General features: G+C 68.6%; 44 protein-coding genes and 1 pseudogene (1 of these 45 running past the window's edge). 18 read left to right on the plus strand and 27 right to left on the minus strand.

The genetic code is table 11. The features are described 5' to 3' along the window. A protein-coding gene (locus LC490_RS03060) for an alpha/beta hydrolase (protein ID WP_223619254.1) crosses the window boundary here: on the minus strand, nt 1-246 show its start. 687 nt of this gene lie to the left of the window's left edge; only the first 246 of its 933 coding nucleotides appear in the window; the start codon lies at nt 244-246; its stop codon lies beyond the left edge, outside the window. Nucleotides 247-1,006: 760 nt separating this feature from the next. On the opposite strand from LC490_RS03060, the gene LC490_RS03065 reads away from it, so the two are divergent. The 4 genes from LC490_RS03065 to LC490_RS03080 all read left to right on the plus strand — a co-directional run bounded on the left by LC490_RS03065 (nt 1,007) and on the right by LC490_RS03080 (nt 4,532). Then, nucleotides 1,007-2,044 carry a helix-turn-helix domain-containing protein gene (locus LC490_RS03065; RefSeq protein WP_223619255.1) on the plus strand — a complete coding sequence of 346 codons (1,038 nt, stop codon included), beginning with the start codon at nt 1,007-1,009 and terminating at the stop codon, nt 2,042-2,044. 70 nt (nt 2,045-2,114) lie between these two features. Beyond that, nucleotides 2,115-3,074, plus strand: coding sequence for a type 1 glutamine amidotransferase domain-containing protein (locus LC490_RS03070; RefSeq protein WP_223619256.1), 960 nt, complete (start codon nt 2,115-2,117; stop codon nt 3,072-3,074). A gap of 83 nt (nt 3,075-3,157) precedes the next feature. Then, nucleotides 3,158-3,598, plus strand: a complete 441-nt coding sequence (locus LC490_RS03075; protein ID WP_223619257.1) for a nuclear transport factor 2 family protein — start codon at nt 3,158-3,160, stop codon at nt 3,596-3,598. 280 nt (nt 3,599-3,878) lie between these two features. Beyond that, nucleotides 3,879-4,532: a glutathione S-transferase family protein gene (locus tag LC490_RS03080; protein WP_223619298.1), complete on the plus strand. Its 654-nt coding sequence runs from the start codon at nt 3,879-3,881 to the stop codon at nt 4,530-4,532. A 78-nt stretch (nt 4,533-4,610) separates the two neighbouring features. Here the strand turns inward: LC490_RS03080 and LC490_RS03085 are convergent, their stop codons facing one another. The 3 genes from LC490_RS03085 to LC490_RS03095 all read right to left on the minus strand — a co-directional run bounded on the left by LC490_RS03085 (nt 4,611) and on the right by LC490_RS03095 (nt 8,140). Continuing rightward, nucleotides 4,611-6,164 (minus strand): amidase, encoded by a 1,554-nt coding sequence (locus LC490_RS03085; RefSeq protein ID WP_223619258.1) that lies wholly within the window; start codon nt 6,162-6,164, stop codon nt 4,611-4,613. 238 nt (nt 6,165-6,402) lie between these two features. Then, nucleotides 6,403-7,044, minus strand: a complete 642-nt coding sequence (locus tag LC490_RS03090; protein ID WP_223619259.1) for a hypothetical protein — start codon at nt 7,042-7,044, stop codon at nt 6,403-6,405. A gap of 205 nt (nt 7,045-7,249) precedes the next feature. Then, complete coding sequence (locus LC490_RS03095; RefSeq protein WP_223619260.1) at nt 7,250-8,140, minus strand: AraC family transcriptional regulator; 891 nt, start codon at nt 8,138-8,140, stop codon at nt 7,250-7,252. A gap of 134 nt (nt 8,141-8,274) precedes the next feature. Between LC490_RS03095 and LC490_RS03100 the strand changes: the two genes are divergently transcribed. After that, entirely contained in the window at nt 8,275-9,030 is a 756-nt protein-coding gene (locus LC490_RS03100; protein WP_223619261.1) for an SDR family oxidoreductase, read from the plus strand. On the opposite strand, the gene LC490_RS03105 is transcribed toward LC490_RS03100, so the two are convergent. Then, nucleotides 9,018-12,527 (minus strand): PAS domain-containing hybrid sensor histidine kinase/response regulator, encoded by a 3,510-nt coding sequence (locus LC490_RS03105; RefSeq protein ID WP_223619262.1) that lies wholly within the window; start codon nt 12,525-12,527, stop codon nt 9,018-9,020. The two genes, LC490_RS03100 and LC490_RS03105, sit on opposite strands and share 13 nt — an antisense overlap. Before the next feature lie 329 nt (nt 12,528-12,856). Here LC490_RS03105 and LC490_RS03110 point away from each other — a divergent pair, with 329 nt between their 5' ends. Further along, nucleotides 12,857-14,437 (plus strand): proprotein convertase P-domain-containing protein, encoded by a 1,581-nt coding sequence (locus LC490_RS03110; RefSeq protein WP_223619263.1) that lies wholly within the window; start codon nt 12,857-12,859, stop codon nt 14,435-14,437. Between the two features lie 396 nt (nt 14,438-14,833). Next, nucleotides 14,834-16,072, plus strand: coding sequence for a serine protease (locus tag LC490_RS03115; protein WP_051884414.1), 1,239 nt, complete (start codon nt 14,834-14,836; stop codon nt 16,070-16,072). Between the two features lie 649 nt (nt 16,073-16,721). On the opposite strand, the gene rpmG is transcribed toward LC490_RS03115, so the two are convergent. The 11 genes from rpmG to LC490_RS03170 all read right to left on the minus strand — a co-directional run bounded on the left by rpmG (nt 16,722) and on the right by LC490_RS03170 (nt 24,598). Next, nucleotides 16,722-16,886, minus strand: coding sequence for a 50S ribosomal protein L33 (rpmG, locus tag LC490_RS03120; RefSeq protein WP_031370656.1), 165 nt, complete (start codon nt 16,884-16,886; stop codon nt 16,722-16,724). Nucleotides 16,887-16,899: 13 nt separating this feature from the next. After that, nucleotides 16,900-17,136, minus strand: a complete 237-nt coding sequence (gene rpmB / locus LC490_RS03125; RefSeq protein WP_031370657.1) for a 50S ribosomal protein L28 — start codon at nt 17,134-17,136, stop codon at nt 16,900-16,902. A gap of 444 nt (nt 17,137-17,580) precedes the next feature. Then, a complete protein-coding gene (locus tag LC490_RS03130; protein ID WP_223619264.1) occupies nt 17,581-17,916 on the minus strand; it encodes a lipid-A-disaccharide synthase N-terminal domain-containing protein in 336 nt (111 codons plus the stop codon). An 8-nt stretch (nt 17,917-17,924) separates the two neighbouring features. Beyond that, a complete protein-coding gene (locus tag LC490_RS03135) occupies nt 17,925-18,665 on the minus strand; it encodes a glycosyltransferase family 2 protein (protein ID WP_031370659.1) in 741 nt (246 codons plus the stop codon). A gap of 336 nt (nt 18,666-19,001) precedes the next feature. After that, nucleotides 19,002-19,967: an NAD-dependent epimerase/dehydratase family protein gene (locus tag LC490_RS03140; RefSeq protein WP_223619265.1), complete on the minus strand. Its 966-nt coding sequence runs from the start codon at nt 19,965-19,967 to the stop codon at nt 19,002-19,004. Next, entirely contained in the window at nt 19,964-20,425 is a 462-nt protein-coding gene (locus tag LC490_RS03145; protein ID WP_223619266.1) for a hypothetical protein, read from the minus strand. Before LC490_RS03145 ends, LC490_RS03140 begins: the two co-directional genes overlap by 4 nt. A gap of 108 nt (nt 20,426-20,533) precedes the next feature. Further along, the gene (locus LC490_RS03150; RefSeq protein ID WP_057972002.1) at nt 20,534-20,965 is read right to left on the minus strand and encodes a hypothetical protein; all 432 of its coding nucleotides are present in this window, start codon (nt 20,963-20,965) and stop codon (nt 20,534-20,536) included. 345 nt (nt 20,966-21,310) lie between these two features. After that, nucleotides 21,311-22,228 (minus strand): ParB/RepB/Spo0J family partition protein, encoded by a 918-nt coding sequence (locus LC490_RS03155; RefSeq protein WP_057916203.1) that lies wholly within the window; start codon nt 22,226-22,228, stop codon nt 21,311-21,313. Continuing rightward, the gene (locus LC490_RS03160; protein WP_223619267.1) at nt 22,225-23,043 is read right to left on the minus strand and encodes an AAA family ATPase; all 819 of its coding nucleotides are present in this window, start codon (nt 23,041-23,043) and stop codon (nt 22,225-22,227) included. The genes LC490_RS03155 and LC490_RS03160 overlap by 4 nt, the downstream gene beginning before the upstream one ends. 110 nt (nt 23,044-23,153) lie before the next feature. Next, nucleotides 23,154-23,831, minus strand: a complete 678-nt coding sequence (gene rsmG, locus LC490_RS03165) for a 16S rRNA (guanine(527)-N(7))-methyltransferase RsmG (protein WP_223619268.1) — start codon at nt 23,829-23,831, stop codon at nt 23,154-23,156. 155 nt (nt 23,832-23,986) lie between these two features. Next, entirely contained in the window at nt 23,987-24,598 is a 612-nt protein-coding gene (locus LC490_RS03170) for a 4'-phosphopantetheinyl transferase superfamily protein (protein WP_223619269.1), read from the minus strand. 206 nt (nt 24,599-24,804) lie between these two features. Here LC490_RS03170 and LC490_RS03175 point away from each other — a divergent pair, with 206 nt between their 5' ends. Together LC490_RS03175 and LC490_RS03180 are read left to right on the plus strand one after the other, a co-directional pair. Next, nucleotides 24,805-26,190: an AMP-binding protein gene (locus tag LC490_RS03175; RefSeq protein ID WP_223619270.1), complete on the plus strand. Its 1,386-nt coding sequence runs from the start codon at nt 24,805-24,807 to the stop codon at nt 26,188-26,190. Nucleotides 26,191-26,535: 345 nt separating this feature from the next. Then, the gene (locus LC490_RS03180) at nt 26,536-26,811 is read left to right on the plus strand and encodes a GlsB/YeaQ/YmgE family stress response membrane protein (RefSeq protein WP_031370668.1); all 276 of its coding nucleotides are present in this window, start codon (nt 26,536-26,538) and stop codon (nt 26,809-26,811) included. A gap of 241 nt (nt 26,812-27,052) precedes the next feature. On the opposite strand, the gene xth is transcribed toward LC490_RS03180, so the two are convergent. The 3 genes from xth to LC490_RS03195 are packed head-to-tail and all read right to left on the minus strand — an operon-like array spanning nt 27,053 to nt 30,645. Further along, entirely contained in the window at nt 27,053-27,820 is a 768-nt protein-coding gene (gene xth / locus LC490_RS03185) for an exodeoxyribonuclease III (RefSeq protein WP_223619271.1), read from the minus strand. A gap of 16 nt (nt 27,821-27,836) precedes the next feature. Beyond that, complete coding sequence (locus tag LC490_RS03190; protein WP_223619272.1) at nt 27,837-29,165, minus strand: hypothetical protein; 1,329 nt, start codon at nt 29,163-29,165, stop codon at nt 27,837-27,839. Nucleotides 29,166-29,217: 52 nt separating this feature from the next. After that, on the minus strand, nt 29,218-30,645 hold the full coding sequence (locus tag LC490_RS03195) for a coniferyl aldehyde dehydrogenase (RefSeq protein ID WP_223619273.1): 1,428 nt from the start codon (nt 30,643-30,645) through the stop codon (nt 29,218-29,220). Nucleotides 30,646-30,853: 208 nt separating this feature from the next. Here LC490_RS03195 and LC490_RS03200 point away from each other — a divergent pair, with 208 nt between their 5' ends. The 8 genes from LC490_RS03200 to LC490_RS03235 all read left to right on the plus strand — a co-directional run bounded on the left by LC490_RS03200 (nt 30,854) and on the right by LC490_RS03235 (nt 38,946). Next, a complete protein-coding gene (locus LC490_RS03200; protein ID WP_223619274.1) occupies nt 30,854-31,396 on the plus strand; it encodes a gamma carbonic anhydrase family protein in 543 nt (180 codons plus the stop codon). A gap of 80 nt (nt 31,397-31,476) precedes the next feature. Continuing rightward, nucleotides 31,477-31,980: an RDD family protein gene (locus tag LC490_RS03205; RefSeq protein WP_223619275.1), complete on the plus strand. Its 504-nt coding sequence runs from the start codon at nt 31,477-31,479 to the stop codon at nt 31,978-31,980. After that, nucleotides 31,980-32,663, plus strand: a complete 684-nt coding sequence (locus LC490_RS03210; RefSeq protein ID WP_031370677.1) for an RDD family protein — start codon at nt 31,980-31,982, stop codon at nt 32,661-32,663. Before LC490_RS03205 ends, LC490_RS03210 begins: the two co-directional genes overlap by 1 nt. After that, complete coding sequence (locus tag LC490_RS03215; protein ID WP_036147963.1) at nt 32,660-33,676, plus strand: stage II sporulation protein M; 1,017 nt, start codon at nt 32,660-32,662, stop codon at nt 33,674-33,676. Before LC490_RS03210 ends, LC490_RS03215 begins: the two co-directional genes overlap by 4 nt. After that, on the plus strand, nt 33,673-35,349 hold the full coding sequence (locus tag LC490_RS03220) for a DUF4129 domain-containing protein (RefSeq protein ID WP_223619276.1): 1,677 nt from the start codon (nt 33,673-33,675) through the stop codon (nt 35,347-35,349). The genes LC490_RS03215 and LC490_RS03220 overlap by 4 nt, the downstream gene beginning before the upstream one ends. Further along, nucleotides 35,346-36,572: a DUF4350 domain-containing protein gene (locus LC490_RS03225; RefSeq protein ID WP_031370680.1), complete on the plus strand. Its 1,227-nt coding sequence runs from the start codon at nt 35,346-35,348 to the stop codon at nt 36,570-36,572. The genes LC490_RS03220 and LC490_RS03225 overlap by 4 nt, the downstream gene beginning before the upstream one ends. After that, a complete protein-coding gene (locus LC490_RS03230; protein WP_036147966.1) occupies nt 36,569-37,558 on the plus strand; it encodes a MoxR family ATPase in 990 nt (329 codons plus the stop codon). Before LC490_RS03225 ends, LC490_RS03230 begins: the two co-directional genes overlap by 4 nt. After that, on the plus strand, nt 37,555-38,946 hold the full coding sequence (locus tag LC490_RS03235) for a DUF58 domain-containing protein (RefSeq protein WP_081930603.1): 1,392 nt from the start codon (nt 37,555-37,557) through the stop codon (nt 38,944-38,946). The genes LC490_RS03230 and LC490_RS03235 overlap by 4 nt, the downstream gene beginning before the upstream one ends. Nucleotides 38,947-39,238: 292 nt before the next feature. Here the strand turns inward: LC490_RS03235 and LC490_RS03240 are convergent, their stop codons facing one another. The 3 genes from LC490_RS03240 to aroE are packed head-to-tail and all read right to left on the minus strand — an operon-like array spanning nt 39,239 to nt 40,804. Further along, the gene (locus tag LC490_RS03240) at nt 39,239-39,502 is read right to left on the minus strand and encodes a YkgJ family cysteine cluster protein (RefSeq protein WP_051884423.1); all 264 of its coding nucleotides are present in this window, start codon (nt 39,500-39,502) and stop codon (nt 39,239-39,241) included. Continuing rightward, nucleotides 39,499-39,927 (minus strand): DUF952 domain-containing protein, encoded by a 429-nt coding sequence (locus tag LC490_RS03245; protein ID WP_223619277.1) that lies wholly within the window; start codon nt 39,925-39,927, stop codon nt 39,499-39,501. Before LC490_RS03245 ends, LC490_RS03240 begins: the two co-directional genes overlap by 4 nt. Nucleotides 39,928-39,934: 7 nt before the next feature. After that, nucleotides 39,935-40,804, minus strand: coding sequence for a shikimate dehydrogenase (gene aroE, locus LC490_RS03250; protein WP_031370685.1), 870 nt, complete (start codon nt 40,802-40,804; stop codon nt 39,935-39,937). A 116-nt stretch (nt 40,805-40,920) separates the two neighbouring features. Between aroE and LC490_RS03255 the strand changes: the two are divergent. Next, a pseudogene (locus LC490_RS03255) lies at nt 40,921-41,766 on the plus strand (TolB-like protein); the annotation flags it as partial. A 102-nt stretch (nt 41,767-41,868) separates the two neighbouring features. On the opposite strand, the gene hemB reads toward LC490_RS03255, so the two are convergent. The 5 genes from hemB to LC490_RS03280 form a co-directional block, all read right to left on the minus strand. Continuing rightward, nucleotides 41,869-42,861 carry a porphobilinogen synthase gene (gene hemB / locus LC490_RS03260; RefSeq protein WP_223619279.1) on the minus strand — a complete coding sequence of 331 codons (993 nt, stop codon included), beginning with the start codon at nt 42,859-42,861 and terminating at the stop codon, nt 41,869-41,871. A gap of 235 nt (nt 42,862-43,096) precedes the next feature. Continuing rightward, nucleotides 43,097-44,140 carry a sulfate/molybdate ABC transporter ATP-binding protein gene (locus tag LC490_RS03265; protein WP_031370688.1) on the minus strand — a complete coding sequence of 348 codons (1,044 nt, stop codon included), beginning with the start codon at nt 44,138-44,140 and terminating at the stop codon, nt 43,097-43,099. 20 nt (nt 44,141-44,160) lie between these two features. Beyond that, nucleotides 44,161-45,021: a sulfate ABC transporter permease subunit CysW gene (gene cysW / locus LC490_RS03270; RefSeq protein WP_051884424.1), complete on the minus strand. Its 861-nt coding sequence runs from the start codon at nt 45,019-45,021 to the stop codon at nt 44,161-44,163. Then, nucleotides 45,014-45,880 carry a sulfate ABC transporter permease subunit CysT gene (gene cysT, locus LC490_RS03275; RefSeq protein ID WP_223619280.1) on the minus strand — a complete coding sequence of 289 codons (867 nt, stop codon included), beginning with the start codon at nt 45,878-45,880 and terminating at the stop codon, nt 45,014-45,016. The genes cysW and cysT overlap by 8 nt, the downstream gene beginning before the upstream one ends. Before the next feature lie 233 nt (nt 45,881-46,113). Then, nucleotides 46,114-57,117 carry a non-ribosomal peptide synthetase gene (locus LC490_RS03280; RefSeq protein ID WP_223619299.1) on the minus strand — a complete coding sequence of 3,668 codons (11,004 nt, stop codon included), beginning with the start codon at nt 57,115-57,117 and terminating at the stop codon, nt 46,114-46,116. Nucleotides 57,118-57,125 lie beyond the last annotated feature (8 nt).

A 57,125-nucleotide genomic window follows, 5' to 3' on the forward strand; every position in this document is an offset into this window, starting at 1 on the left:
GCAGCCGCCATGGATCAGGATCACCACGGGATGCGGCCCCGCCGTGGAAGGAACGCTCAAATCGGCGTATTGATTCGGGTCATCGCCATAGGCGATGCGATGGTCCGCCGGTCGACTGGGCAAGGACCGGAACTCGGCGGGCCCCATCAGCTCGTCGGCACTCTGCGACGCTATGCGAGGCGGCGGCATCGCCGTACATGCCGCAAGAATCGCCAGAGTCAAAACGCCGGGTGACTGTCGAAGCATTGGAGTGGTTCCCCATGCTGCTTAACAACCTGATAGACGGCCCCTTGGGTATCGGCGCACCCACCGGCTGGAGTGTAACTCCTGACTCTGCTCGCGCCCTACAACCCGGCCCTGGTCAACAAGCCGGCGCATGGCCGGGCCGGACACATCTGCACAGGCGGGTGACCGAATGAGCGCAACCGGTGGCTCGGCCATCCTCTCCGTTCTGTCCGCTTTCGGCCGGCAGCGGACATCGCTCTTTTCGATGGGGCGCCCCTGCCAAGCTTCGATGCCTCGGCGAAGAGGCTGGGCCGAGGCCCTGGCCTACGGCCCCGGACCATCCGAACCTGGCCGACTCGAACCGGGTCGGCCGGGCGCACTCGACCCGGCCGGTTGGAACTTGGAGGCGAGCCTATGAGGAAACGAACGGCCGCCTGCTCCGCCCGGCCAGGTTCGACGACCGCATCCGGACGGTCGTGCGTCCACGACCCACGCGCATGCACCCACATGAGCGGCCGACGTAAAAGTCCATGGTCTACGGCGGCGAGGCACAGGAAACGGACTCCTGCGATAGGTGATCGCCGGCGGTGCCTCGCCAGAACCGCGCCCCGGAAGGGCGATGGGCAAGTGTGTACCATTGCGTACCCTCGTCGAGGCGCATAAGGCCGGGCACCGGATCGGGGCGATGTAAGCATGTTCCTGCCTGTTCGCCGCAAGCGCGCGCCGCCGTCTCGCTGTGCGGTCGCGACTCGACCAAAACCGATCTTTCGATGCGCCGATCATGCTGAGCCAGCATTTCCTGTTCTTCTTCGCCATGCTCGGCGCCTTCAACGGCATCGGCGCGGCGTCGTTTCTCTGGTGGCGGGCCAAGGGCGAACCCACGCAGCGTTGGCTATCGCTGCTGATCCTCGCGGTCAGCGTGCGAACGGGGAAATCCGTTGCCTTTTATTTTTGGCCCGACATTCCCAAGATCGTTCTCCAGCTCGGCCTGACCGCCTGTTTCATGATCGGGCCCTGCCTGTTCTTTCTGGTCCGCTCCAGCCAGGGCGATAGCCCCGGCCCCGGGCGGGCCGACCGTCGGCATATCGCCGGGCTGTTGGCCATAGCCGCCGCCGTCAACGTGTTCCTGCCCTATGCCGGCCACATCGACTTGTGGCGACACGTCGTCGCGCCGGCTATCACCTACTCGTGGCTGGGCTACCTCCTGCTCGCCACCGCGCAGGTGTACCTGCATCGCACGCGGCTTTCGGGGACGCCGTCCGGCCCGCTGTTGCTGGGGGCGGTGGGCGGCATCTGGTTGATCTGGATCGCCTACTACACCTCCGGCTATACCTCCTACATCGTCGGCGCGCTGTCGTTTACCTTCGTCCTCGCGGCGAGCGTCCTGATCTACCTGCGCCTGCGGTCCGGTCAGGCTCCGATCGAGCCCTATCAGGATCGGCGGATTCCGGAGTCCGAGGCTTCCGTGCAGTTGCAGGCCTTGGCCGAGTTGATGGCGCGCGAGCGCTTGTATCTGGACCCCGCATTGACGCTGCCTCGCCTCGCCCGCCGGCTCGGAGTGCCCCAGACCCGGTTGTCGCAGCTGCTGAACGACAACAACCAGACCACGTTCAAGCAATACCTGGCGCAACTGCGCGTGGGTGAGGCGAAGGCGCTGCTGCGGCAGCTCCCCCCGAAGCCGCTCGAAGTCGTGGCCGAAGAAGCCGGCTTCCAATCGATGTCGACCTTCCACAGCGCATTCAAAAAGCTGGAGGGGGTCACGCCGGCGGCGTTCCGCGCGACCAAGGCCGACTCCGAAAAGCGATTCCAGCACTCCTGAAGGATATTGCAAGAGATTGATTTGAAAGAGATTGGGTAGTGTGCGGGCTCCTCCCCGCGAGCTCGCGCTCATGCACCTACCTCGCTTCATTCAATGCATCCTGATGCTCATGCTGTCCGCCTGGCTGGGCGGCGTTTCCGGCGCCCATGCGGCCCATGCTTTCCCCGGGCAGACCTATACCGGGCATGACATCGCCGGGCAGGCCCTCGCCGGGCAGGTGGCCGTGAACCGTTCGCCGACCGTGGCGCCCACGGAGCGGACGAGCACGGCCCGATCCGTCGCGAAGACCGACCGCCGGGAGCCCGCCGGTGGCAACCCGGGACGCATTCTCTTCATCCTCGCCAGCAGCAAGGTCCACGGGGCATCGGCCCTGCCGGCCAGCATCAGCTTCGGCGAGGTCGTGCATGCGTGGGATACGTTCCATGCCGCGGGCTATTCGGTCGACTTCGTCTCGCCCGACGGCGGGGCGGTGCCGATCCTCGACGCTTATGTCAGCAAGGAGGTGGAGCCTCGGCTGAAGGACGGGCGCATCATGGACGGGCTGCGGAACACCGCCAAACCCGCGCAGGTCGACCCCGCCCGATACCGCGCCGTGTACTACGTCGGCGGCAGCAATGCCATCTACGGTGTGCCGGAGCATCCGGTCCTGCAGAACATCGCCATGCATGTTTACGAGCGCAACGGCGGGGTGGTTTCCGCCGTCTGTCACGGCACGGCTGGAATCGTCAACCTCAAGCTCTCCAGCGGCCAAGCCTTGGTCGCGGGCAAACGCATCACCGGTTTCCCCGAAGAACACGAAGATCAGGGCGCTGCCTACTTCAAAGAGTTCCCTTTCCTGATCCGGAAAACGGTCGAAGCCCGCGGCGGCTCCTTCCATGCGCTCGATGGCAACCAGCCTTACGCCGAAGTCGACGGCAGGGTGGTGACAGGCCAGAACTACGCGTCCGCGAAGCCTGTGGCGGAAGCCGTGGTCGATGTCCTTCGCAAACTGGCCGATCGACAGCCAGGCAGCGGCGCGGCGAAACGCTGATCTAAACGCTGATCTTCCGGAGCATCGCCGTCGCCAGGCGAGGCCGGACCACCCTCACGCACTCGATAAACCTCAGGACAACCATGAAAATCTCGATCCGGTCCTTCGTTCTCGCACTGGCTTTCCTCGTTCTTCCCACCTCCGTCATGGCGCAAAACAGCGAGCATGACGCGGTGGACCAAACCATGAAAAAGATGATGCGCGCCTTCGAAACCGGCGACGCCAATCTGGCTTTCGAAGTGCTCAGAAAAGACGGTGTGGTGCTCGGCTATTCGACAACCAGAGGCCAGGTGGTCGCGCAAACCGCGGAGGAATGGGCGAAGGGGTTCCAGGGCAAGCCGGCCGACGATGAGGCCCAGCGCAAACGCAGTTACGAAATCGTGGATGTGACCGAACACGCTGCGGTCGTCAAAGTGATGCTGGATTATCCCGCGTGGAAGGGGCTGGATTATCTTGCGTTGTCGAAGATCGACGGGAAATGGATGATCGTGAGCAAATCGTGGAGCGGTCAACGTAAACCCTAAGCACCGTAGCGCGGCTTTCGAACCCGCCGCTTCGCGCGCAGGGCGGCGCGAAGCGGCGGCATAGTGCCGGCGTAACTTTTGCGCGAGGGCGGGCGGAATGCCTGCCCCGAATGAAACCGAATCAGGTTCACTCCACCCGTGCCCGTGCCCGTGCCCGTGCCCGTCTCGGACGCGGGTGCGCGCTTATGCGCATGCTTCCGGCGTCTGTCGAATTCCGCTCCGGCCGTTCGTCGTGTATGTAGCGGACAACCCGCAACCGGCTCACCAGGAGCGTGTCACGATGGCCATCATCATTACCGCCTTTGAACGGTCGCCCGACGGCGGCAAGGGACTGGCGCGCGATACGCGCGTGCGTTGGGCGCTGGAAGAAACAGGCCAAGCCTACGAGGCCCGCCTGGTTTCGTTCGCTGCGATGAAGGAACCCGCGCACCTGCGCCTGCAGCCCTTCGGCCAGATTCCCACCTACGAGGAAGGCGACCTCGCCCTGTTCGAAACGGGCGCGATCGTCTTGCACCTCGCGCAAAGCCACCCAGGCCTGTTGCCGGGCGACGCCAACGCACGGGCGCGTGCCATCGCCTGGATGTTCGCCGCGCTCAACACCGTGGAACCGCCGATCCTCGACCTGGTCGTCGCCAAGTTCCAGGAAGGCGACCGGCCCTGGGCTAAAGAGCGCCTGCCTCTGGTCGAAGATCGCATTCGCCACCGGCTGGTGCAGCTTGCGGCCCGCCTGGGCGATGCCGACTGGCTCGATCGTGCATTCAGCGCGGGCGACCTGATGATGGTGTCGGTGCTGCTCAGGCTGCGACCGTCGGGCATCCTGGACGAATTTCCGCGTCTGGCCGCCTACGTCGCCCGCGGCGAAGCGCGGCCCGCCTACCAGCGTGCATTCGCCGCGCAATGGGCGGTCAACGCCGCCAAGCCACAAGCCGGTTGAGGGTTCGGTTCGGGATGGGAGCTGCGGTCCGGAGCGGCGGTCGGCTTTCGGCCAAATGTAGACGCTCGATCGTGGGTGTTAGGCCCCGAAACCAGGAGGCGTCTGAAAACCGCCAAGCTCCTGTGCGATCAGCCGGGCCACTTCAATGGTGGTCCGGTCGCCATACTCCGGGCCGATGATCTGCAGGCCGATTGGCAGCCCGTCGCTTGATAATCCGCAGGGAAAAGCAGTGCTCGGCAAATATGCGAGGGTCGCAAGGCCTACCCAAAAGTAATGCTCGTAATGCGAGGTCGGTGCCGTGTCGACGGCGAGAACTCGCTCGAGCTTGGGCCGATGATCATGTTCGTAGGCCGTGGTTGCGGAAATCGGGCATATCACCACATCCCAATCGTTGAAGAAGGCGCGCCAGCGCAGGCGGTAGCGGGTACGCGCTTCGTCGTGATCGGACCAGCTTCGATGATCGAGTACGCGGGCGCGCGTAACTACCGCTAACGGCGATTCGTCGTTCGCATCGAACGACGCAGCCGCCGCCTGGGCAACGGAATAGTACTCATCGGGAAGGTTGACGAGTCCTGTCGATGCCAACAGGTTCAGGTATGTGTTGTGCGATTGCCGTGGCGAGAGTTCAGGGCGGGCCAGATCAGAAACGACCGCGCCAGCACGGGCAAGAGCTTCTCCGACTTGCTGCACGCGATCCGATATCTCCACAGAGGTGGGAACGAAATCCTCCTTCGGCCAAATCGCAACGCGCAAGCCTCGTAAAGTGCGTGCCTTCGGCGGTGGAAGCACCAGTCTCCAGCCCGGCGACCGGAACCGGTCAGGACCCGCTACGACGTCCAGAGCCAGCGCCAGATCTTCCGCACTCCGCCCCATCGGCCCGACGACATTCAAATCCGGCGCAGATACGACGCCAAGGGGATTGTGGCCCAGCGTCGGAACGATTCCATACGTGGGTTTGTGTCCATACACACCACAGAAGTGAGACGGATTTCGGATCGACCCCGCGATATCGGAGGCGAATTCCAAGCCGGTCAAACCGGCCGCCAGCGCGGCGGCCGATCCGCCGGAAGATCCGCCCGGCGACCTCGCAGTGTCCCAGGGGTTGTTGGTTATTCCGTAAACGTCGTTGTAGCTCTGCCAGTCCGCGAGTCGCAGCGCGACGTTCGTCTTCCCCATGAAATGGGCGCCGGCTGCCTTCAGGTGCCCGACGACCGTTGCGTCGTTCATGGCGAGGTTGTCCTGTTGCTCCGGCACGCCCCAGGTGGTCGGCAATCCGGACACGTCGAAGGCTTCTTTGATCGTCATCGGCACGCCGTGCAGCGATCCCAATCGCTGTCCCCGGGCAAGAGACGCGTCGGCTGACTTCGCCGCTTCCAGTGCGCGGTCGAAATCCCTCGCCACGACGGCATTCAACGCTTCATCGAATCGTTCGATGCGCTCGATGTAGTACTGAGTGAGTTCGAACGAGCTGACTTGTTTTCGCTGAATCAGTTGTGCCAGCTCGGTCGCCGACGAAAAAGCCAGCTCTCCCGATGCGAGGCCATTGTGTGCAGAGGCAATGGCAGGGCCGCAGGATGAAACTGAAGTGCCGCCTGGCGCCCTAGGAAAGTCACGCCTGGAAATCGGATTCATGATGGCCCTGTGTGTAGGTCGGCGGTCTTCAATCAAGGGTATTTGCGCCCCCGATTCTTACTTGCTTGTCCTGCAACGCCCGAATTCTAGTGGAAACAAGTGATCGCAACCGGCTGGAAGCCGTCACTTCGGGCCTACTGCAAGGGAGTAACAGCCTTGCCTGGACGAGACAGGGTAAGCCCGATATTTCTACTGGAACGGAGCATACCCGGACCGCAAGATCAGCCGGCCTATAGCTTCAACCTTCCGGAATAGTCGCAGCAGCGAACGGGGCGAGCACCGTCCAGCCCAGGTTCGCATACAGGCCGCGGCCGTCTTCAGTCGCGACCAGGAGCTGCCGGCTTGCAAGGGAGTTTCTCGCGCTGCCAAGCGCGACCATCACTGCGACGCCCAGTCCTTTGCGGCGATGATCCTGCGCGGTTTCGATTCGGTCGTAGATGAAGGCCTCTGCGCTTTCCGCCGCGGATCCGGTTGCGGCCAGATCGCCGTTCGGCGCGATGACGCTGGCTCGGGTGACCGGCCCGGCACGATGCAGTTCCATCCTGTACCCGGCCGGCAGGGGCTTCGTATCGAGGTCGGCTACGGCCGTCGTCATCAGATAGTTCGCTGGCTGAATCTCCCAGCGGGCGGGCAGTGCGCTTCGCAGTTCCTCGTCGCTGCCGCACAGCTTCAAGTAATGCCGTGGCGCCGTAATGTCGTGAGCGATTTCGCGCAGGCCGTCGCATAGCGCCGGGAACACCCAGCGCTTCACTTCCTTTTCCGAGTGGGTGTCCACGCGAAAGCCGCCGCGGTCGTGCACGGGAACCGGGGAGCCGCGGGCGATGGAATGCGCGGCTTGCCAGGCGAACAGTAGCTTCGGATCGATGTTGGATACGGTCATGGTGGGTCGTCGGCGATGCTCGGCAGGTGGAGGGCATTCTCCGACGGCCGCAGCTGCGGCGCCATTGGCTTTCGGCGATGAAGTCCCCGTGACTTCTCACTAGAGCATCGGCCTGTCTCGGGAGCTAAGACGACAGCGATAGGGCAGGACGAGGCCAGAACGAAAGGCCGGGCGAATCGCCAACGCAAAGCGGACCCGCCCCAACTTACGTCACCGGCCGCGCCTTGTTCTTCGCCGTCTGCGTGTCCCGCACCGGCGGCAGGCCGAACACGCGTCCGTATTCGCGGGTGAATTGCGGCACGCTTTCGTAGCCGACCGCGAAGGCGGCGCTGCTCGCGCTGACGCCTTCCGACAACATCAGCCGCCGGGCTTCGATCAGGCGCAGTTGTTTCTGGAACTGCAACGGCGACAGCGAGGTCACTTCGCGGAAGTGTTGGTAAAACGAGGACGGGCTCATGCCGGCGGCCGAGGCGAGGCGCTCGACCGGCAGCGGTTGGGCGAACTCGGCGCGCAGCACGGCCACTGCCCTGGCGACGCGTTGGGCGTTGCTGTTGGGCCAGCCCAGGCGGCGGATCGCCGCGCCGTGCCGGCCGAGCAGCAGCCAGTAATGCAGTTCGCGCAGCAACTGCGTTTGCAGGACCGGCATCGACGCGGGACGGTCGAGCAGGCGCATCAGGCGCAGGGCCGCGTCGGCGACTTCGCTGTCGGTCGGCTCGATCTGCACCGGGAAACGCTCGGCCGTGGGCGCTGCCTGCATTTCCGTCGCCAGGTTGGCGATGACGGCGGCATCGAGTTCCATCACGAAGGACAGGTAGGGCGCGGCAGCGCTGGCCTGGGTGATCTGGCTGACCGTCGGCACGTCGGCGGCGATCAGCAACGAGTCGCCGGCGCCGAAGGCGAAGGTCTGGGGGCCCATCGTGACCTGCTTGCTGCCCTGCAGGACCAGGCAAACCAGCGGCCGCGAGATTTCGTGCAGCAGGCCGCTGGGTGCGGTAGCGCGGATCGCGGCGAGGCCGGGGATCGGAGTGCGGGCCAGGCCGGTCGGGTCGGCATGGGCCTGGGCGTAATGGCCGACGGTATCGAGAAGAGTGGTCACGGGGCGAGCCTACTCCGTCGCTGCGGCGGCACGGGCCAGCCTGGAGGATCAGGCAAACAACGCCGAGATTCCAGCAACCGGCGGCGGGCCGCCGGTCCGATAGTGGCGCCCTCACTCGCCCCAGGATTCGCAGCATGAACAAGATCGCCCTCGTCACCGGCGCCAGCCGCGGGCTCGGCCGCAACACCGCGCTCAACATCGCCCGCCACGGCGGCGATGTCGTTCTGACCTACCAACGTCGGGCCGAAGACGCGGCCGCCGTCGTCGCCGAGATCGAGGCGATGGGGCGCAAGGCCGTCGCCTTGCCGCTCGACACCGGCGACGTCGCCGCGTTCGCGCCGTTCGTGCGGACGCTGCGGACCGCGCTGCAGGACAGGTGGCAGCGCGAGACCTTCGACCACCTCGTCAACAATGCCGGCCACGGCGACAACGCGCCGTTCGAGCGGACGACCGAGGCGCAGTTCGACCGCCTGGTCGACGTCCACTTCAAGGGCGTGTTCTTCCTCACCCAGGCCTTGCTGCCCCTGATCGCCGACGGCGGCCGCATCGTCAATCTGTCGACCGGCCTGACCCGTTTCTCGGCGCCGGGTTGGTCGGCGTATGCGGCGGCGAAGGGCGCGGTGGAAGTGCTGACGGTGTATCTGGCGAAGGAACTCGGCAGCCGCGGCATCGCCGTCAACACGGTGGCGCCGGGCGCGATCGAGACCGACTTCTTCGGCGGCGCGGTGCGCGACACGCCCGAGTTCAACCGCCACTTCGCCGAGATGACCGCGCTCGGCCGCGTCGGCTTGCCCGACGATATCGGGCCGATGATCGCCAGCCTGTTGTCCGAGCAGAACCGTTGGGTCAACGCGCAGCGGATCGAGGTGTCGGGCGGTCAGGCGATCTGAGGCGGCGGCCGCAGCCTGACCTGCGCCGCCTGCTTCTGCGCCGCCAGGAACGCGCGCAGCGAGGCCGGCTTGATCGGCTTGGTCAGCACCCGGCAGCCGCGTTCGCGAGCGGCGAGCTTGAGTGCGTCGCTGCCGTCGCCGGTCAGCAGCGCGGCCGGCAAGGCGATGCCGAGGCGTTCGCGCAGGGCCTCGATGGTGGCGAGGCCGTCGAGGCGGTCGTGCAGGTGGTAGTCGACCAGGGCGACGTCGGGGCCTTGATCGAGCAATGCCAAGGCATCGTCGACGGTCGCGGCCAGCAGCGCGGTCGCGCCCCATCGGTCGAGCAGGGCGCGCATGCCGTCGAGAATCTCGCGGTCGTTGTCGATGCACAACACGCGCAGGCCGGACAGCGAGTCGGCCGCCGACGAATTCGCCGGTTCGACGACGGGCTGGGCGCGCAGTGCCTGGCCGCGCGGCACGAAGATCGAGAACACGCTGCCGCGGCGGATCTGCGAACGCACGCGCAGTGGGTGGTCGAGGGTGCGGGCGATGCGCTGGCAGATCGACAGGCCCAGGCCGAGGCCGCGCTCGCCGCCGCTGCCGGGCTGATCGAAGCGGCGGAACTCGTCGAAGATCTGTTCCAGGTGGTGCTCGGGAATGCCGGGGCCGGTGTCCCAGACCTGCAGTTCGATGCGGCCCGGTTGCGAGGGGTCGTGATGCGGGCGCAGGCGCGCGGCCATCAGCACGCCGCCTTCGCGGGTGTAGCGCAAGGCGTTGGCGAGGAAGTTCTGCAGCGCGCGGCGTAACAGGCGGCGGTCGCTGCGCACCGGCATCGAGGCTTGCGCCAGGCGCACGCGCAGTTCCAGGCCGCGGCCGGCCGCGCTCGGTGCGTACTGCGCGGCGAGTTCGCGCAGCAGTTCGCCGGCGTCGAAGTCGGTCAGTTCGGGGCGCAGCGCGCCGGCGTCCAGGCGGGAGATGTCGAGCAGGCCGTCGAGCAGGTCTTCGGCGGCGCGCAGCGAAGCATCGACGCGTTCGGCCAGGCGCCGTTGTTCGCCGATGTCGTCGCTTTCGCGCAGCGCGGTAGTGAACAGGCGCGCGGCGTTGAGCGGTTGCAGCACGTCGTGGCTGACCGCGGCGAGGAAGCGGGTCTTGGACTGCTGCGCCGATTCGGCTTCCTGGGTGCGTTGCTCGACGCGTTGTTCGAGGTTCTCGTTGGCTTCGCGCAGCGCCTGTTCGGCGCGCTTGTAGTCGGTCACATCGCTGTAGCTGGTGACGTAGCCGCCGCCGACCAGCGGGCGGCCGACCATCTCGATGACCTGGCCGTTGGCGCGCACGCGCTCGAACACGTGCGGCGCACCGGCGCGCAGGTGGGCGAGGCGGCGGCCGACCAGTTCGTCGATGGCGCGTTCGTCGAGCGGGCCGGTGCCCATCTCGCCGCGTTCGGCGTTCCAGCGCAGCAGGTCGCCGACCGGGCGGCCGACGTAGAGCATGCCGTCCGGGTAGTCGAACAGTTCCTGATAGCGCCGGTTCCACGCGACCAGGCGCATTTCCGGGTCGACCACGCTGACCCCCTGGCTGATGTTCTCCAGGGTGGTCGACAGCACCTGGCGGTTGAAACGCAGCTCTTGGTTGGCCTCGTCGAGCAGGGCCACCACTTCGCCGAGTTCCATGCCCGAGCCGCGCAGCGCGCTGGTCAGGGTGAGGCGCGCCGAGGCCGCGCCGATGGCCGAGGCGAGCAGGCGTTCGGTGAACTGGGCCAGGGCGCGGTCGGCCGGTTGCAGCGGCTGCCATTCGCGGCCTTGCTGGTGGGCGTAGTCCTCGAAGGCGCGGCGCGCATGGCGTTCGCCGACGATGCGTTCGGCCAGGGTCAGCAGTTCGCCGCTGCGCACGCTGCCGGCCCAGCCGCCGGGGCCGAGCGCGGGGCGGCGCACGTAGGGGTCGAGGAAGGGCGCGGCGAGCAACTGGTCCTGCAAGCGCGGGCGCTGCCGCACCGAGATGAACAGGAAGGCGCCGATGTTGAACAGCAGCGACCAGAACGTGCCGTGGGTCAGCGGGTCCCAACCGACCAGGCCGAACAGTTGCTCCGGGCGCAGCCAGACGATGTCGAGCGGGCCGGTCGCGAGCCAAGCATCGGGAATCCAGCCGCCGCGCGCGAGCGCCGGCAGCAGCAAGGTATAGATCCACAGCACGGTGCCGGCGAACAGGCCCGAGAACGCGCCCGAACGGCTGGCGCCGCGCCAGTACAGGCCGCCGATCAGCGCCGGGGCGAATTGCGCGACCGCGGCGAAGGCGAGCAGGCCGTGTTGGGCCAAACCGTTCGAGCCGAGCGAACCGCGGTGGTAGGCATAGGCCATCAGCGCCAGCATGACGATGGTGATGCGCCGCACCCACAACACTTGGCGGTCGATGCCCTGGCTTTCGTTCAAGGCGCCGCTGCGCAGCAGCAGCGGCACCACCAGGTCATTGCTGACCATGGTCGACAGCGCGACGCTGGAGACGATGACCATGCCGGTCGCGGCCGAGAAGCCGCCGATGTAGACCATCAACGCCAGCGCCTGCTGGTCGAACTGCAGCGGCAGCGCCAGCACGTAGGTGTCGGGGGAGATGCCGCTGCCGGCGAGCACGGCCTGGCCGGTCAGGGTGATCGGCACCACCAGCACGGTGATCAGCGCCAGATAGCCGCCGAACAGCCAGCGCGCCGCACGCAGGTCGTTCGGGTCCTGGCACTCGACCACGGCGACGTGGAACTGGCGCGGCAGGCAGATGATCGCGGTGAAGGCGAGCAGGGTCTGGGTGACGAAACCGGCCGGCAGGCCGGGTTGGATCACCACCTGCGCGGCCTGTTGAATACGTTGCGGGAAATTGCCGAGGCCGGGCAGGTGCAGCAACGCGAACACGCCGATGGCGATGAAGGCGATCAGCTTGACCAGCGACTCCAGCGCGACCGCGAGCACCATGCCGTGATGGTGTTCGGTGGCGTCGATCTGGCGCGTGCCGAACAGGATCGCGAACACCGCCAGCATCATCGCCACGTAGAACGCCGGGTCGGCGAGCAGGCCGCCGTCGGACGGCACCCCGGCCAGCACTTCCACGCTCATCGCCACCGCCTTGAACTGCAGGGCGACGTAGGGCACCGCGGCGGTCAGTGCGACCGCGGCGACCAGGGCGGCCAGGCCGGGTGCGCGGCCGTAGCGCGAGGACAGGAAGTCGGCGATCGAGACGATGCGGTGTTCGCCGGAGATCAGCACCAGGCGTTCGAGGATGCGCCAGCCGAACGCCAGCATCAGCAGCGGGCCGAGGTAGATCGGCAGGAAGCCCAGGCCGGTGCGCGCGGCGGTGCCGACCGCGCCGTAGAAAGTCCACGACGAGCAATAGACGGCGAGCGCGAGCGAGTACACCGCGGTGCGCAGCCAGCGCGCGCGCGGCGTGCGTTCGCGCTGGTCGCCGTAATAGGCGACCGCGAACAGCAGGCCGACGTAGCCGGCCGATACCAGCAGCAGAATCCAGCCTGGGATCAAGGGCGCGGGTTCGGAATCGGTGAAGTCGGTCGAGTGTACGGCCTGGGCGCGCGGGTCGGACCGGTGCCGGGCGAATCGGCGCCGGGCCGCCGGCACGCTCGCGCTGAGGCCACGGTCAAGGTTCAGCGATACGGCCGCGGAGGGAACCACTGCGATCACGGTTTCGGCCGGGGCGATCTGAGAGCGTGCTGCGGCGCCGGCCCGTCGCCGCGCGCTCCGACTCATCACCCCCGGCGTCTGCACCGCGACGCTGCGCCGCCGTCCGCACGGCGGCCGACCGCCGTTGCGACTGCTCTGTGCGCCATCGCCGCTCCAGGAGGGAAACCGCAATGAAGTCCGGAACCACGAAATTCTTCGCGCCCACGCTGCTCGCCATCGCCCTGAGTTCGGGTCTGGCCCTATCCTTCGCCCCAGAAGCCCGTGCCGCCGTCCCCGCGCCGCTGAAGATCGCCGAGCAGCGCAGCGCCGACCTGCGCCTGGGCGCCGGCGGCAAAGCCGCGTTCGAGCCGGTCGAAATCCGCACGCCCGACGCGGCTTTCATCAAGGTGCACTTCGACCGCTTCTCGCTGCCCGAAGGAGTCATGCTGGAAGTCGCCAGCCCCGACGGCCGCGAGGTCTATCGCTACGGCAACACCCAGCGCGACCGCTACACCGTCGCCAAGGACCTCGGCCAGGACGGCCGCCTGAGCTTCTCGGCGATGTCGATCGGCGGCCCGGTCGCGGTGCTGCGCCTGGTCGGCACGCCGCGCGAGCCCTGGAACTCCGGGCACGGCGTGGTGGTGACGCGTTATCTGGAAGGTTATCCCGAGGCGATGCTCGGCGAATTGCAGGATGCGAATCTGCTCGGCGGCCAGGTCGGCACCAAGTCGATCTGCGGTGTCGACGACAAGAAGGCCGCGGCGTGTTACGCCAGCAGCGACGCCGCCGCCTTCGATCGTTCGCGCCCGGTCGCGCGCATGCTCAGCAGCGGCGGCAGCCTGTGCACGGCGTGGCGCGTCGGTCCCGACAACCGCATGTTCACCAACAACCACTGCATCAACACCGCCGCGGCGGTGGCCGGCGCCGAGTTCTGGTTCAACTATCAGCTCAGCAGTTGCGGCGGCGCGCAGGGCACGGTGACCAAGGTCGCCGGCGACCAGATGCTGCGCACCGATGCCACGCTCGACTACACGCTGTTCACGGTCAAGAACTTCGCGACCATTTCCAGCTTCGGCTACCTCGGTCTGGACGTGCGCGCCGCGACCGCGGGCGAGGGCTTGTTCATCTCCGGCCACCCGGGTGGACGCCTGAAGGAACTCAGCGTCGTCGACGACCGCAACGGCGGCGGCAGCTGCCGCGTCGATTCGGCCAACGTCAACGGCAACGGCACCAATACCGACATCGGTTATTACTGCGACACCGAAGGCGGCAGCTCGGGCTCGCCGGTGATCGCGCGCTCCACGCGCAAGGCCATCGCCCTGCACCACTTCGGCGGCTGCCTGAATTCCGGCGCGAAGTTCTCCTTGATCTGGCCGCAGGTCTCGAGCCATTTCGGCGGGGTCGTGCCGGACGGCGACGACGGCGGCGGCACGCCGGCGCCGCGGTTCGAGAACACCACCGACTATGCGATCAACGACAACGCCACCGTCGACAGCCCGGTCACGGTCAGCGGCATCAGCGGCAGCGTGCAGACGGTGAGGGTCGAGGTGGCCATCGTGCATACCTACCAGGGCGATCTGAAGGTTGACTTGGTCGCGCCCGACGGCAGCCTCTACAACTTGCATAACCGCACCGGCGGCAGCACCGACAACATCAACAAGGTCTATACCGTGCCCGTCAGCGAGATCGCCAACGGCGTGTGGAAGCTGCGCGTCAACGACAACGCCGCGCAGGACGTCGGCAAGATCGACCGCTGGGCCTTGCAGTTCTGAGCCCATGCGGCATGAGGCGCGGCCCGCATGCGGGCCGCGCTTCGCGCTTCACTTGTAGGAGCTGGGTGAGCTGCGACCGCGAGATCGCAGATCGCGCCGTAATCGTGAGGCATCGTGGTCGCGGCTTGCGCCGCTCCTACCCTTAAAGCGACGCGCCCCACGATTGGGGCGCCATCCGCCGCTGCATCGCGTTCAGCTCATGCGCACACACGCGCTGCGCGCTCGATCCAAGTTCCGCACATCCGCGCCGCGAATCCGATCGCGGTCACGTTTGCATGCGGTTTTGGTGTTGCGCGAGGCGTCCGTGCGGCGTTCGCGCTGTGCAAGCTCGTGCGCGGCGCATGCGTGCCGTTCGCAGTCGCGTAGAGAGCGCCGGATCGCAATCTAGGAGACGACATGACTATCGCAAGGATTTCGCCGCAGGCGTTCGGCCTGCTGATCGGCGCCTGCCTGTTGAGCGGCACCGCCTTCGCCGCCGACACCCGCCCGGCCCCGCTGACCGCCGGCCAGACGCGTGCCGTCGACCTGCGGCTGGGACCGCATCTGGGCCTGTCGAAGTCGGCATGGTCGCAGCCGGTGCGGATCGGCACGCCCGATGCGGCCTTCATCAAAGTGCACTTCGAACACTTCGATTTACCGGCAGGCGTGACCCTGCAGGTGTCGAACCCGCAGGGCACCGAGGTCTATCGCTATCGCCAGGGCGACCTGGGTCGCCACACGGTCGATGCCGCGCTCGGCGAGGACGGCAAGACCCGTTTCGGCGCGATGTCGATCGCCGGCAATACCGCGGTGCTGCGCCTGGTCGGCACGCCGACCGAGCCGTGGGCCCCGCGGCACGGCGTGCGCGTGAGCCGTTACGACGAAGGCTTGCCGCAAGCGTTGATGGGCGAGTTGAACGATGCCGGCCTGCTCGGCGGCGACGTCTCGGCCAAGTCGATCTGCGGGGTCAAGGACAGCCGCCCGGTCGCCTGCTATGCCGGCACCGACGCCACCGCGGTCGCGCGCTCCAAGCCGGTCGCGCTGATCCTGCTCAACGGGACCAAGTGGTGTACGGCCTGGCGCGTGGGCGCCGACAACCGCATCTTCACCAACAACCACTGCCTCGACAGCGCCGCCGACGTGGCCGCGTCCGAGTACTGGTTCAACTACCAGGCCACCACCTGCACCGGCACTACCAGCGGCACCTTGACCAAGGTCGCCGGCGACAAGTTGCTCAAGACCGATCAGACCCTGGACTACAGCCTGCTCACGGTGAAGAACTTCGCCGCCATTTCCAGCTTCGGTTACCTGAGCCTGGAGGTGCGCAAGCCGGTGCTCGGCGAGGAGATCTACATCAGCGGCCATCCCGCCACGCGCATGAAGGAGTTGTCGGTGGTCAGCGATCGCGACGGCGGCGGCCGCTGCAAGGTCATCGACGCCGATGCCGACGGTTACGGCACCAACACCGATGCCGGCTACTACTGCGACACCGAAGGCGGCAACTCCGGCTCGCCGGTGCTGGCGCGCTCCTCGCACAAGGTCGTCGCGTTGCACCACTTCGGCGGCAACTGCAATCTGCAGGCACCGAACCGCGGCGTGAAGATGCAGTTGATCTGGCCGCAGGTGAAGTCGTTCTTCAACAACGTGGTGCCCTGAGCTGCGTCTAACCGTACAGCCGTGCGGATTGCCGCACGGCTGTACGCGAGCGGCTGTGGCGGTTGGAAGAGTTACTGCGTCATCCGCCTGCCGTCGTTCCCGCGAAGGCGGGCTCCACTTTACTTCGGCGCAGCCGAATACTTAGGGCTCTATCGAAGCAATGCGCTGAAGTCTCTGCGGCCCGGCCAGGGCGCATGGCGCCCTGGCGTTCATGGATGCGCGAGCCAGTGGCTCGCAAACGCATCCATTCACCCCGTCTTCGCTTGGATGACGGTTGGGAAAGGCGTTACCTCATCTACCTGCTGTCGCTCCAGCGAAGGCGGGAGCACAGGGCTTTACCGAGGCATTGCGCTGAAGTCTCTGGACCCCCGCCTTCGCGGGGGTGACGGCTGAGAGCGTTGTTCTCGATGACGTGCGCGAGAATCATCGACTCCCGACTCCCGACTCCCGACTCCCGACTCCCGACTCCCGACTCCCGATTCCCGATTCCCGATTCCCGATTCCCGATTCCCGATTCCCGATTCCCGATTCCGGGCAAAAGAAAACCCGCCACGTGGGCGGGTTCTCTTCTGAAGGCTTTGGATCTCCGCTTACGCGGGGATGAGGCCTTGGCAACGCCGTTCGCGCGCGGCGCGAACGGGCCAAGACATCACTTGATCTTGCCTTCCTTGTAGATCACGTGCTTGCGAACGACGGGGTCGTACTTCTTGACCTCCATCTTCGCCGGGGTGTTCTTCTTGTTCTTGTCGGTCGTGTAGAAGTGACCGGTGTTCGCCGTCGAGATCAGGCGGATCTTGTCGCGCTTGGAAGCCATGGGTCAGTCCTCCTCAGATCTTTTCGCCGCGGGCGCGGAGCTCGGCGAGAACGGAGTCGATGCCGTTCTTGTCGATGGTGCGCAGGGCATGGGCGGAAACACGCAGCTTCACCCAACGGTTCTCACTGGCGACCCAGAAACGGCGCTCGTGCAGGTTGGGGAGGAAACGGCGGCGGGTTTTGTTCATGGCATGCGAGACGTTGTTACCAGTCGTCGTTCGCTTGCCCGATACTTGGCATACGCGGGACATTACGCACCTCGAAAAGGTCTGTGCTTCCCTTGGCCAGGGAGGCGGCGGCCCCGATGCCGACATTCGATCGAATGCTGCATCACGCGACACGGGTCAGGATTGAAAACCGCTGCACCATGGCGGGCCGGAATCGCGTTTCCGGGTCCGCCCGGATACCCCTAAGGGCAAGCCGGACGCAGCGAGCCGCGCATTATGCCGGCAAATGCAAGCCGGAACAAGCACTTGGGCCGAGCAGGGGGCGAAACCGCCGGCACCGCGCCCTGGGTAGGAGCGGCGTGAGCCGCGACCGCGGGGTGACAGCTCGCGGCGGAGGGGTCGGCCAGAGGTTTCGAGGGCCAGGGTCGGAGTCTACGGGCCGGTGGCGCCGTGCTCGGGGTTGCGCGGTCGCGGCTCGCGCCGCTCCTACCCTTGGAGCCCAGGTAATCGCAGATCAGCCTGAGACGCTCAGTGGCCGTTGCGATCGCGGTGCCAGCCGCGGTGCTTGATGTCCAGGTACAGGCTGTAGGCGGCGGTAAAGGCCGGGAACAGGTTCTGGATCACGCCGACCGAGTCCTGCTTCTGCGAGAACACGAAGTAGCTCAGGGTCATGACGCTGCCGACCAGGCTCATGTACCAGAACGCGCGCGGGATCACCGGCTTGCCCTGGCGCTTGCTGGCGATGAACTGGACCAGCCAGCGGCCGCCGAACATGAAGGCGCCGACCAGGCCGATCAGCTTCCACGGCGACATGTGCAGCCCGGTCCAGGCCAACCACGAGATCGGGGAGTTCATGAAGTCCATGGCGGGCCTCAGCGTTCGACGATCGCGGTGAGCTTGGCCCGGCGGATCAGCCAGGCGACGCCGCGCAGGTCGGCGATGCCGACCAGGGCGCGGTTGAGGTTGTTGTACTTGGACACGCCGGTGCTGCGGGCGCGGTGGTTGACCGGCACGCTCACGGTCTTCCAGCCGGCGCGCTGGATCAGCGCCGGCAGGTAGCGGTGCATGTGGTTGAAGTACGGCAGTTCGAGGAAGGCGGCACGCTCGAACAGCTTGATGCCGCAACCGGTGTCGGGGGTGTCGTCGCGCAGCATGCGGCTGCGGATCGCGTTGGCCCACTTGGAGGCCCAGCGCTTGCTGCCGGAGTCCTGGCGGTTGACCCGCCAGCCCGCGAACAGTTTCACCTCGGCGCCGGACTCGGCGCGCTTGGCGAGCAGTTTGGGGATGTCGGCCGGGTCGTTCTGGCCGTCGCCGTCGAGGGTCGCGATCCAGGTGCCGCGCGCGGCTTTGACGCCGTTGCGCACCGCGGTGCTCTGCCCGCTCTGGGTGACGTGGTGCAGCACCCGCAGCTCGGGCACGCCGGCTTTCAGCGCTTCCAGCGCGGCCAGGGTGCCGTCGCGCGAGTGGTCGTCGACGTAGACGATCTCGAAATCGCCGCCGTCGGACGGCGCGCGGCCGCGCAGGGCGGTGGTGATTTCCTGGATCAGCGGGGCGACGTTGTCCTGTTCGTTGAACACCGGTACGACGACGGACAGTTGTGGGCTTTGCGTCATTGCTTGGAACTCGCGATGGATTCGATGCGATTGCGCCCTGGAGCGGACAGGCGAAGGCGGGCGCGCTGCGGGCGAGTGCAGACGCGACCGCCGGTACGCGACGGCACCTCACGCCCCCTTACCGCCGGGGCGCCCGGTCTTTCGGGCTGCCTCCCCCGAGGGGAAGGGAACTGCAGGGGATTCAGGTTCTTCTTGTCGGCGCCGACCGCGAGCGCGGTGGAGCCAGGATAGTGTGTCATCGCGGTGGCGAACCGGAGCTTCACATCGTCACGTGCCGTCGGGAAGCGCCGGTCCGGCCGGCCGCCGCAACCGCGGCCGCCGGAGCCGGCGATGGGTTCAGGCACGGTCGCCGAAGTAGCCGCGGCACCAGTCGACCACCCGCGGCAGACCGAGCTCGATCGAGGTGCTCGGCTCGAAGCCGAACGCCGCCCGGGCGCGGCCGGTGTCGGCCATGGTCTCGATCATGTCGCCCGGCTGCATCGGCTTGTAGACCTTCTCGGCGCTGCGGCCGGCGGCCTCCTCGATCACCGCGATGAAGCGCTCCAGCTCGACCGGGGTGTGGTTGCCCAGGTTGAACACGCGGTGCGGCGGGTCCTGCTCGCAGGGGTGTGCAAGCGCGCCGAGCACGCCGGCGACGATGTCGTCGATGTAGGTGAAGTCGCGCCGCATCTTGCCGTGGTTGAACACGTCGATCGGGCGCCCGGCCAGTACCGCGCGCGAGAACAGCAACGGCGCCATGTCGGGCCGGCCCCAGGGGCCGTAGACCGTGAAGAAGCGCAGGCCGGTCGCGTGCAAGCCGTAGAGGTGGGCGTAGGTGTGCGCCATCAGCTCGTTGGCGGCCTTGGTCGCGGCGTACAGCGAACGCGGCTGGTCGATGCGCTGGTCTTCGGAGAACGGCGGCGTGGCCGAATCGCCGTACACCGAGGAGGAGCTGGCGTAGACCAGGTGGCGCACCTCGCGGTGCCGGCACAGCTCGAGCAGATTGACGAAGCCGGCCAGGTTGCTGTCGACGTAGGCGTGCGGGTGGGTCAGCGAATAGCGCACGCCGGCCTGGGCGGCGAGGTGAATGACGCGTTCGGGCCGGACCTCGTCGAACAGCGCGGCCAGACCGTCGCGATCGCCGAGGTCGAGGGCGCGGATGTCGACATCCGGGCACAGCGCGGCGACGCGGTCGCGTTTGAGTTGCGGGTCGTAGTAGTCGTTGTAGTTATCGAGGCCGATCACCGCCTGGCCTTGCGCGCGCAGGGCGCGGCAGACGTAGGCGCCGATGAAGCCGGCTGCGCCGGTGACGAGGATGGTCATTCGAATTGGACCCGGCTGAGAATATGGAGACTATCGTTGAGGTCGGTGAAACTGCGTGCGTTGATCCAGATATGTACTGTTCTCGCGTACGCGCGCTTGGGGGTGAGTAAGACGATCAGGGTTTCTCTCGCATAAGAGTTGCGAGGCCTGTCGTCACGGCTGCGATACCTGTTTGCCGCGTACCAGAGCACCGGGAACTTACCGACACGACCGCTTTCGCCGCCGGTCCGAGGGCGTCTGTCGAAGCCCGAAAAGTTTCCGAGGTAAACGCTGAAGGCCGCTTCGCGATCAGGATCGTTCTGATCGATTGGGCCGCGCGCGGCGTAGCAGAGCTCGAAATCCGGGCCTTGCTGATGGAGCCAACGCAACCCGCTGGCGGGAGGCAGCGGCGGACAGACCGCTCTGGTTGCCGTCGCCCAGGCATCGGCCGGAACGGCCAGCGCGAGCAGCAACGACAATGCAGCAGATCGGATCATGCGGGCCTGGGGTGATGGCGGGCAGTCATTATCCGCTCGCTCCGCGGCGCGCGCATGGCGCGCGGGCCGCGGTCGCGAGTTTCGTTGCGCTCAGTTCACCGCAATCTGCTTCGACAGGCCGAAGGCCTCGTCGAGCTGTTCCTGGCTGCTCGCATCGATCCAGACATAGACCTTGACCTTGCTCTTGGGCTTGGCGCCGGGCAGGTTGATCTGGGTTTCGCGCGAATACGGACGCGCGTTGTTGACGGTCGCCTTCTTGAACCAGGTGACCGCCTGGGTGCCGACCGTGCCCTTCTCGGCACGCGCCTTCTTGCCCGGCTTGAAGCTGCGCTGGCCGAGGTACACGCCCAGACCGGAACCGGCGCCGAGGCTCGACGGCAGTTCGAGGTAGCAGATGGTGTAGTTGGCGCCCTGGCGTTCGCCCCATTTCAGGCTGGGGTCGCTGAGTTCGGGGCAGGTGCCCGACTGTGCGAAGGCCAGGGCCGGTGCCAGCAACAAGGTGGCGGCGGCAATCCATTTCATACGAATCTCCTTTCGGTGGTGTCGGTATTGGCGGTCGAACGGCAGGCGGTCGAACGGCGGCGCGATGCGTCCGGCCAAGATGGACGCAGCATTTTAGTGGATCGATCCGGCCCTGCCGCCGTAAAGCGTCACAGGACGGCCCCGCCTCGTCCCCGCAGGCTATGCCGGACGAATCGAGCCCGTGCTCGACTTGCGCCGGCGGCAAGTCGCGGCGGGTAGCGCTGGGCTTGGGGTCATTGCTTAAGGGTAGGAGCGGCGCGTGACGCGACTGCGAACCTGCCGGGGGAATTCGTCGGAGTCCGGCGGGGTGCCGCGTCCAGCGCGGCGCGACCCGCCAGGCGGCGCTTAGGCCTCGACCTTGCCGCGCAGCCGTTCCAGCACGCCTTCGAGCGAATCCAGATCGGTGTAGTGGATGACCAGGCGGCCCTTGCCGCCGCGGCCGTGCAGCACGTTGACCTTGGTGCTCAGCGATTCGGACAGTTCGCGTTCCAGGGTGACGATGTCGGCCTGCGGCTTGGCCTTGGCCGGCTTGGGTTTGCCCGACACCGGCACCTTGCCGGCGGCGAGCTGCTGCACGCGGTGTTCGACGTCGCGCACCGACCACTGGTTTTCGGCGGCCTGGCGGGCGAGCGCGATCGCCGCCTGCGGGGCCAGCGTGAGCAGGGCGCGCGCATGGCCCATCTCGAGGGCGCGGGTTTCGACCAGGATGCGGATCTCGCTCGGCAGTTCGAGCAGGCGCAGCAGGTTGGACACCGCCGCGCGCGAACGGCCGACCGCTTCGGCGGCCTGGGCGTGGGTGAGGTCGAATTCGTCGATCAGCCGCTGCAGCGCGGTGGCTTCCTCGAGCGGATTGAGGTCTTCGCGCTGGATGTTCTCGATCAGCGCCATCGCGACCACGGTGCGGTCGTCGACTTCGCGGATCACCACCGGAATCACGTCGAGCCCGGCCAGGCGCGAGGCGCGCCAGCGGCGCTCGCCGGCGATGATCTCGTAGGTCTTGCCGCCCTTCTCGCCGATCTCGCGCACCACGATGGGCTGGATCACGCCCTGGGCCTTGATCGACTCGGCCAGCTCGGCCAGCTTGTCCTCGTCCCAGTGCTTGCGCGGCTGGTACTTGCCGGGGCTCAGCGAATCGACCGGCAGGTTGCGCAACAGGTCGCCGGGCTGGGCTTCGACCAGGGTCGGCGCTTCGGCGGCGGCCTTGGGGCCGAGCAGGGCTTCGAGGCCGCGGCCGAGGCCGCGCTTCTTGGCAGGGTGACTCATGCCGGGGTCTCCGCAGTGACGGCGCGCGCGGCGGTCTTGGCGGCCTGGTCGCGTTCGCGCTGGCGACGCAGCACTTCGCCGGCCAGACCCAGGTAGGCGATGCCGCCGCGGCTGGCCTTGTCGTAGCCGACGATGCTCTGACCGTGGCTCGGTGCCTCGGCCAGGCGCACGTTGCGCGGCACGATGGTCCGGAACACGCGGTCGCCGAAGTGGTTGGTGAGTTCGGCCGAAACCGCGTTGGCGAGGTTGTTGCGCACGTCGAACATGGTGCGCAGCACGCCTTCGATTTCGAGTGAAGGATTGAGGTTGGCCTTGAGCGCCTCGATCGTGTCGACCAGCGCGCTGAGGCCTTCCAGTGCGTAGTACTCGCACTGCATCGGCACGATGATCGAGTCGGCCGCGGTCAGCGCGTTCAGGGTCAGCAGCGACAGCGCCGGCGGGCAGTCGATGATGATGAAGTCGTAGTTGCCGCGCAGCGGCGCCAGCGCGCGCTTGAGCCGCTGCTCGCGTTCGCTCTCGCCCATCAGGGTGATCTCGGCCGCGGTCAGGTCGATGTTGCCGGGCAGCAGGTCGAAGTCCTCGGGCGCCCGCACGATGGTCGCGGCGGCGTCGGCTTCGCCGAGCAGGACATCGCAGATCGAGTCCTCGAGCTGGCGCTTGTCGATGCCGCTGCCCATGGTCGCGTTGCCCTGCGGGTCCAGGTCGACGAGCAGGACGCGCTTGGGCGTACGCGCTAGCGCGGCGGCCAGGTTGACCGCGGTGGTGGTCTTGCCGACCCCGCCTTTTTGGTTGGCGACGGCGATGATGCGGGCCATGCGGCTCGTCCCCTGCTGTAACGGTGAGATGACATGAAGGAGGACGGCGCCTGGCGCCGGCCGGACTGGGGATTATGCCCCAGGGCGGGAGTCGGGGAGGGGACCGGGGATCAGGAAGCGCCGGCCGCCTCGCCGCTGCGCCCGACCACCACCATGTGCCGCTCGGCGGCCAGGCCGGGCACCCGCATCGGTTCGACCGAGCGTACGCTCCAGCCGGCCGGCAGGGCAGCGATCTCCTCGTCCGGGCGCACGCCCTTCATCGCCAGCAGCACGCCGCCGGGCTTGAGCAGGTGGCCGCCGAGTTCGAGGATCAGCGGCAGGGTCGCCAGGGCGCGCGCGGTGATCGCATCGAACGCGCCGGGTTCGGCGAAGGCCTCGATCCGCGATTCGGCCACGCGCGCATCCTTCAGACCCAACTGGCGCAAGGCTTCGCGCATGAAGCGGGCCTTCTTGCCGTTGCTCTCGACCAGGGTCACGCGCAGGCCGGGCTTGACGATGGCGAGCGGAATGCCGGGCAGGCCGGCGCCGGTGCCCAAGTCGGCCAGGGCGCCGCCGCGACCGGCGAGCTCCTCGACGTAAGGGTGCATGGCCAGGGAGTCGAGCAGGTGCTTGCCGACCATCTCGTGCGGGTCGCGCACGGCGGTCAGGTTGTAGGTGCGGTTCCAGCGCGCGAGCAGGGCCAGATAATCCAGCAAGGGCGCGGCCAGGGCCGGATCGAGGGCGAGCGCGGACAAGCCGGCTTCGAGCTCGCTGCGCAGCCCGGGCGGTAGGGAAACGGGGGTATTCATCGGCGACAGTATCGCCGATGGGCCGAGTCGGGCGCAGCCAGGAGCAGCCAGGAGCAGTGGGTGGGGTGTACGAACGATGGTTGCGGTGCCGGTCGCGCAGGCGCTGCAAGGGCGCGGTCGCGGCTTGCGCCGCTCCTACCCTTTGGATGCGCCGCCTACTCCGCCAACGGCCGCCACGCCAACGCGCCCAGATACCCCGGCGCCGGCTCGATCTCGCGCAAGGTCCACTGCTCCGGCCGGCCCAAGGCCGGATCGCATTCGACCAGGCGCAGCTTGTCGTCGCGTTCTTCGAAACGCAGCTTGTCGAGGCCGAACGACAGCCCGTGGCCGTGCGCCTTGAGCACCGCTTCCTTGGCGCACCACAGGCGCAGGAAAGCGCGGTCGCGATCGGGGTGCGCGCGCAGCCAGTCGGATTCGCGATCGGTGAAGAAACGCGACGACACTTCCAGTGCGCGCGGCCGTCGTTGCAGACGCTCCAGGTCGACGCCGACCCGCGCCTGCAGGGCCAGTGCGACCAGCAGGCGTTCGCCGCTGTGGCTCCAATTGCAGTCGTAGCGATCGTGCGGCGGGTCCAGGTGCGGGCGCTGGCGGCCGTCGCGGGTCAGCGACAAGGCCGGATCGCCGAGCTGCCCGGCCAACCACTCGCGCGCTTCCGGTTCGGCCGGTCGGCCGTGCCGGTGCGGCAGCCAGGTCCAGCGCACACCGTGGCCGTCGGAGCGTTCCGAATACGTATCGACTAGCGAAGGTGAACGGCCGGACAGGGACATGAACAGGTGTGCTTTGGCCTGGAACAGGCCGGTCAGCGTAAGCTAAACCCTGGGGAACGGGTTCGTGGCGGCGGCACAGCGCGGGGGCGCGGTGCGATCGCATTGGTGCCGCGAGGGTCCGAAGGGACCGTCAGCTGCCGATCAGGCGGGCCCGGGCAAGTTGCAACACATTGGAAGCGGCCCTCAGGCCGCGGGAAATCTATTTGATGTCAGCGGTTATCGATCCGAGCCTTGTTCCGTTCAGCCAGGATCCTGCATCGCCCGGCGGCGAGTCGTTCGCGCTGGTCGCGGGTGCGCCCGGGCGCGCCTTGGCCTTCGGCCCCGACGGCGTCGTCGATCGCGCGAGTTTCGAGGCCGAAGTGCGCGCGCTCGCGGCGACGCTGCCGGCCGCGCAGTACGCGGTCAACCTGTGCGAAAACCGCTATCGCTTCCTGGTCGCCCTGTGCGCGGTGGCCTTGCGCGGGCAAGGCAATCTGTTGCCGCCTTCGCGCGCGCCGGCGGTGGTCGACGATGTGCTCGCGCGTTATCCCGACAGCTACTGCATCGGCGATCTCGCCCTCGATCCGCTGCCGCCGCGTTATCTGCGTTTGCCGACCGAACTGCCGCGCGACGCCGGCGACGCGTTGACCGCGCAGGCCGCGGCCTTGCTCGCGATCGGCTTCACCTCCGGCAGCACCGGCCAGCCCAAGCCCAACGCCAAGACCTGGCAGGCTTTCCGTACCAGCACCGCGCAGAACCTGATCGCGCTGGGCGACTTGTTGCGCGCCGACGAAGTCACTTATCTGGTCGCGACGGTGCCGCCGCAGCACATGTACGGCATGGAGATGTCGGTGTTGCTGCCCTTGCTCGGCCCGGTCGCGGTGCACGCAAATCGGCCGTTTTTCCCCGGCGATGTCGCACTTGCGCTCGGCGATGCGCCGACCCCGCCCTTGCTGGTGACCACGCCGGTGCATCTGCGCGCGCTGGTCGAATCCGGCGTCGAGCTGCCGCCGCTGGCCGGCATCGTCTCGGCGACCGCACCGCTGCCGGTCGAACTCGCGGTGGCGGCGGAAACGCGCTACGGCTGCGAAGTGCGCGAAGTGTTCGGCTCGACCGAGACCTGCGTGTTCGCCCGTCGCCGCACCGCGCGCGAGGCCGCGTGGACGCCGTTGCCGGGCGTGCGCGTGTGTCCGCAACCCGACGGCACCGCGATCCATGCGCCGCATCTGTCCGAGCCGGTGGTCCTCGCTGATCTGATGGAAGTCGAGGCCGACGGGCGTTTCGTGCTGCGCGGGCGCAGTGCCGACTTGCTGGAGATCGCCGGCAAGCGCGCCTCGCTCGGCGACCTCACCCGCAAGCTGCTCGCGATCGAGGGCGTGCTCGACGGCGCCATGTTCCAGCTCGATGCCGCCGACGCCTTCGGTGTGCGCCGCATCGCCGCCCTGGTGGTGGCGCCCGCGCTCGACGAAGCTTCGATCCTGCAGGCCCTGCGCCAGAGCATCGACCCGGTGTTCCTGCCGCGTCCGTTGCGCCGCGTCGACGCCTTGCCGCGCAACGAAACCGGAAAGCTGCCGCGCCACGCGGTCGAGGCGATGCTCCGCGACGCCGAGTGATCGCGCTGCAAGAGGCCTCGGCGCGAACGCGAAAACCGCCGCGGCTTCATGCCGGCTTCGCGCAGAACCGATGCGGACGATGCTGGCTCGGTACCGACCATCGGCGAATCGCGACGTTCATCGGGAGAAGCGAAACGCCGCTGCCGTAGCCCTGTGAACCATACCCAGGCGCAGTGTGCTTTTTGCCTTCTAGTGCAGCGTTTTCTTCACATTCCTAAGTGCGGTTTCTGACGTCGCCGTCACGTGCGCCGATTCATGCTGCAACTGCCCCCGAACGAGGGACAGCGATTCGCACCATGCGCATCGTGTCGCCTTGGGCTCATCAGAATCGCTAGGAGAACGCACATGCTCGGTATCATCATTTGGCTGGTAGTAGGCGGCATCATCGGTTGGATCGCCAGCATGATCATGAAGACCGATGGTCAGCAGGGTCTCTTCCTCAACATCATCGTCGGCATCGTCGGCGCGTTCCTCGGCGGTTGGCTGGGCGGCGTGCTCGGCATCGGCGCCGGTACTATCAACAGCGGTGCGTTCAGTCTGTCCGGATTGTTGCTGTCGCTGGTCGGTGCGATCGTTCTGCTCGCGATCGTGAACCTGTTCCGTCGCGGGCGCGTGCGTTAAGCGCTACGCGTTGCCGCAACAAAAAAGCCCGGCTTCGGCCGGGCTTTTTTTTGCGGCGGGATTGGGGAATCGTGAGCAGCGCCGTCGAAGTGAATGCTTGCAACAGCACACAAGCTTCTTATGCTTTTCCCGATTCCCGATTCCCGATTCCCGATTCCCGATTCCCGATTCCCGATTCCCGATTCCCGATTCCCGATTCCCGATTCCCGATTCCCGATTCCCGATTCCCGATTCCCGATTCTCAAGCCAACTCCACCCAAGCCGGCGCGTGATCGCTCGGGCGGTCCCAGGTGCGCGGTTCTCGGTCGATGCCGGCTGCGATGCAGCGGGCGCGCAGGGAGTCGGAGATCAGGGTCAGGTCGATGCGCAGACCGAGGTTGCGGCGGAAGCCGGCCTGGCGGTAATCCCACCACGAGAACTGGCCTTCTTCCTGGTTGTGCAGGCGGTAGGCGTCGTGCAGGCCGAGCGCTTGCAGGCGTTGCAATGCTTCGCGTTCGGCGGTCGAGGTCAGGATGTGGTGCTCGTTCCACACCTCCGGGTCGTGGGTGTCGCGCGCTTCCGGTGCGATGTTGAAATCGCCGAGCACGATCAGGTCCGGATAGCGGGCGAGTTCGTTCTGCAGCCAGGCGTGCACAGCGTCAAGCCAGCGCAGCTTGTAGGCGTATTTGTCGGTGCCGACGTCCTGGCCGTTGACCACGTACAGATTGACGATGCGCAGGCCGGCGACGGTGGCGGCGATGACGCGCTTTTGCTCGTCGTCGAAACCGGGGATGCCGATCTGCACGTCGCTGGCGCTTTCGCGCGAGAGGATGGCGACGCCGTTGTAGGTCTTCTGCCCGGCGAACACGCTGCGGTAGCCGGCGCCGACCAGCGCGGTGTCCGGGAAGCGCGTGTCCTCGAGCTTGGTTTCCTGCAGCGCGACGATGTCGGGAGCGAACGTGCCGAGCCACTGTTCCAGATGCGGCAGGCGCACGTTGAGCGAGTTGACGTTCCAGCTGACGATTTTCATGGCGGCAAGTGTAGCCTCAGCGCCGCTCGCTGTCGGCCTCGGCGGTCTCGTTGGTGCCGGCGCGGCGGTCGTTCGCGCTCCCGCCGTCGGCAGTCTTTCCCGGTTGGGCCGAACCGTCGGGCGGGCACAGGGCGTGGTGGATGCGCGCGGCCGCGGCGATGCGTGCGGCCGAGTCCGCGGCCGTCGGCCGGCGTTCGGATTCGCTGAGTTCGTAGACCGCGCAGGGTTTGCGCGCGTGCTCGGAGCGGCGCGGGTCGGCGCCGGCCTTGCGCAGGGCTTCGACGAGTTCGGCCGGCACCGCCGGGTCCGGGCCGCGGTCGAGCAGTTCGGACAATTCATAGCTCAGGTGCGACAGCGCATCCGCGCCCTCGCTCTGTCCCGCGCTCAACATCGCCGCGAACTCAGGGTCGGCGGCGATCAGTTCCTGCAGCATCGGTTTGGAGCGCACCGCGCGCAGGGCGAGGTTGCGCTGTTCCTCGCTGAAGCCGAATCCGGCCTGCAGCCATGCGCGCAGGCCGGCGTCGTGCCAGCGCTTCAGTACGGTATCGGCGGGGTCGCGCGCGGCGCTGCACGTGCCGGTGTCGCCGCGGTAGTCGGACGCGAGCAGAGGGGTGCGCGCCGCATCGGGTTGCTCCAGGGTGCGCCGCCACAGGCCGGCCCAGGTCGGGAACAGCGCGGGCTCGTCGCGTTCGCTCAGGTAATGCAGCAAGACCAGCAGCGCCGCCTGTTTCTCCTGGCGCGGCCAGGCGCCATCGACGACGGCCGCGGCGGCTTCGAGCAGGTCGGCGCTCGGCAAGGCCTCGCCATAGGCGTGATCGTCGAACCACAGCCACTGTTCGAAGGTGTAGGTGGCGCCGCCGCCTAGCGCGCACAGCGCTTTCGGCGCGCTGAAGCCGTCGGGCAAGGCGGGCAGCGCTTTGCGGATGCGGGCGTGGTTGTGGCTGCGCACGGTCGCGACGAATTCGGCATAGCGCGCCTTCTTGTCCTCGAAGGCCTGGGTCCGGCGGGCATGGATCAGGTGCAGGCTGAGTGGCAGTGCGAGCACCGCGACGACCGCGCCGATCGTCACCCCGAGCAGGGCCTGGCCGATGCGTCGGCTCAGGCCGCCCCAGATCAACACCGGGAGGGGCACCAACAGGGCGACGACTGCACCGGTCAGGACGGCGTCGGAGTAATCCCAAAAATCGGCGGCTTCGGTGCCGCGGGTCAGCACCACCCAGATCAGCCAGGCGAAGGCGGCCAGCGGAAAGGCCGCCAGCGCGACCCAGAACACCGCGCGGCTGCGGCGGGGCGCCGGCGATGAGGGCGGCAGGTCGTTCGGTGCGGGAGGTACTGAGCCGGCCATGGCATGCGATCCGTGGTGGGCTCCGACCCGGCATGGGTCGGAGCGAGGCCGGCTATTTCGCCAGCCAGCGGATCATCGCATCGATCTTGCCGCGGTACGGCGGCTTAAGCAGGTCGCTGGCGGCGAGGCGGCGCTGGTGGAACACCGGCAACAGCTTGCTGAAGGTGTCGAAGCCGTTGCGGCCGTGGATGGCGCCGATGCCGCTCGGGCCGATGCCGCCGAACGGCAGGTCGTGGGCGCCGAAATGCAGCAGGGTGTCGTTGACGGTGACGCCGCCGGCCAGGGTCTGGGCGAGGATGCGCTCGATCTGGGCGCGGTCGTGGCCGAACGGGTACAGCGCCAGCGGCCGGTCGAGCGCGTTGATGCGGGCGATGGCTTCGTCGAGCGTGCGGTAGGACAGCACCGGCAGGATCGGCCCGAAAATCTCGTGCTGCATGACCTGGGCGTCGGCGCCGGGCTCGATCACCAGCGCCGGTGGGAAGATGCGTTCGGCCACGCGCTGTTCGCGCGGCACGCTGTCGGCGAAGGGCTCGACCACGTCCAGGCCGCGTGCGCGGGCGTCGTCGAGATAACCCGACAGGCGCTGGTACTGGCTGGCGTTGATGATGCGGGTGTAGTCCTGCGGCGCGACCAGGTCGCCGTAGCGTTCTTTCAATTGCTTGAGCAGGGCCGCGACCAGTTCGTCGCGGCGTGCCGCGTCGACCAGCACGTAGTCGACGCCGATGCAGGTCTGGCCGGCGTTGAACCATTTGCCGCTGGCGATGCGCGCGGCGGCGCGTTCGATCGGGTAGTCGGCGCAGATCAGCGCCGGCGCCTTGCCGCCGAGTTCCAGGGTCACCGGGGTCAGGTTGGGCGCGGCCGCGGCCATGACCTTGCGCCCAACCGCGGTCGAGCCGGTGAACAGCAAGTGGTCGAACGGCAGCGCCGAGAACGCCGCACCGATCTCGGGGCCGCCGAGCGCGACCGCGACGCGGTCCTCGGGGAATACCTCGGCCAGCAGGTCGCGCAGGAACTGGGCGGTGCGCGGGGTGTGTTCGGACGGCTTCAGATAGACGTGGTTGCCGGCGGCGATCGCCGACACCAGCGGCACCAGGGCCAGGTTCACCGGGTAATTCCACGGCGAGAGGATGCCGACCACGCCGACCGGTTCGGGACGGATTTCGGCGCGCGCCGGCCAGAAGCGCCAGCCGACCGCGGCCCGGCGCGGGCGCATCCAGCGGCGCAGATGGCTCAGGGCGTGATCGATCTCGGCCAGAGTGATCATCGCCTCCGAGAGCAGGTTCTCGTGGCTGGAGCGGTGGCCGAAATCGGCGCGGATCGCCGCGTCCATCGCCGCGCTGCGGGCGCGGAAGGCGTCGCGCAGCCGCAGCAGGTCGGCGCGGCGTTGCGCGTAGTCGGGCTTGCGCGCCTGCCAGGCGGTGCGCAGGCGCTCGCGGGTGGCGGCGAGTTCGGTCGGGGCGGTGTCGGCGATCGTATCCATACGCCGCAGTCTAGTCGGGTTCGGGCGCTCAGCGTGCGGGCGGCAGGGGACAGCTGAGGGGGGCGAATCGGCCGAACACCGTCGCCCGGCATGCCGATCGCATCCGTTCGCCGTACCGCATGCGGCGGCTGCGTATCGTCGCTCGTCCAGCGGCGTTCGACATGCCCGCTTGCGCCTGGGGTCGCCCGCGAACGCCTACAATGCGCGCATGAGCCTACGTCCCTATCTCGACAAATTTCCCGTCCTCGGCGAGCGCGTCTACGTCGACCCGGCCGCGACCGTGATCGGCGAGGTCGACCTCGGCGACGACGTCTCGATCTGGCCCGGCTGCGTGGTCCGCGGCGACGTCAATTCGATCTCGATCGGCGCACGCACCAACGTTCAGGACGGCACCATCGTCCACGTCACCCACGAAGGCCCCTACACCCGTCCCGGCGGCCTGCCGACGGTCATCGCCAACGACGTCACCATCGGCCACGGCGCCATCGTCCATGCCTGCACGATCGACGAGTTCGCCCTGATCGGCATGGGCGCCAAGCTGCTCGACGACGCGCGCGTGTCGCGCTACGGCTTCGTCGCCGCCGGTGCGGTGCTGTCGCCTGGCAAGATCGTCGGCGAAGGCGAACTGTGGGTCGGCAATCCGGCCCGCCTCGCGCGCCGCCTCAGCGACCGCGAGATCGAACAGCTGCAATACAGCGCACAGCACTATGTGCGGCTCAAGGATCGCTACCTGGGCATGCTGTCGGGCTAGTCACGGCCGGGCTAGTCAGGGCCGATGGCCGCGTTTACAGTCGCGGCAGGGGAAAGCAGGACTCAGGGAGTCAGGGCTACATGGAAGAAACGCAGAATCCGTACGCCGCGCCGAATGCGCCGGCGCTGCCGAATGCCGAATGGCAACAAACCGTACGCGCCGACCGCGGCATGCGCCTGGTCGCCCGCTTGATCGACGGCGGCCTGTATCTGGTGTGTTTCCTGCCGATGTTCATCGCCGTCGCGATCGATCCGGAAAGCAAGGAACCCTCGGCGATCCAGATGGCCATGATGGGCCTGAGCTTCCTGCTCATGCTCGGCCTGTTCGTCTACAACCTCGTCCTGCTCAACGAGAGCGGCCAGACCCTCGGCAAACGCTGGATCGGCATCAAGATCGTGCGCACCGACGGCACCCCGGCGTCGCTCGGCCGCATCCTCGGCCTGCGCATGTTCGTGATCGCCCTGATCGAGGCGATTCCCTGCCTCGGCAGCGTCTTCGCCCTGGTCAACGTGCTGTGGATCTTCGGCGAAGACAGCCTGTGCCTGCATGACCTGATGGCGGATACGAAGGTCATCAACGCCTGATGCTCGACACGTACCGCCAGGTGGTGACGCCGGAGGGCGTGGCCTTGCACCTGCGCGCGGCCGGACCGGTACCGCGCGCGCTGGCCTGGATGATCGATCTGGCCTTGCGCGCGGTCATCTACGTGGCCTTGTTCCGCGCCCTGGTCGGCCTGTTCGGCGAGGCCGGCAACGCCATCCTGGGCTTGGCCGTGTTCGTGATGACCTGGTTCTACCAGGTGCTGTTCGAGGTGCTCATGCAGGGCCGCACGCCCGGCAAGTGGGCGCTCGGCCTGCGCGTGGTCGCCGCCGACGGCGCCCCGGTCGGCTGGATGGCGTCGTTCACCCGCAACCTGCTGCGTGTCGTCGATGCGCTGCCGGTCTGCTATGCGGTCGGCCTGATCACCAGCCTCATCGATCCCTGGGGCCGCCGCCTCGGCGATATGGTCGCCGGCACCCTGGTCGTGCACGCCGCGCGCCAGACCGACATCCGCGCCGCCGCGGTCAGCCCGCCGCTGGCGCCGTCGATGGTGTTGCTGCCGCACGAGCAGGCCGCGGTGGTCGCGTTCGCCGAGCGCGGCCCGAACCTGACCGCGGCGCGCCAGGCCGAACTCGCCGACCTGACCGAAGCGCTGACCCAGGCCCGCGGCGAAACCGCAGTGATGCGGTTGTACGGCATCGCCAACTGGTTGCTGGGGCGGCGATGAGGCAGGAGCATTTCGTCGCCCGTCATGAGGCCGAGTGGCGCGAACTCGAGCGCTGGCTGGAGATGCGCGCCTCGAGCGCACGCAACGCCCGCAGCCATCGCCGCGACTGGACCGGCCTGCGCGACGACAAGATTCCCGAGCGCCACCGCCGCCTGTGCCAGCAACTGGCCCTGGCGCGGCGGCGCGGCTACAGCGCGGTGGTCACCGATCGCCTGCAGCAACTCATGCAACGCGGCCACAGCGTGCTGTACCGGACCAAGCCGGTGCATTGGCGGCGTTCGGCCGAGTACTTATTGGCCGGTTTCCCGCGCCTGGTCCGCGCCGAGTGGCGCTGCATGCTGGCCGCGGCGCTGCTGTTCTGGCTGCCGCTGATCAGCATCTTCGTCGCCATCCAGGTGCGCCCGGAACTCGCCGCCGGCCTGTTCGACGCGCAGTCGCTGGTCCGCTTCGAGCAGATGTACGACCCGGCCCGGCCCGACAGCGCCCTCGGCCGCACCAACGAAGACGACCTGCAGATGTTCGCCCACTACATCGGCAACAACGTCGGCATCGGTTTCCAGACCTTCGCCAGCGGCCTGGTGGCCGGGCTCGGCACGGTGTTCGTGCTGATCTTCAACGGCGTGATGATCGGCGGCGTCGCCGGGCATCTGCAGGCGGTCGGTCACGGCGAACCCTTCTGGCGCTTCGTCGCCGGCCATTCGGCGCCCGAGCTCACCGCCATCGTCATCTCCGGCGGTGCCGGCCTGCGCTTGGGCCTGAGCCTGATCGCGCCCGGGCAGCGCCGGCGCATCGATTCGCTGATCCATGGCGGCCGCCGCGGCGCGTTGATCTGCATCGGCGTGTTCGCGATGCTGGTGTTCGCGGCGTTCGTCGAAGCGTTCTGGTCGTCGATCGGCAGCGTGCCGGCGGCGATCAAGTACGGCGTCGGCCTGGCGTTGTGGGTGTTGGTCGGCCTGTGGCTGCTGCGCGGCGGGCGTAACGCCGTCCACCGCGACGACGAAGACGCGGCATGAAGCTCGAAGCGCTGACGGTTTCGCTGCGCCCGCGCACTGCGTGGGAAGCCTGCGAGCTCGGCATGGCCCTGGTGCGCAGCCAGGCCGGCGCGATCTGGAAGCCGTGGCTGCTCGTGACCTTGCCGATCCTGGTGCTGCTCAATGCCGCCGGCTGGGCCCTCGACCTGTTGTGGTTGTCGGGCCTGCTGATGTGGTGGCTCAAGCCCTGGTTCGATCGCATCCCGCTGTTCGTGATTTCGCGCGCGGTGTTCGGCGAAACCCCGAGCACGCGCCAGACCGTGCGCGCGCAACTGCGCTGGGGCGCGCGCTGGTGGCTGCCGTATCTGACCTGGCGCCGGCTCAGCCCGGCCCGGCCCTTGTACCTGCCGGTGGACCTGCTGGAAGGCGGCGACGGCGCCGAGGCGCGCCAGCGCCGTTCCGCGCTCGGCGCGCCGGTGTACGGCGTGTGCGCGCTGCTGACCTTGGTCTGCGTGCATTTCGAGTTCGCGATCATCATCGGCAGCGTGCTCGGCGGCCTGATGTTCGTGCCGTTCGATTACCTGCCCGACACCTTCAAGTCGTTGATCGAAGCGATCGGAGTGGAGCCGCAATGGCTCAGCGCCTTGTTCAACGTGCTGGCCTGGGGCGCGGTCAGCGTGATCGAGCCGTTCTACGTCGGCGCCGGCTTCGGGCTGTATCTCAACCGCCGTACCCAGATCGAAGGCTGGGACATCGAGATCGTGTTCCGCCGCCTGCGCGCGCGCCTTACCGCCGCGGCTGCGCCGATGCTGCTGGTGCTGTGCGCGATGATCGGCTTCTCGCCGGACGCCGCCGCGCAAACGCCGCCTGCAGTCGAGACCAGTGTCGCCGCGAGCACGGACACGCAAACGGACGCGGGCGAGGACGTTGTCGCCGCCGACAGCGAAGACGAGGAAGCGGAAGCCGAAGCGCCGGCCGAGGCGCCGATCCGCGATTACCTCGAAGACGGCAAGAAAGCGCGCCGCCTGCCGTCGACGCTCGGCGAGGTCTACCGCGACGGCCGCAGCGACGACCGCGGCCTGCACGATGCGGTCGCCCGGGCGATGAAAGATCCGACCGTCGACCCCAAGCGCAAGCAGAGTGTCTGGAAAGCCAAGTCCGAGAGCACCAAGAAGAAATCCGAGAACAAGCGCGACCAAGCCATCAACGAGGGCCTGTTCAAGGGCCTCAGCGGCGGCGTGGCGGGATTCCTGCAAGTGCTGATGTGGGGCGTGGTGGCCTTGATCGTCGTCGCCCTGCTGCTGACCGCCTCGCGCTGGCTCGGCTGGTTCCGCGACGGCGGCATCGAAGAGGACGAGGCGCCCGGCGACGTGCGCAACGCGCCGTTGCCCGAACACGAGCCGCTGCCCGACGATATTCCGACCGCGATCCGCCGCCTGTGGCAGGCCGGCCGCCGTCGCGATGCGCTGGCCTTGATGTACCGCGCCGCGGTCGAATCGATGGCGCAACGCGCCGACATCGTATTGGTGCCGGGCGCGACCGAGGCCCAGTGCCTGCGCGCCTCGCGCAAGCTGGCCTCGGCCGAGGACCGCGAGGCCTTCGCGCGCGCGGTGCGCACCTGGCAGTACGCGGCCTATGCCGAGACCCTGCCGAGCGGCGACGACTTCGACGATCTGGTGGGCCAGCTGAGCCGGCGTTTCGGGTGGGCGGCATGAACCGCGCCGGCCTGAGCCTCGTCGGCGCCGGTGCGGCCCTGCTGATCGTGCTGGTGCTGATCGTCGGCGCGCTGTGGCGCCGCGACTACCACAAGGTCGAGGAAACCGTCGCCGCCGCGCGCAGCGGCGAGGCCGCGAGCAACCCGCTGTATGTGCTCAAGCTTGCCCTGCAACGCGACAAGGTCAAGGTCGAGGCGCGCCAGCGTCTGCAACTGTCGACCCATCCGCTGCAGACGCGCGACACGGTGCTGATCTACCGTGACCCGCGCACGCTGGCCGCCAGCGAAGCCGAGGCCCTGCTCGGCTGGGTCGAGCGCGGCGGCCATCTGATCGTGCGCACGCCGCCGCTGCAGGACCAGGTCGGCGATTCGCCGGTGCCGGTGCTCGATGCGCTCGGCATCACCCTGCTCGATGCCAGCGACGCCGCCGATCCGGAGTACCTGCGTAACGAATGCGTCGGCCTGTACGAGCGCGGCCTGGAGCCGCAGCAGGTGTTCTGCTCGGCGCGCCGTTTCTATTTTTACAACAGCGACGCCGACCCCGATTACGCCTGGGGCGGCGAGGACAGCGCCTACGTCTACGTGCGCTTGCCGCGCGGCAAGGGCCATGTCGACGTGCTCGCGGACCTGGATTTCCTGTCCAACCGCACCGGCACCGGCAACCCCTTGCTCGACAGCATCGGCATGGGCGACGACGAGATCGCCGCGCCGGCCAATGCCGCATTCGCGCGCCAGGTGCTGGCGCCGAACTACCGCGCCGGCACCGTGCACCTGATCTACGCCGCCGAAGTGCCGAAGCTGTGGAAGACCCTGCTGCGCGACAGCTGGATGGCCTGGTTGCCGCTGCTGCTGTGCCTGCTCGGCTGGCTGTGGCAACGCACCCAGCGCTTCGGTCCGCTGCGCCCGGCACCGGCGCTGGAGCGGCGTTCGCTGCTCGAACACATCGTCGCCAGCGGCGAGCACGTCTATCGCTACGGTTACGGCCCGCGCCTGTACGAATCGGCGCGCCGCGCCTTCATCGCCCGCCTGCGCCGCCGCGATCCCTACGCCGCCGCGCTCGACGGCGAGCCGCAGATCGCGTTGTTGATCGAGCGCTTCAAGGCCGATCCGGCGCCGATCGCCGCCAACGACATCCGCGACGCCCTCACTCCGCCGCCGGCCCGCGACCACGCCGCGTTCCGCGCCCGCATCGCCACTTTGATCCGCATGAGAAACCGCTTATGAGCCTCGACGCCGCTCCGCTCGTCCCGATCACCGGCACCGCGCTGGCCGAACGCGCCGCCGCCGTGCGCGACGAAGTCGGCAAGGCCTTCATCGGCCAGGCCGACGTGCTCGACCAGATCCTGATCGCTCTGCTCGCCGGCGGCCACGCGCTGCTCGAAGGCGTGCCCGGGCTCGGCAAGACCCTGGTCGTGCGCGCGCTGTCCAAGGCCCTGGACTGCGGCTACGCACGCGTCCAGTTCACCCCCGACCTGATGCCCAGCGACATCAGCGGCCATGCGGTCTACGACCCGAAGACCGAGAGCTTCAACATCCGCCGCGGCCCGGTATTCACCAACCTGCTGCTCGCCGACGAAATCAACCGCGCCCCGGCCAAGACCCAGTCGGCGCTGCTGGAGGCGATGCAGGAACTGCAGGTGACGATCGAAGGCCACAGCTTCGAGTTGCCGCCGCCGTTCCTGACCCTGGCCACGCAGAACCCGGTCGAACAGGAAGGCACCTATCCTTTGCCGGAAGCGCAGCTCGATCGCTTCCTGCTGAAGATCCTGATCGGCTACCCGACCCGCGCCGACGAAAAGCGCATGGTCACCGCGGTCAGCCTGGGCCGCAGCGCGTCGGACTTCGATCTGTCGCAGGTGCGGCGCGTGCTCGGCCCGGAAGAGATCGTCGCGATGCAGCAGGGCACTGCCCTGGTGCGCGTCGACGAGACGGTGATCGACTACGTCGTGCGCATCGTCGGCACCACCCGCGACTGGGCCGGCATCGCCCTCGGCGCCGGTCCGCGCGGCAGTCTCGCCCTGGTGCGCGCGGCGCGCGCGCAAGCGGTGCTGTCGGGGCGCGATTTCGTCACCCCCGACGACGTGCGCGAGATCGCCAAGCCGGCCCTGCGCCATCGCATCGCGCTCGCGCCCGAGCTGCAGATCGAAGGCCAGTCGCCCGACGACGTGTTGCAGGCGCTGTTGGCCAAGGTCGAAGCGCCCCGGCAATGAGCCGCGCCGCGCCACCGCCGCTGCCAGTCACCGCCGCCAGCGCCGGCCTGACGGTGCCGCGCGACCGCGCCCTGCCGCGTCGCGGTTGGGCACGGCCGGCGCCGCGCTGGATCTGGCTCGCGCTGCCGTGGTCGGCGCTCGGCCTGGCCGCGAGCGTGGGTTGGGTGCAAGCCGCGGCCTGGCAGGTGGCGACCCTCGTCATCGTGCTGCTCGCGATCGTCGATCTGTTGCGTCTGCTGTACGCGCCGACGCCGCGGGCGAGGCGCAGCATGCACGACACCTGGGCGATCGGCGTCGAACGCCCGGTCACCCTCGAATTCGAGGCTGATCGCCGGCAACGCCTGGATGCCTTCGACTTGCATCCCGGCAACTGGAGCATGCGCAACCTGCCGCGCCGGATCGACCTGCGTCGCGGCGAGAGCGCCAGCTTCGAGTACGAACTGCGCCCCGGTATGCGCGGCGATTTCCAGTTCGACGGCGTGCAACTGCGCCTGCACTCGCCGTGGGGGCTGTGGTGGCAGTCGCGCATCGGCGGCGAGATCCAGCGCGTGCGCGTGTTCCCCAACTTCGCGCCGCTGGCCAAGTTCGCGATGTTCAGCGCCGAACAGGCCTCGCGCCTGGTCGGTGCGCACGTCAAGCGCCGTCGCGGCGAAGGCACCGACTTCCATCAGATGCGCGAATACCGCGTCGGCGACAGCCTGCGCCAGATCGACTGGAAAGCGACCGCGCGTGCGCGCCGGTTGATCTCGCGCGAGTACCAGGACGAGCGTAATCAACAACTGGTGCTGATGCTCGACACCGGTCGCCGCCTGATGGCGCGCGACGGCGAGCATTCGCATTTCGACCATGTGCTCGACGCGGCCCTGGTCGTGGCCTATCTGGCTTTGCGCCAGGGCGACGGCGTCGGCCTGCTGGCCAGCGGCGGCGAAAGCCGCTGGGTGCCGCCGCAGCGCGGTGTCGGCGCGATCGACAACCTGCTGCGCGCCAGCTACGCCCTGCAGCCGCAGCCGGTCGCCACCGACTTCCTCGCCGCGGCGACCGAACTGTCGTTGCGCCAACGCCGCCGTTCGTTGGTGATGCTGGTGACCAACCTGCGCGACGAGGACATGGACGACCTGCTCGCCGCCGTGCGCATGCTGCGTGGTCGCCATCTGGTCTGCGTCGCCAGCCTGCGCGAAGGCTCGCTGGATCAGGCGCTCGCCGAAGAAGTCGCCGACCTGCCCGGTGCGATCCGCGCCGGCGCCACCGCGCAATACCTCGAACACCGCGTCGCCGCCCACGAAGCCCTGCGCAACCACGGGGTGATGGTGCTGGACGTCAGCTGCGATCAGCTGGCGGCATCCTTGGTCGAGAAGTACCTGGCGGTGAAGCGCGACGGCTTGCTTTGAGAATCCGCGAGCTGCTTGATGCGCTCGGCTAAGGCGGATCAAGACAACGTCAGCAGCAACAGCAACGGCAAATCCCCCACGACCGCTACGCCCTCGTTCGCCCCCTTTTTCTAAGGGGGCAAAGGCAGGAGCGCCGAAGCTAGCCTGCAACCGCAGCACCGGCAGGAGCATCGAAGCAAGCTCGCAACCGCAACGCCGTCGCTGTTCCCCCTTTGGAAAAGGGGGTAGGGGGGATTTGCTTTATGCCCCGTCGCCGCGATCTGAACGCAGCGACGTCCGCAAAGCCAAGCGCTCACCCCGGCCGAGTCTGCGCTTCCAGCCAGTCCAACCACTGCATCGCCTGCCCGCGATCCTCGCCGCACATCTCGCGCGATGGCTGCAGCGAACCGCAGAACGCCGGCCGCTCCGGCTTGCCGAACAAACGGCAGCGCAGTTCGTCGTCGAGTTGCACGCAGGGGATGCCGGCCGGTTTGCCGTGCGGCATGCCCGGGATCGGCGAGGTGATCGAAGGCGCGATGCAGCAGGCGCCGCAATGGCTGCGGCAGGCGAAGCTCATGGCGGCGCCGTGAACGGCTCGACCGCGCGTACCGAGTCCAAGGGAATCGGCGCGTACACGTGCGGGAAATAATCGTCGCTGCGTTCGCTCCAGTCGTAGCGCAGGGTCGTGCCGAGCGCGGCCGCGTCGATGCTCAGCAGAAGCAAGGCGCCGCGCCCGCGTTGATGGCGTTCGATGACGCCGGCGAGTTGCGCCTGCGTCGCGCAATGCACGAAGCCTTCGCGCATCCAGCCGTCCGGGGCATAGGCGCCGGTGGCCTGCGCCCGGTGCCAGTCGGCCGGCGCGGCGAAATGAAAGATCGTGTCGGGGCGGGGGCCGGGGTGGGCGCCGGCGAAGTCCGCTCCCGGCGTCGGCTTGTGCTCGCCGGGGCCGGAAACGGTCGCGGCGCCGTCGTCGGGCGCCGCGTCGCGGTCGATCGCCGTCATCGCCGGGTCAGTCGGCGGTGACCAGGGCGTCGGCGCGTTCGCGCAGCATCGCGTAGACCGGATCGGTGTCCGGGCGTTTGCGGTGCCAACGCTCGAAGCTCTCGGCGGCCTGTTCGACCAGCATGCCGAGCCCGTCGATGCGGTCGTGCGCGCCGGCGACCTTGGCCCAGGCCAGGAACGGAATCGCGACCTCGCCGTAGCTCAAGTCGACCGCGGCGGTGCGCGGCGTCGCCAGACTCATCGGCAGGGTCGGCATGGCGTCGTCGCGCGCGGCCGAGGTGGCGTTGACGATCAGGTCGAAGTTGCCGAGCGTGGCGACGTCGGCGAGATAACGCGGATGCACGCGGCCGGGCATGCCGAGCGCGTCGGCCAGGGCGTCGACGCGTTCGCTGGTGCGGTTGACGATGTAGAGATCGCCGATGCCGGCATCCAGCAGGGCCGGGGCCACGCCGCGCGCGGCGCCACCGGCGCCGATCAGCAAGGTGCGGCGCGAACGCAGGTCCAGGCCGTGGCGTTCGGTGAGGTCGCGGATCAGGCCGGTGCCGTCGGTGTTGTCGCCTTCCCAGCCGGTCGCACTGCGGATCAGGGTGTTGACCGCGCCGGCGCGTTGCGCGCGTTCGCTGAGGTGGCTGCAGATGCTCGCCGCTCGCGTCTTCAGCGGCAGGGTGATGTTGGCGCCGAGGCCGCCTTCGGCCGCGAACGCGGCGAGGGCGACGTCGAACTGCTCCGGCGCGGCGTCGATGGCGGTGTATTCCAGGGCGATGCCGAGCTGGCGCCCGAACGCGGCATGGATGCGCGGCGACAGCGAGTGCGCGACCGGATGACCGAAGACCGCATAGCGAAGGACAGGGCTGGACGAACTGGAATCGATCGACATGGACGCGCCTCGTTCTAGACTGGTGACCCTAGTTCGGGAGACGCACGATGCGGCACGCCAGGGTCCGGTTCGGCCTCAGTCTACTCCTCGCCTGCGGGCTCGCCAGCACGGTTCAGGCGGCCCTGTCCGAATTCGGCATAGAAGGCATGGGAGTTGTTTCAACCGTGCACAGTGAGGTGCGCGCGGCCGTGTCTCCCGACGGACGGCGCATCGTCTGGGGCAGCACCGACCGCAGCGGCGGCGCCGGCGGCTGGGACCTGTGGCAGGCCAGTCTGATCGATGGCCGCTGGCAGGACGCGAAGCCGTTGCCGCTGAACGCCAAGGCCAACGATTTCGACCCTGCCTTCAGTGCCGACGGGCGCTGGCTGTACTTCTTTTCCAACCGCCCCGGCGGCCACGGCGGCGACGATCTCTATCGCGCCGCGGTGCGCGACGACGGCGGCTATGGCCCGGTAGAAAACCTGGGCCGCGGCGTCAACGGCCGCGGCGACGAATGGGCGCCGACGCCGAGCCGCGACGGCCGTCATCTCTTGTTCGCCAGCGACGGCTTCGGCGGCAGCGGCCGTCACGATTTGTTCGTCGCCCACTGGAACGGCCAGGCCTTCGTCGACCCCAAGCCGGTGCCCGGCGTGAACAGCGCCGACGACGAATTCGATGCCGCCTGGCTCGGCGACGGCAAGACCCTCGTGTTCGCCCGTTCCAAGGACGTGGAGAAACTGTCCATCCGTTTGTATGTCGCGCATTGCGACGGCGCGCGCTATGCGCAGGCCGCGCCGCTCGCCCTGTCGTTCAATACCGAAGAGGCCCACACGCTCGGCCCGGCGATCGACTGGAACAAGCCCGGCGAGCTGTTGGTCACCGGCTCGGCGAAAGCGCCGCGCGCCGGCAAGATGGATTTGTACCGGATGAAGGCGCCGGCGGCGACGGGCCAGGACGGTTGCGTCGCGAGCGCGGCGCACTGATCGGCATGCGCACTGCGAGCGCCGCGATGGCGACGCCGTGCGAAACGCAGCAGGCGGCGTCGCGCCGATGCTGCGTTTGCCTGCGCGGTGTCGAGCGAGGCCTCAGCGCGCCTCGCGCATCCACTGCGCCGCATCGAGCGCGAAGTAGGTCAGCACGCCGTCGGCGCCGGCGCGCTTGATCGAGGTCAGCGCTTCCATCACGCAGCCGCGTTCGTCGAGCCAGCCGTTCTGGATCGCCGCGCGCAGCATCGCGTACTCGCCGCTGACCTGGTAGACGAAGGTCGGCACGCCGAATTCGTCCTTCACCCGGCGCACGATGTCGAGGTAGGGCATGCCCGGCTTGACCATGACCATGTCGGCGCCTTCGTCGAGATCGAGCGCGACTTCGCGCAGCGCCTCGTCGCTGTTGGCCGGGTCCATCTGGTAGGTGTATTTGTTGCCCTTGCCGAGCGCGCCGGCCGAGCCGACCGCATCGCGGAACGGGCCGTAGAAGCTCGACGCGTACTTGGCGCTGTAGGCGAGGATGCGGGTGTGGATGTGGCCGTCGAGCTCGAGCGCGTTGCGGATCTGGCCGATGCGGCCGTCCATCATGTCGCTGGGCGCGACCACGTCGGCGCCGGCGGCGGCGTGCGACAGCGCCTGCTTGACCAGGGCTTCGACGGTCTCGTCGTTCATGACGTAGCCGCTGTCGTCGACCAGGCCGTCCTGGCCGTGGCTGGTGTAGGGGTCGAGGGCGACGTCGGTGATCACGCCGAGTTCGGGGAAGCGCTGCTTGAGCGCACGGATCGCGCGTTGGCACAGGCCGTCTTCGTCCCAGGCGGCGACCGCGTCGAGCGACTTGGCCTCCGGCGCGGTGACCGGGAACAGCGCGAGCGCGGGCACTCGCAGCTCGCTGGCGCGTTCGGCGACGCGCAGCAGTTCGTCGATCGACAGACGTTCGATGCCGGGCATCGAGCCGACCGGCGCGCGGCCGTCGAGTTCGTGGACGAACACCGGATAGATCAGGTCGTCGGCGGTGAGGACGGTCTCGCGCATCAGGCGTCGCGAGAATTCGTCGCGGCGCATCCGCCGCGGGCGCGAATAGGGATAGGTCATGGGCGCTAGTTTACCCCCGGCGGTCGCGGCGACCTGCGACCGGCGGTCGCGCCCGGAGGCGGACGCTGCGTTCTGCCAACCGCAGAGATGTTTGGAGGCGCGCGTGCCGAAGCCAGGGAGCCCGGCCGGGTTTGCCTGTTCGGGCCGAATATACGCATTCAGCCCTGGGGCTTGGGAGGCTGGCGCTGGCGGCCGCATGCTTGGGCGGCAACTCGCGTCGCCCGCCGGCTGCGGCTCAGTCCGAATACACCCGATACCGCAGCGGGCGCACGTGCACGGTGCTGCCGGGGGCCGGGGTGACCGCGTCCGGGGTCGCCACCAGGTCGAGTTCCAATGGCCGCACCTGGCCTTCGACCAACAATTCCAGGGTGATGCGTTCGGCCAGGCGGTGCGCGGACAGCACCCGGGCCGGCAGGCCTTCGCCGTCGGCGACCAGGGCCATGTCGTGCGGGCGCACGTACAAACGCGCGCGGCTGCGGCTGTGGCTGTCGACCGGCAGGCGCAGGGCGTGGCCGTTGACCGAGAGCTGGCCGCCTTCGGTCTGGCCTTCGATGACGTTGGCGCGGCCGATGAAGTCGAACACGTAGGCCGAGGCCGGCGCGCTGTAGATCTCGTCCGGGGTGCCGACCTGCTCGATACGGCCGTCCTTGAGCACGACCACGCGGTCGGCCAGCTCCAGCGCTTCTTCCTGGTCGTGGGTGACGAACAAGGTGGTCTGTCCGGTCTGGTCGTGCAGGCGCCGCAACCAGCGGCGCAGTTCGATGCGGACCTTGGCGTCGAGCGCGCCGAAGGGTTCGTCGAGCAGCAACACGGTCGGGTCGATCGCGAGCGCGCGGGCCAGGGCGACGCGCTGCTTCTGCCCGCCCGACAGCTGTTCCGGATAGCGCGCGCCGAGTTCCGGCAACTGGATCAGGTTCAACAACTCCTGCACGCGCTGGGCGATGGTGGCTTTGTCGGGCCGGCGCGCACGCGGCCGGCTGCGCAGGCCGAAGGCGATGTTCTCGGCCACGCTCATGTGCTTGAACAAGGCGTAGTGTTGGAACACGAAGCCGACATTGCGCTCGCGCAGGCTCAGCCGGGTCGCGTCCTGGTCGCCGAACAGCAGGCGGCCCGAATCGGGCTGCAGCAGGCCGGCGATCACCCGCAGCAAGGTGGTCTTGCCCGAGCCCGAAGGCCCCAGCAAGGCGACCAGTTCGCCCGAGGCGACGTCGAGGTCGACCGAGTCGAGCGCGGCGACGGTCGCGTAGCGCTTGGCGATGGCTTGAATGTGCAGATCCATGTCGGGCGATTACCTGTGAATCAATGTCGGCGATGCGAACGCGCGAGCGCGTCGCCGTGACGTGCCTCGAGCCAGATCTTGAACACCAGCGTGACCAGGGCCAGGCCGGCGAGCAGCGAGGCGACGGCGAACGCGGCCGCGGCTTCGCCGCCGAGTTGTTTGTACAACACCTCGACGTGCAGCGAGAGCGTGTTGGTCTTGCCCATGATGTTGCCCGACACCACCGTGACCGCGCCGAATTCGCCCATCGCGCGCGCGCTGCACAACAGCACGCCGTACAACAGGCCCCACTTGATGTTCGGCAGGGTCACGCGGAAGAACATGGTCCAGGCGCTGGCGCCGAGCGAGCGGGCGGCGAGTTCTTCGTCGCTGCCCTGTTGCTCCATCAGCGGGATCAGTTCGCGCACCACGAACGGGAAGGTCACGAACATGGTCGCCAGGACGATGCCGGGCGTGGCGAACAGGATCTTGATGTCGTACTGATTGAGAAGATCGGCGAAGTAACCGTGGGTCGGGCTGAACAACAGCACCAGGCACAGGCCCGCGACCACCGGCGACACCGCGAACGGCAGGTCGATCAAGGCCAACAAGGTGCGCTTGCCGCGGAATTCGAAACGGGTCAGCGCCCAGGCCATGAACACGCCGCAGATCGCGTTGACCGGCACCACCACCGCCGCGGTCAGCAGGGTCAGGCGCAGCGCCGACAAGGTGTGCGGTTCGGTCACCGCGGCGATCCAGACCTTGAGGCCGCTGCCGAACGCGGCGCCGAGCAGCATCAGCAGCGGCAGCACCAGCACCAGGGCCATGATCGCCACGGCGAGCGTGATCAGAGTCCAGCGGACCCAGGCCGGTTCCTGCAATTGGTCGCGCGCGTCAGCCATCGCGGCGGCTCCCGTGTGCGAACAGGGCCGAGGCGGCGTTGATCGCGACCAGGCAGGCGAAGGACATCAGCAACAGCAAGGTCGCCAACACGATCGCCGCGGTCACGCCGCCTTCTTCTTCCAGGCGGATGGTGATCAACAAGGGCGCGATCTCGGTCTTCATCGGCAGGTTGCCGGCGATGAAGATCACCGAACCGAACTCGCCGAGGCCGCGCGCGAACGCGAGCGAGAAACCGGTCAGCAGCGCCGGCAGCAGCTCGGGCAGAATCACCCGCCGCAAGGTGGTCAGGCGCGAGGCGCCAAGCGAGGCCGCGGCCTCTTCCTGCTCGCGGCCCAGCGCTTCGAGCACCGGCTGCACGGTGCGCACCGCGAACGGCAGGCCGATGAAGATGAGGGCGATGACGATGCCGGTGGTGTTGTTGACCAGCTTGATGCCGAGCGGCTGCAGCAACTGGCCGACCCAGCCGTTCTCGTCGTAGATCGCCGCCAGGGTGATGCCGGCGACCGCGGTCGGCAGGGCGAACGGCAGGTCGACCAGGGCGTCGAGCAGGCGCCGGCCGCCGAAGCGGTAGCGTTCGAGCACCCAGGCGATCAGGGCGCCGCCGAGCAGCGAGCACACCGCGGCGATGAAGGCGGTGGCGAAACTGACCTTGAGCGAGGCGATCACCCGCGGATCGCCGATCGCGCGCAACCAGCCGTCCAGCCCGAGCCCGCCCGAGCGCAGGATCAGCGCCGCCAAGGGCAGCAGCACGACCAGGCCGAGCCAGGTCAGGCCCAGCCCCAGGCCGAGCCCGAAACCGGGCAACGGCCGGCGCCAGCGAACGGCGGAGGTCGGTAGGGGCAGGGCGTGCTCGCTCATGTGGCGTGGGCGGCCGTCTGGATAGGGACAGAGGGGGGGACGCTATCCCAGCGGCCAGCGCCTAGGGAAATGCGCGTTGGTTGTTTCGAGGTGCGAGATGGCGATATGGGCAGGATGGGGCGGCCCGGATTCGCGGCGGGTGAAGCCGCGCAGGCCTTGCGCGGCGGCGACCGGCCGGCCGGATCGGGCCGGCGCGGAGGCCGGCCCGCGGTGATCGCCGGAGCGCCTGGCGCTCAGCCCCAGTCGATGACGCCGCCGCGGCTGCGGCCCAGCAGGCCGTGGCCCCGGTCGATGGCGTGGACGATGGCGGCGACCTGCGCCGGCTGCCGGCTGACGAAATAATGCCCGCCGTCGGCCAGGACGATGGCGTGGACCCGCTCCGAGCAGGCCCGCCAACGCCGGTACTTGCGGCGATGGCCGCGGGTCAGCGGGTCGTCCTCGCTGTTGATATTGAACAGCGGGGCCTGGATCCGCGGCGGCGGCCGGCCTTTGAGGTGGGCCGCGGCCAGGCGGGCGTCCTGGCGGAAGCCGGCACTGAGGCGCTGCAACGCGTCCTCGTGCAGGCCCTCGGTCGACCCGCCCCAGGCCCTGATCAGTTCGCGCAGTTGCGCATCGCTGGTGGACTTCCAGGGGTCGCGCCCGAGCAACCATCGCGACAGCCTCGACAGCGGCAGCACCCCGCCGACGCAGACGAACTTCAGCGGCCGCCCGGCCGCTTCCAGGCGGCGGGCGATTTCCAGCGCCAGCACGCTGCCGACGCAGTGGCCGTACAGACCGATCTCGCCGTCGGTCTTCGCCAGCAGGCGCTCGACGCAGAGCGCGGCCAGCGCATCGAGGTCGCGCAGTCCGGCGTCGGCCTCGGCGTCGTCGCGGCCCGGCATCGCCACCGCATACACGCTGATGCGCGGGTCCAATGCGGCCAGGTGCTCGGCGAGCGGTCGGAACATCGTCGCCGAGGCGCCGGCATAGGGCACGCACAGCAGCGTCAGTTCGCTGCGGGCGCGGCTCGCCAACAACTGCGGCACCGGGTCGTAGGCCGCGGCCTGTCCGGCTTGCAGCGACTGCGCCAGCGCCGCGATCGTCGGCTGCGCATAGAAGGCCAGCAACGACAGCGACTGGCCGTCGAAGGCCTCGGCGACGCGCGCGACCAGGTTGATCGCCTTGAGCGAATGGCCGCCGAGTTCGAAGAAGTGATCGTGGCGGCCGACCCGGTCGAGCTTGAGCAGCTCGCACCAGATGCCGGCGAGCGTGGTCTCGACTTTGCCGCGCGGCGCTTCGTAGCGGCGGGTCGCGACCGCATCCAGGTCCGGGGCCGGCAAGGCCTTGCGGTCGAGCTTGCCGTTGGCGGTCAGCGGCCACTGCGGCAGGTGCACATAGGCCGCCGGCAGCATGTGCTCGGGCAAGCGCGCCTGCAGCCGCGCGCGCAAGGTTTCGGCCGGCAGCGACGGGCCGGTGTAATAGGCGATCAGGCGTTTCTCGGCGGGACCATCGACAGCAGGACCGGCCTCAACGAGCGCGCCGGGGCTGTCGTCGCGCGCGACGACCAGCGCCTGCTCGATGCCTGCGACTTGCTGCAAGGCCGCCTCGATCTCGCCCAGCTCGATGCGGAAGCCGCGGATCTTGACCTGATCGTCGTTGCGGCCGAGGTATTCGAGGCTGCCGTCGGGCAACCAGCGGCCCAGGTCGCCGGTCTTGTACATGCGCGCGTGCGCCGCCCTCGGCCAAAACGGATCGTCGAGAAAGCGTTCCGCGGTCAGCGCCGGGCGATGCAGATAACCGCGCGCGACGCCGGCGCCGGCCACGTAGAGCTCGCCGATCGCGCCGATCGGCAGCGGTTGGCGCTGCGCGTCGAGCACGTAGACGCGCAGGTCGGCGAGGGCGCGCCCGATCGGGCTGGCGCCGTTGCGCTCGGCGTCGGCTGCGCTCAGGGCGCGATAGGTCACGTGCACCGTGGTCTCGGTGATGCCGTACATGTTGACCAACTGGGTGCGTGCGTTGTCGGCGCGCCGGTACCAGGGGGCGAGCAGGTTCGTCTGCAGCGCTTCGCCGCCGAAGATCACCACCCGCAAGCGGTGCTGGCTGCGGCTCTGCGCGGCGATCAGGTGACGGAACGCGGTCGGGGTCTGGTTGAGCACGGTCACGCCTTCGCGGCACAGCAATTCGTAGAACTCTTGCGGCGAACGGCTGGTCGCTCGCGACACCAGCAGCAGCCGCCCGCCGTGCAGCAAGGCGCCCCACAGCTCCCAGACCGAGAAATCGAAGGCGAAGGAATGGAACAGCACGCCGACGTCGTCGGCGCCGAACCGGAACTGCGCCGCGGTCGCGGCGAACAGGCGCGCGACCTGGCGGTGTTCGACCATCACGCCCTTGGCTTGTCCGGTCGAACCCGAGGTGTAGATCACGTAGGCCAGATGTCGGGGCCCGAGCGCGGGCAACTGCGGGTCGTGCGTCGGCAGGTCGGCGAAGGCCTCGGCGCTCAGTTCGAGCAGCGGTACCGAGGTCGCGCCCAGCGTCTCGTGCATCTGCGACGACGCCAGCACCGCCACCGGCGCGCTGTCGTCGAGCAGATAGCGCAGCCGTTCGGCCGGATAGGCCGGGTCCAAGGGCACATAGCCGGCGCCGGCCTTGAGGATGCCGAGCACGCCGATCACCAACTCCGGCCCGCGCTCGGCGCACAGGCCGACGCGGTCGTCGGGCGCGATGCCGAGTGCGAGCAGGCGATGGGCGACCCGGTTGGCGCGGGCGTTGAGCTCGGCGTAGGTCAGCGCGGCGCCTTCGTAGCTCAGCGCGACCGCGTCCGGGCTGCGCGCGGCCTGCGCCTCGAAACGGCGATGCAGGCAGTCGTCTTCAGCGGCGTCCATCTGCGGCGTGTTGAAGCCGACCAGGACTTGCTCGCGCTGCGGCGGCGGCAAGACTTCGAGACCGAGCACGGGCGTGTGCGGCGCGTGTTCGAGCGCGTCGACCAGGGATTCGAGCGACTGGCGCAGGCAGGCGCAAACGCGCGCGGCATCGATGCCGGCACAGGTGCGCACGCCGAGGGCAAAGCCCGTACCCAGGTCGTCGACCGCCACGGTCAGCGGATAGTGGGTGCGTTCGCCCGCGGCCGAGTCCAGGGCCTCGATGCCGGGCCAGGCGGCGTCGGCGGTCGGCGCGCTGTGGCGGTAGTTGAGCAGGCTGTTGAACAGCGGCCGCGGCGCGGCGACGCCGCTGCAGGCCTGCGCCAGCACCAGCGGCGCGTGTTCGTGTTCCAACAACGCGGCGAGGCTTGCGTGGGTGGCCTGCACCGCTGCACGGACGTCTGCGGTCAGTGCGACGCGTAAAGGCAAAGTGTTGATGAACATGCCCAGGGCGCGATCGGAGTGCGCGGCGCCATGCAAACGGCCGAACAGCACCGTGCCGAACACCACGTCGTCGCGTCCGCTCAACCGTCCCAACACCTGCGCCCAGGCCAGGTGCAGCAGACTCGCCACGCTGACCCGGAGTTGCCGCGCCTGTGCGCGCAGGCGCTGATCGAGTTCGCTGCCTAGTTCCTCGTGGGCTTCGTCGTCGCCCGTTGTGGCGTCGGGCGCGCCGGGTTTGTCGTGGCTCTTGGCCGGCGATCCGTCGACGCCGAACGCGAGGGTCGGTTCGTCGACATCGCCGAGCAGGTCGCGGAAGAAGGCTGCGTGCGCGGCCTGGCCTTGGGCGAGGGTCGCCTGCACCACGTAGTCGCGGTACGGCACCGGCGCGGGCAGGCTCGCCATCTCGCCGTGCAGGAAAGCCTGCATCTCGCGTTGCACCACCTCGAGTGCGGTGTGGTCCAGGGCCATGTGATGAAACTGCAGCGCACCGACCCAACGGCCGTCGGCGCCGTCGTGTGCGCAACTCAAGCGCAGCAGCGGCGCGCGACGCACGTCGAGCCGACGCGTACGCGGATCGACCTGGGCTTGCAACTGCGCGGCGACAGCGCCGGCCCCCGGGTCCAGGGCGATCTCCTCGATCGGCAGCTGCGCGCGTCGCCACACCACCTGCACCGGTTCGGCCAGGCCCTCCCAGGCCATCGCGGTCCTGAGGATGTCGTGGCGGTCGATCACCGCCTGCAAAGCGTCGCGGAACGCGTCGAGGCGGGCGCGGCTGTCGAAGCGGAACAGCGCTTGCAGCAGATAAGGGTCGCCGGCCTGGGCGGTGCGGTGGTGGTACAGCAGTCCCTCCTGCAAGGGCGCGAGCGGGTAGATGTCCTGGACGTTGCGGATGCCGCCGGGCACTTCGGCGATCAAACGGTCGATCGCAGCCTGGCTCAGATTCGCCAGCGGCAGCATCGACGGCGTGATCGCGGTGCTATCGGCGGGGATCGCGTACGTGGGCACCTCGGGCTGCGCGCAATGTTCGATTGCCGCGGTTTCCACCGAGGCGGCGAAGGCGGCCAGGGTCGGCTGAGCGAACAGCAGGCGCACGCGCGCGATCAGCCCGGCCTGGCGCATGCGTTCGATCAAGCGCACCGCCAACAGCGAGTGCCCGCCGAGCTCGAAGAAGTGATCGTGGCGGCCGACCCGCGGCAGGCTCAGCAATTCCTGCCACAGCGCCGCGACGGTTCGTTCGACCTCGCCGCGCGGCGCTGCGTAGTGTTCGGCCGCGGCCGCATCGAGCCCGGGCGCCGGCAAGGCGCGGCGGTCGAGCTTGCCGTTCGGCGTCAGCGGCCAGCGTTCGAGGACGACGAAGGCCGCCGGCAGCATGTGCTCGGGCAGGCGCAACGCGAGCCGGCGCCGCAGCGCCGCGGTGTCGACGTTCGCAGCAACGAGATACGCGACCAGGCGCGGCTGATCGTGCGGGCCTTCGCGTGCGACGACGGTGTTGTGCGGGAAACCGGCCTCGGCCAGTGCGGCCTCGATCTCGCCGGGTTCGATGCGGAAGCCGCGCAGCTTGAGCTGGCGGTCGGCGCGGCCGAGGAATTCGAGCTGGCCGTCGCGCCGCCAGCGCGCCAGATCGCCGGAGCGGTACATGCGTTCGCCGGGCGCATCGGGGTCGGCGACGAAGCGCTCGGCGCTCAGGCCGGGGCGATCGAGGTATCCGCGCGCCAACCCCGGGCCGCCGATGTAGAGCTCGCCGGGCACGCCGACCGGCACCGCACGCAGGCGCGCATCCAATACATGCAAGCGGCTGCCGCGCACCGCGTGCCCGATCGGCAAGCGGTGCTGCGATGCCACGGCGTCGCTCGCCAGTGGCGCGGTCATGCTCGTGCAGATCGTGGTCTCGGTCGGGCCGTAGGCATTGATCAAGCCGCGGCCTTGCGCCCAGGCATGGGCCAGCGCGGGTGCACAGGCATCGCCGCCGACGATCAGGCGACGGCAGTCCGGCAGGTCGTCCGGCTTCAACAGCGACAACACCGCCGGCGGCAACAGCGCATGGGTGATGCGATGCGCGCGCATCGTTGCGGTCAGGGCCGGGCCCGGCAGCAGGCGCTCGGACTCGGCCATCACCAGTGCGGCGCCGGACAGCAGCGCCATGCACAGCTCCCAGAACGCGGCATCGAAACTCAGCGAGGCGAACTGCAGCACGCGCGCATCGGCGCCGATGGCGAGCGGTTCGACACCGCTTTCGATCAGGTTGGCGATGCCGGCGTGAGCGACGACCACGCCCTTGGGCCGGCCGCTGGAGCCGGAGGTGTAGATGACATAGGCCGGGTGCTGCACCCGCAGCGCGCTCGTGCGTTCGCGATCGCTCGGGTTGTGCAGCGGGCTGTCGTCGATCGCGGCGAGGTTGGCCTCGTCGTCGAGGCCGAACCAGGCCGCGTCGGCCAGTGCCGGCAAGCGGGCGCGGCCGGCGCGGTCGCCGATGCTCAGGCGCGGGCTGGCGTCGTCGAGCATGTAAGCGAGGCGATCGAGCGGATACTCCGGGTCCAGCGGCACGAAGGCGGCGCCGGCCTTGAGCACGCCGAGCACCGCGACGAGGGTGTGCGGCGAGCGCGGCAACACCAGCGCGACCCGGTCTTCCGGGCCGATGCCGCGGCCGATCAGGGTATGGGCGAGGCGATTGGCGCGGCGGTTGAGTTCGGCGTAGCTCAGCACGCTGTCGCCGAACACCAGGGCCGGCGCGGTCGGCGTGAGGGCGACCTGGCGCTCGAAGGCCGCGCTCACGGTGATCGGCTCGACAGCCTCGTCGCCGCGGCCGCTTGCGAGCAGCCGCTGCCGTTCGTCTTCGCCGAGCAGGGCGATGCCGCCGATCGGTCGGCTCGGGTCGATCGCGACCGCGCGCAGCAGGCGTTGCAGGCATTCGGCGATATCGCGTGCCGTGGCGTCGTCGAACAGATCGGTGGCGTACTCGATGCTGCCGTCGAGTCCATCGGGGCGGCCGTCGCGGTCATGGCATTCGCTGAAGCCGATGCTGAGCTCGAACTTGGCGATGTCGAGGTCGAAGGCCTGGGTGCGCAGGCTCAGGCCGGGCAATACCAGTTCGGCATCGGCGCCGATGCCGTTCTGCAGGCTCAGCATCACCTGGAACAAGGGGTGATGCGACAGCGAGCGCGCCGGGTTCAAGGCCTCGACCAGATGCTCGAACGGCAGGTCTTGATGCTCGTAGGCGGCGAGGTCGACGCGGCGCACGCGGTCGAGCAGTTCCTCGAAGCTCGGGTCGCCGGCGGTGTCGCTGCGCAGCACCAGGGTGTTGACGAACAGGCCGATCAAACCGTCGAGGGCCGGATCGACGCGGCCGGCGATCGGCGTACCGATGGCGAAGTCGTCGCCGGCGCCGAGCCGGCTCAGGGTCGCGGCCAGGGCCGCGTGCAGGGCCATGAACAAGGTGGCGTTGCGGCCTTGCGCCAGCGCGAGCAGGCGCGCGTGAGTGTCGGCGTCGACGGCGAACGACAGGCGCCGGCCGCGATGGCTCGCCGCCGGCGGGTGCGGCCGGTCCTGCGGCAGCGCGATGCGCTCCGGCAGGCCGGCGAGGGCTTCGCGCCAGTAGCCGATCTGTCGGGCGATCGTGCTGTCCGGGTGGCGCTCGTCGCCGAGCCATTGCCGTTGCCAGAGGGTGTAGTCGGCGTACTGCACCGGCAGCGGTATCCATGCCGGCGGTTGGTCTCGCAACCGCGACGCGTAGGCGCTGGCGAGGTCGCGCGCCAGCGGCGCCAGCGAGGCGCCGTCGCCGGCGATGTGGTGCAGCAACAGCAGCAGGGCGTGCCGTTGCGGGCCGAGCCGGAACAACTGCGCGCGCAGCGGCAGCTCCCGGCTCAGATCGAAGGCATGGGCGACCGCGGCATTGAGCGCCGCCGGCAAGTCGGACTCGTCGAGTTCGACCGTCGCCAGACGCAACTCGGCGCGATCGAGCACGCACTGCTGTGGCGTATCGGTCAGCGGGACGATGCTGCGCAGGCTTTCGTGACGGGCGATCAGATCGTTGAGGGCGCGTTCGAGCGCGTCCGCATCGAGTTCGCCCTGCAGATGCAAGGCCAGCGGAATGTTGTAAGTGGCGCTGGGGCCTTGTAGCTGGTGCAGGAACCACAGGCGCTGCTGCGCGAACGACAGCGGCAAGGTCGCCGGCCGCTCCTGCCGTCGCAGCGGCGGGCGCGTGCGTGCGCCGCTTGCGAGGCGCTGGGCCAGGGCCGCAACCGTCGGCGCCTCGAACAGGCTGCGCAGCGCGACTTCGCTGCCGAGCTCGGCGCGGATCCGGCCAAGCAGACGCGTGGCCAGCAAGGAATGCCCGCCGAGGGCGAAGAAGTCGTCGTCGATGCCGACGCGTCGCACGCTGAGGACTTCGGCGAACAGCCTGCACAGAGTCTGCTCGCCCGGGTTGCGCGGGCCGCGGCCGCCGGTCGCAGCGGCGGCATCGGGCGACGGCAGGGCGGCGCGGTCGAGCTTGCCGTTCGCGGTCAAGGGCAGGCGATCGAGCACCACGAAGGCGACCGGCAGCATGTACTCGGGCAGTTGCGTGGCGAGTGCGCGGCGCAACGATTCGCGATCGAGCGCGGCGGGAGCAGCGACCAGATAGGCGACCAGCCGCTTCTGCCCCGGGCGGTCTTCGCGGGCGACGACGAGGTTGTGCGGCCAACCGGCGCGAGCGAGCGCAGCCTCGATCTCGCCGAGTTCGATACGGAAGCCGCGGATCTTCACCTGTTGGTCGCTGCGGCCGACGAACTCTATGCGACCATCGCGCCAGCGCACGCGGTCGCCGGAGCGGTACATGCGTTGGCCGACCGCGAACGGGTCGGCGACGAAGCGCTCGGCGCTGAGTGCCGGGCGATGCAGATAACCGCGAGCCAAACCGGCGCCGGCGATGTACAACTCGCCGGGCACGCCTGCCGGTACCGGCTGCAGCGCGTCGTCGAGCACGTAGACCTGCCTATTGTCGAGCGGCGTGCCGATCGGGACGTTGTGGGCGTGTTCGTCCAATGCCGCGATCGCGCCGCTCACAGCGAAGGTGGTGGTCTCGGTGGGGCCATAGCAATGCACCAGGTGCAGATGCGGGTGCCGTGCCTGCAGGCGCCGCACGGTATCGACCGACAGCACTTCGCCGCCGGTCCAGACCTGCGCCAGGCCGGCGAACAAGTCCGGTGCGGACTCGGCGAATTCGTGGAACAGGCCGGTGGTCAGCCACAAGGTCGACAGGCGATGGCGAGCGATGAGCCGGCGGAAATCGAGCGCATCGAGCGCAGCGGCCGGCGCGACCACGAGGCGCCCGCCGTTCAACAGCGGCACCCACAGCTCGTAGGTCGACGCGTCGAAGGCGTGGGTCGAATGCAGCAGCACGGTCTCGTGGCCGCTGGCGAAGCGGCGGTCGCGGGCGAACTCGACCACGTCGCGCTGGCGCACGGCCACGCCCTTCGGCACCCCGGTCGAGCCGGAGGTGTACATCACGTAGGCGAGCTGCTCGGGATGGATGGCCGGCTTGCGTGCACGCGGTTCGGTGGACGCGTTGAAATCGAAGCGGTCCAGACGCAGCAGATTCGGATGCGGCAAGCGGCGTGCATCGATGCCGGCATCGGCGATCAACACGGCGGCTGCGGTTTCGGCCAGCAACTGGCCCAGGCGCTCGTCGGGATGCTGTTCGTGCAATGGCAGGTAATAGGCGCCGGTCTTGAGCACGGCCAGTACCGCCACGACCAAGTCGGGCGAACGCTGCAGCAGCAGGGCGACGCCGCGTTCGGCGCCGGCGCCGCGACGGCGCAGTGCGTGGGCGAGCGCTTCGGCGCGGCGGTCGAGTTCGGCGTAGCTCCACTCGACGCCATCGCCGACCACGGCGATCGCCTGCGGGGTCGCGGCGGCCTGGCGTTCGAACGCGGCCGCTACCGATTCCAGCTCGACCGCATGGGTGGTGCCGTTGCACTCGCGCAGCAGGTGGCGGCGTTCGGCCTGGTCGAGCAACTCGACCGCACCGATCGCCAGTTCGTCGTCTTCGGCGACGGCGATCAGCATGCGCTGCAGCCGCAGCGCGATCGCCTCGGCGGTGGCCGGGTCGAACAGATCGCTGGCGTATTCGAGCGCGCCGTCGAGGCCGCCGGCCTGGCCGGTGGGGTGGTAGCGTTCGCAGAAGGCGAAGCTCAGATCGAACTTGGCCACATCGAGGGCGAACTCGGCCGCGCGGGCGCGCAGGCCGGGCAGCTGCAGCTCGGCCTGTTCGGTGTTCTGCAGCACCAACAGCACCTGGAACAGCGGGTGGTGGCTCAGCGAGCGCTCGGGTTTCAGCGTGTCGACCAATTGCTCGAACGGCAGGTCCTGGTGTTCGAATGCGGCCAGGTCGGTGGCGCGTACCCGCGCCAGCAGCTCGCTGAAACGCGGGTTGCCGCGGGTGTCGGTGCGTAATACCAAGGTGTTGAGGAACAGCCCGACCAGTTCGTGCAGGGCGGCGTCCTGGCGGCCGGCGACCGGCGTGCCGATGGCGAGGTCGGTGCCGGCGCCGAGCCGGGTCAGGGTTGCGGCCAGCGCGGCCCGCAGGACCATGAACAAAGTCGCGTGGTGGCGTCGCGCGATGGCGCGCAGGCGCGCATGGGTGTCGGCGTCGAGGGCGAAGCCGCACTGACCACCGCGATAGCTCGCGCGCGGCGGGCGCGGGCGGTCGCTCGGCAGTTCGATCTGCTCGGGCAGGCCGGCCAGGGTGTCGCGCCAGTAAGCGACCTGTGCCGCGATCAGGCTGCCGGGATCGGCGTCGTCACCCAATAGGTGTTGTTGCCAGAGGGTGTAGTCGGCGTATTGCACCGGCAGCGGCGCGCGGATCGGTGCGTTGCCGTCGAGGCGTGCGGCATAGGCTTCGGACAAGTCGCGCGCGAGCGGCGCCAGCGACGCGCCGTCGCCGGCGATGTGGTGCAGCAACAGCAGCAAGGCGTGCTGCTGCGGGCCGAGCCGGACCAGGGTCGCGCGCAGCGGGATCTCGTGGCGCAGGTCGAAGGCGTAGGCGGCGGCGTGCGAGAGCGTATCGGCCAGAGCGGATTCGTCGCTGTCGACGACATCCAAAGTGGGGGCCGCACGTTCGAGTATTTGTTGGGTCGGCACCTCGCCGGCCGGGAATACGGTGCGCAGGCTTTCGTGGCGCTCGCACAGGTCGGCGAGCGCGGCGCGCAGCGCGTCGACGTTCAACTCGCCGTCCAGGCGCAGCGCCAGCGGCATGTTGTAGGTCGCGCTGGGGCCTTCGAACTGGTGCAGGAACCACAGCCGGCGTTGCGCGAACGACAGCGGCAAAGTCTCGGACCGGGGCATAGGCCGCAAGGCCAGGCGGCGGCTTTGGTTTGGGTCGAGCGCGAGTACGAGACCGGCGACGGTCGTGTGCTCGAACAAGCTGCGGATCGACAGCTCGACGTCGAGTTCGGCGCGGATCCGGCTGATCAAGCGGATCGCGAGCAGCGAATGGCCGCCGAGGACGAAGAAGCTGTCGTCGATGCCGAGCTGGGCGGCGTGCTCGTCGGACAGGCCCAGCACTTCGGCGAACAGCGCGCACAGGGTCTGCTCGCGTGGGTTGCGCGGGGCGCGTTGGCTAGCCGGGACGAAGTCCGGTGCCGGCAGCGCCTTGCGGTCGAGCTTGCCATTGAGCAACTGCGGCAGGGCGTCGAGGACGACGACCACGGCGGGGACCATGTACTCGGGCAGGCGCGCGGCCAGGGTCTCGCGCAGCGCGTCGCGGTCGATCTCGTTCTGTTTCGTGGTATCGGCGACCACATAGGCGACGATCTGCTTCTGCCCCGGCCGGTCCTCGCGCACGATCGCGCTGTTGCGCGGGTAGCCGGCGCGGGCGAGCTCGGCTTCGATCTCGCCGAGTTCGATGCGGAAGCCGCGCAGCTTGACCT

Source organism: Lysobacter sp. ESA13C (assembly GCF_019970005.1).
GTDB classification, from domain to species: domain Bacteria; phylum Pseudomonadota; class Gammaproteobacteria; order Xanthomonadales; family Xanthomonadaceae; genus Lysobacter; species Lysobacter antibioticus_B.

Bases quoted from the DNA above. Each gene is read 5' to 3' on its own strand.
- LC490_RS03065 (WP_223619255.1), top strand. From the start codon at position 1,007: ATGCTGAGCCAGCATTTCCTGTTCTTCTTCGCCATGCTCGGCGCCTTC.
- LC490_RS03070 (WP_223619256.1), top strand. From the start codon at position 2,115: ATGCACCTACCTCGCTTCATTCAATGCATCCTGATGCTCATGCTGTCC.
- LC490_RS03075 (WP_223619257.1), top strand. From the start codon at position 3,158: ATGAAAATCTCGATCCGGTCCTTCGTTCTCGCACTGGCTTTCCTCGTT.
- LC490_RS03080 (WP_223619298.1), top strand. From the start codon at position 3,879: ATGGCCATCATCATTACCGCCTTTGAACGGTCGCCCGACGGCGGCAAG.
- LC490_RS03085 (WP_223619258.1), bottom strand. From the start codon at position 6,164: ATGAATCCGATTTCCAGGCGTGACTTTCCTAGGGCGCCAGGCGGCACT.
- LC490_RS03090 (WP_223619259.1), bottom strand. From the start codon at position 7,044: ATGACCGTATCCAACATCGATCCGAAGCTACTGTTCGCCTGGCAAGCC.
- LC490_RS03100 (WP_223619261.1), top strand. From the start codon at position 8,275: ATGAACAAGATCGCCCTCGTCACCGGCGCCAGCCGCGGGCTCGGCCGC.
- LC490_RS03110 (WP_223619263.1), top strand. From the start codon at position 12,857: ATGAAGTCCGGAACCACGAAATTCTTCGCGCCCACGCTGCTCGCCATC.
- LC490_RS03115 (WP_051884414.1), top strand. From the start codon at position 14,834: ATGACTATCGCAAGGATTTCGCCGCAGGCGTTCGGCCTGCTGATCGGC.
- rpmG (WP_031370656.1), bottom strand. From the start codon at position 16,886: ATGGCTTCCAAGCGCGACAAGATCCGCCTGATCTCGACGGCGAACACC.
- rpmB (WP_031370657.1), bottom strand. From the start codon at position 17,136: ATGTCCCGCGTATGCCAAGTATCGGGCAAGCGAACGACGACTGGTAAC.
- LC490_RS03130 (WP_223619264.1), bottom strand. From the start codon at position 17,916: ATGGACTTCATGAACTCCCCGATCTCGTGGTTGGCCTGGACCGGGCTG.
- LC490_RS03135 (WP_031370659.1), bottom strand. From the start codon at position 18,665: ATGACGCAAAGCCCACAACTGTCCGTCGTCGTACCGGTGTTCAACGAA.
- LC490_RS03140 (WP_223619265.1), bottom strand. From the start codon at position 19,967: ATGACCATCCTCGTCACCGGCGCAGCCGGCTTCATCGGCGCCTACGTC.
- LC490_RS03150 (WP_057972002.1), bottom strand. From the start codon at position 20,965: ATGAAATGGATTGCCGCCGCCACCTTGTTGCTGGCACCGGCCCTGGCC.
- LC490_RS03155 (WP_057916203.1), bottom strand. From the start codon at position 22,228: ATGAGTCACCCTGCCAAGAAGCGCGGCCTCGGCCGCGGCCTCGAAGCC.
- LC490_RS03160 (WP_223619267.1), bottom strand. From the start codon at position 23,043: ATGGCCCGCATCATCGCCGTCGCCAACCAAAAAGGCGGGGTCGGCAAG.
- rsmG (WP_223619268.1), bottom strand. From the start codon at position 23,831: ATGAATACCCCCGTTTCCCTACCGCCCGGGCTGCGCAGCGAGCTCGAA.
- LC490_RS03170 (WP_223619269.1), bottom strand. From the start codon at position 24,598: ATGTCCCTGTCCGGCCGTTCACCTTCGCTAGTCGATACGTATTCGGAA.
- LC490_RS03175 (WP_223619270.1), top strand. From the start codon at position 24,805: ATGTCAGCGGTTATCGATCCGAGCCTTGTTCCGTTCAGCCAGGATCCT.
- LC490_RS03180 (WP_031370668.1), top strand. From the start codon at position 26,536: ATGCTCGGTATCATCATTTGGCTGGTAGTAGGCGGCATCATCGGTTGG.
- xth (WP_223619271.1), bottom strand. From the start codon at position 27,820: ATGAAAATCGTCAGCTGGAACGTCAACTCGCTCAACGTGCGCCTGCCG.
- LC490_RS03190 (WP_223619272.1), bottom strand. From the start codon at position 29,165: ATGGCCGGCTCAGTACCTCCCGCACCGAACGACCTGCCGCCCTCATCG.
- LC490_RS03195 (WP_223619273.1), bottom strand. From the start codon at position 30,645: ATGGATACGATCGCCGACACCGCCCCGACCGAACTCGCCGCCACCCGC.
- LC490_RS03200 (WP_223619274.1), top strand. From the start codon at position 30,854: ATGAGCCTACGTCCCTATCTCGACAAATTTCCCGTCCTCGGCGAGCGC.
- LC490_RS03205 (WP_223619275.1), top strand. From the start codon at position 31,477: ATGGAAGAAACGCAGAATCCGTACGCCGCGCCGAATGCGCCGGCGCTG.
- LC490_RS03210 (WP_031370677.1), top strand. From the start codon at position 31,980: ATGCTCGACACGTACCGCCAGGTGGTGACGCCGGAGGGCGTGGCCTTG.
- LC490_RS03215 (WP_036147963.1), top strand. From the start codon at position 32,660: ATGAGGCAGGAGCATTTCGTCGCCCGTCATGAGGCCGAGTGGCGCGAA.
- LC490_RS03220 (WP_223619276.1), top strand. From the start codon at position 33,673: ATGAAGCTCGAAGCGCTGACGGTTTCGCTGCGCCCGCGCACTGCGTGG.
- LC490_RS03225 (WP_031370680.1), top strand. From the start codon at position 35,346: ATGAACCGCGCCGGCCTGAGCCTCGTCGGCGCCGGTGCGGCCCTGCTG.
- LC490_RS03230 (WP_036147966.1), top strand. From the start codon at position 36,569: ATGAGCCTCGACGCCGCTCCGCTCGTCCCGATCACCGGCACCGCGCTG.
- LC490_RS03235 (WP_081930603.1), top strand. From the start codon at position 37,555: ATGAGCCGCGCCGCGCCACCGCCGCTGCCAGTCACCGCCGCCAGCGCC.
- LC490_RS03240 (WP_051884423.1), bottom strand. From the start codon at position 39,502: ATGAGCTTCGCCTGCCGCAGCCATTGCGGCGCCTGCTGCATCGCGCCT.
- LC490_RS03245 (WP_223619277.1), bottom strand. From the start codon at position 39,927: ATGACGGCGATCGACCGCGACGCGGCGCCCGACGACGGCGCCGCGACC.
- aroE (WP_031370685.1), bottom strand. From the start codon at position 40,804: ATGTCGATCGATTCCAGTTCGTCCAGCCCTGTCCTTCGCTATGCGGTC.
- hemB (WP_223619279.1), bottom strand. From the start codon at position 42,861: ATGACCTATCCCTATTCGCGCCCGCGGCGGATGCGCCGCGACGAATTC.
- LC490_RS03265 (WP_031370688.1), bottom strand. From the start codon at position 44,140: ATGGATCTGCACATTCAAGCCATCGCCAAGCGCTACGCGACCGTCGCC.
- cysW (WP_051884424.1), bottom strand. From the start codon at position 45,021: ATGGCTGACGCGCGCGACCAATTGCAGGAACCGGCCTGGGTCCGCTGG.
- cysT (WP_223619280.1), bottom strand. From the start codon at position 45,880: ATGAGCGAGCACGCCCTGCCCCTACCGACCTCCGCCGTTCGCTGGCGC.